The organism is Nocardia sp. NPDC057272, from assembly GCF_042668615.1.
Taxonomy (GTDB): domain Bacteria; phylum Actinomycetota; class Actinomycetes; order Mycobacteriales; family Mycobacteriaceae; genus Nocardia.
The window spans coordinates 1-57,671 of sequence record NZ_JBHUYK010000024.1 but is presented as its reverse complement, the minus strand read 5'-3'; the positions used below and the strand labels follow the sequence as shown (position 1 = coordinate 57,671).

The 57,671-nt window shown below is 67.3% G+C and carries 49 protein-coding genes (1 of these 49 running past the window's edge); 31 read left to right on the top strand and 18 right to left on the bottom strand.

From position 1 onward, the window contains the following. From ACFULV_RS26770 to ACFULV_RS26665, 22 genes are all read left to right on the top strand, one after another. Nucleotides 1-671, top strand: the 3' portion of a protein-coding gene (locus ACFULV_RS26770; RefSeq protein ID WP_378661258.1) for an SDR family NAD(P)-dependent oxidoreductase. It extends 40 nt beyond the left edge of the window; the window shows 671 of its 711 coding nt (coding positions 41-711); its start codon lies off the left edge, out of view; it ends in the stop codon at nucleotides 669-671. A 55-nt stretch (nucleotides 672-726) separates the two neighbouring features. After that, the gene (locus tag ACFULV_RS26765) at nucleotides 727-1,485 is read left to right on the top strand and encodes a MerR family transcriptional regulator (RefSeq protein WP_378637979.1); all 759 of its coding nucleotides are present in this window, start codon (nucleotides 727-729) and stop codon (nucleotides 1,483-1,485) included. 111 nt (nucleotides 1,486-1,596) lie between these two features. Then, entirely contained in the window at nucleotides 1,597-2,007 is a 411-nt protein-coding gene (locus tag ACFULV_RS26760) for a hypothetical protein (RefSeq protein WP_378661256.1), read from the top strand. 79 nt (nucleotides 2,008-2,086) lie between these two features. Further along, nucleotides 2,087-2,632: a hypothetical protein gene (locus tag ACFULV_RS26755; RefSeq protein ID WP_378661253.1), complete on the top strand. Its 546-nt coding sequence runs from the start codon at nucleotides 2,087-2,089 to the stop codon at nucleotides 2,630-2,632. Between the two features lie 80 nt (nucleotides 2,633-2,712). Then, nucleotides 2,713-3,366: a hypothetical protein gene (locus ACFULV_RS26750; protein WP_378661250.1), complete on the top strand. Its 654-nt coding sequence runs from the start codon at nucleotides 2,713-2,715 to the stop codon at nucleotides 3,364-3,366. A gap of 52 nt (nucleotides 3,367-3,418) precedes the next feature. Next, nucleotides 3,419-4,066: a hypothetical protein gene (locus ACFULV_RS26745; protein ID WP_378661247.1), complete on the top strand. Its 648-nt coding sequence runs from the start codon at nucleotides 3,419-3,421 to the stop codon at nucleotides 4,064-4,066. Nucleotides 4,067-4,175: 109 nt separating this feature from the next. Further along, nucleotides 4,176-5,414, top strand: coding sequence for a UDP-galactopyranose mutase (gene glf / locus ACFULV_RS26740; protein ID WP_378637990.1), 1,239 nt, complete (start codon nucleotides 4,176-4,178; stop codon nucleotides 5,412-5,414). Continuing rightward, the gene (locus tag ACFULV_RS26735; protein ID WP_378661245.1) at nucleotides 5,411-7,333 is read left to right on the top strand and encodes a glycosyltransferase; all 1,923 of its coding nucleotides are present in this window, start codon (nucleotides 5,411-5,413) and stop codon (nucleotides 7,331-7,333) included. The genes glf and ACFULV_RS26735 overlap by 4 nt, the downstream gene beginning before the upstream one ends. Nucleotides 7,334-7,359: 26 nt before the next feature. Next, nucleotides 7,360-7,920, top strand: coding sequence for a phosphatase PAP2 family protein (locus tag ACFULV_RS26730; RefSeq protein ID WP_378661362.1), 561 nt, complete (start codon nucleotides 7,360-7,362; stop codon nucleotides 7,918-7,920). A gap of 26 nt (nucleotides 7,921-7,946) precedes the next feature. Further along, entirely contained in the window at nucleotides 7,947-8,879 is a 933-nt protein-coding gene (locus tag ACFULV_RS26725; RefSeq protein ID WP_378637995.1) for a decaprenyl-phosphate phosphoribosyltransferase, read from the top strand. Nucleotides 8,880-8,883: 4 nt separating this feature from the next. Beyond that, nucleotides 8,884-10,779: a flagellar motor control protein ZomB gene (gene zomB, locus ACFULV_RS26720; protein ID WP_378661359.1), complete on the top strand. Its 1,896-nt coding sequence runs from the start codon at nucleotides 8,884-8,886 to the stop codon at nucleotides 10,777-10,779. 233 nt (nucleotides 10,780-11,012) lie between these two features. Beyond that, nucleotides 11,013-12,083, top strand: coding sequence for an alpha/beta hydrolase (locus tag ACFULV_RS26715; RefSeq protein ID WP_378637999.1), 1,071 nt, complete (start codon nucleotides 11,013-11,015; stop codon nucleotides 12,081-12,083). 301 nt (nucleotides 12,084-12,384) lie between these two features. Continuing rightward, nucleotides 12,385-13,446 (top strand): alpha/beta hydrolase, encoded by a 1,062-nt coding sequence (locus ACFULV_RS26710; RefSeq protein ID WP_378661242.1) that lies wholly within the window; start codon nucleotides 12,385-12,387, stop codon nucleotides 13,444-13,446. A gap of 303 nt (nucleotides 13,447-13,749) precedes the next feature. After that, nucleotides 13,750-14,754, top strand: coding sequence for an alpha/beta hydrolase (locus tag ACFULV_RS26705; protein ID WP_378638005.1), 1,005 nt, complete (start codon nucleotides 13,750-13,752; stop codon nucleotides 14,752-14,754). Nucleotides 14,755-14,957: 203 nt separating this feature from the next. Then, entirely contained in the window at nucleotides 14,958-16,751 is a 1,794-nt protein-coding gene (locus tag ACFULV_RS26700) for an alpha/beta hydrolase-fold protein (RefSeq protein WP_378638007.1), read from the top strand. A gap of 113 nt (nucleotides 16,752-16,864) precedes the next feature. Then, entirely contained in the window at nucleotides 16,865-17,368 is a 504-nt protein-coding gene (locus ACFULV_RS26695) for a DUF732 domain-containing protein (protein ID WP_378638010.1), read from the top strand. After that, nucleotides 17,362-18,354, top strand: a complete 993-nt coding sequence (locus tag ACFULV_RS26690) for a cutinase family protein (RefSeq protein ID WP_378661356.1) — start codon at nucleotides 17,362-17,364, stop codon at nucleotides 18,352-18,354. Before ACFULV_RS26695 ends, ACFULV_RS26690 begins: the two co-directional genes overlap by 7 nt. A 140-nt stretch (nucleotides 18,355-18,494) precedes the next feature. Further along, complete coding sequence (locus ACFULV_RS26685) at nucleotides 18,495-19,514, top strand: LLM class F420-dependent oxidoreductase (RefSeq protein ID WP_378638012.1); 1,020 nt, start codon at nucleotides 18,495-18,497, stop codon at nucleotides 19,512-19,514. A gap of 181 nt (nucleotides 19,515-19,695) precedes the next feature. Next, nucleotides 19,696-21,606: a long-chain-fatty-acid--AMP ligase FadD32 gene (gene fadD32, locus ACFULV_RS26680; protein WP_378661239.1), complete on the top strand. Its 1,911-nt coding sequence runs from the start codon at nucleotides 19,696-19,698 to the stop codon at nucleotides 21,604-21,606. A gap of 187 nt (nucleotides 21,607-21,793) precedes the next feature. Further along, on the top strand, nucleotides 21,794-26,968 hold the full coding sequence (gene pks13, locus ACFULV_RS26675; protein ID WP_378661236.1) for a polyketide synthase Pks13: 5,175 nt from the start codon (nucleotides 21,794-21,796) through the stop codon (nucleotides 26,966-26,968). A gap of 4 nt (nucleotides 26,969-26,972) precedes the next feature. Further along, the gene (locus ACFULV_RS26670) at nucleotides 26,973-28,517 is read left to right on the top strand and encodes an acyl-CoA carboxylase subunit beta (RefSeq protein ID WP_378638019.1); all 1,545 of its coding nucleotides are present in this window, start codon (nucleotides 26,973-26,975) and stop codon (nucleotides 28,515-28,517) included. A 136-nt stretch (nucleotides 28,518-28,653) separates the two neighbouring features. Next, nucleotides 28,654-28,929 carry a hypothetical protein gene (locus ACFULV_RS26665; protein ID WP_378661233.1) on the top strand — a complete coding sequence of 92 codons (276 nt, stop codon included), beginning with the start codon at nucleotides 28,654-28,656 and terminating at the stop codon, nucleotides 28,927-28,929. Between the two features lie 120 nt (nucleotides 28,930-29,049). Here the strand turns inward: ACFULV_RS26665 and ACFULV_RS26660 are convergent, their stop codons facing one another. Continuing rightward, nucleotides 29,050-29,418 carry a Uma2 family endonuclease gene (locus ACFULV_RS26660; protein ID WP_378661353.1) on the bottom strand — a complete coding sequence of 123 codons (369 nt, stop codon included), beginning with the start codon at nucleotides 29,416-29,418 and terminating at the stop codon, nucleotides 29,050-29,052. Between ACFULV_RS26660 and ACFULV_RS26655 the strand changes: the two genes are divergently transcribed. Further along, a complete protein-coding gene (locus tag ACFULV_RS26655) occupies nucleotides 29,404-29,664 on the top strand; it encodes a hypothetical protein (RefSeq protein ID WP_378661370.1) in 261 nt (86 codons plus the stop codon). The two genes, ACFULV_RS26660 and ACFULV_RS26655, sit on opposite strands and share 15 nt — an antisense overlap. Nucleotides 29,665-29,697: 33 nt before the next feature. Here ACFULV_RS26655 and ACFULV_RS26650 read toward each other — a convergent pair whose 3' ends face one another. The 3 genes from ACFULV_RS26650 to ACFULV_RS26640 all read right to left on the bottom strand — a co-directional run bounded on the left by ACFULV_RS26650 (nucleotide 29,698) and on the right by ACFULV_RS26640 (nucleotide 31,604). Continuing rightward, nucleotides 29,698-30,225, bottom strand: coding sequence for a hypothetical protein (locus tag ACFULV_RS26650; RefSeq protein ID WP_378661231.1), 528 nt, complete (start codon nucleotides 30,223-30,225; stop codon nucleotides 29,698-29,700). Between the two features lie 171 nt (nucleotides 30,226-30,396). Next, nucleotides 30,397-30,894, bottom strand: coding sequence for a peptidylprolyl isomerase (locus ACFULV_RS26645; protein ID WP_378661228.1), 498 nt, complete (start codon nucleotides 30,892-30,894; stop codon nucleotides 30,397-30,399). A gap of 362 nt (nucleotides 30,895-31,256) precedes the next feature. Further along, nucleotides 31,257-31,604, bottom strand: coding sequence for a hypothetical protein (locus ACFULV_RS26640; RefSeq protein WP_378638033.1), 348 nt, complete (start codon nucleotides 31,602-31,604; stop codon nucleotides 31,257-31,259). Here ACFULV_RS26640 and ACFULV_RS26635 point away from each other — a divergent pair. Together ACFULV_RS26635 and ACFULV_RS26630 are read left to right on the top strand one after the other, a co-directional pair. Continuing rightward, a complete protein-coding gene (locus ACFULV_RS26635) occupies nucleotides 31,585-31,944 on the top strand; it encodes a hypothetical protein (RefSeq protein ID WP_378638035.1) in 360 nt (119 codons plus the stop codon). The two genes, ACFULV_RS26640 and ACFULV_RS26635, sit on opposite strands and share 20 nt — an antisense overlap. Before the next feature lie 379 nt (nucleotides 31,945-32,323). Next, nucleotides 32,324-35,656: an arabinosyltransferase domain-containing protein gene (locus ACFULV_RS26630; protein ID WP_378661225.1), complete on the top strand. Its 3,333-nt coding sequence runs from the start codon at nucleotides 32,324-32,326 to the stop codon at nucleotides 35,654-35,656. A 73-nt stretch (nucleotides 35,657-35,729) separates the two neighbouring features. Here ACFULV_RS26630 and ACFULV_RS26625 read toward each other — a convergent pair whose 3' ends face one another. From ACFULV_RS26625 to ACFULV_RS26605, 5 genes are all read right to left on the bottom strand, one after another. Next, the gene (locus ACFULV_RS26625) at nucleotides 35,730-35,891 is read right to left on the bottom strand and encodes a hypothetical protein (protein ID WP_156677619.1); all 162 of its coding nucleotides are present in this window, start codon (nucleotides 35,889-35,891) and stop codon (nucleotides 35,730-35,732) included. A gap of 162 nt (nucleotides 35,892-36,053) precedes the next feature. Next, nucleotides 36,054-39,452, bottom strand: a complete 3,399-nt coding sequence (locus ACFULV_RS26620) for an arabinosyltransferase domain-containing protein (protein ID WP_378661222.1) — start codon at nucleotides 39,450-39,452, stop codon at nucleotides 36,054-36,056. 82 nt (nucleotides 39,453-39,534) lie between these two features. Then, on the bottom strand, nucleotides 39,535-40,047 hold the full coding sequence (locus ACFULV_RS26615; protein ID WP_378638043.1) for a hypothetical protein: 513 nt from the start codon (nucleotides 40,045-40,047) through the stop codon (nucleotides 39,535-39,537). A gap of 214 nt (nucleotides 40,048-40,261) precedes the next feature. Next, complete coding sequence (locus ACFULV_RS26610; protein ID WP_378638045.1) at nucleotides 40,262-40,804, bottom strand: hypothetical protein; 543 nt, start codon at nucleotides 40,802-40,804, stop codon at nucleotides 40,262-40,264. 176 nt (nucleotides 40,805-40,980) lie between these two features. Further along, nucleotides 40,981-41,943 (bottom strand): helix-turn-helix transcriptional regulator, encoded by a 963-nt coding sequence (locus ACFULV_RS26605; protein ID WP_378638047.1) that lies wholly within the window; start codon nucleotides 41,941-41,943, stop codon nucleotides 40,981-40,983. Between the two features lie 83 nt (nucleotides 41,944-42,026). Here ACFULV_RS26605 and ACFULV_RS26600 point away from each other — a divergent pair, with 83 nt between their 5' ends. Then, nucleotides 42,027-42,656 carry a TIGR03086 family metal-binding protein gene (locus ACFULV_RS26600; RefSeq protein ID WP_378661219.1) on the top strand — a complete coding sequence of 210 codons (630 nt, stop codon included), beginning with the start codon at nucleotides 42,027-42,029 and terminating at the stop codon, nucleotides 42,654-42,656. Nucleotides 42,657-42,711: 55 nt separating this feature from the next. Here ACFULV_RS26600 and ACFULV_RS26595 read toward each other — a convergent pair whose 3' ends face one another. The 3 genes from ACFULV_RS26595 to ACFULV_RS26585 form a co-directional block, all read right to left on the bottom strand. Next, the gene (locus tag ACFULV_RS26595) at nucleotides 42,712-44,682 is read right to left on the bottom strand and encodes a galactan 5-O-arabinofuranosyltransferase (protein ID WP_378661217.1); all 1,971 of its coding nucleotides are present in this window, start codon (nucleotides 44,680-44,682) and stop codon (nucleotides 42,712-42,714) included. Between the two features lie 115 nt (nucleotides 44,683-44,797). Then, a complete protein-coding gene (locus tag ACFULV_RS26590) occupies nucleotides 44,798-45,577 on the bottom strand; it encodes a decaprenylphospho-beta-D-erythro-pentofuranosid-2-ulose 2-reductase (protein ID WP_378661214.1) in 780 nt (259 codons plus the stop codon). Then, nucleotides 45,574-46,989, bottom strand: coding sequence for an FAD-binding protein (locus tag ACFULV_RS26585; protein WP_378638109.1), 1,416 nt, complete (start codon nucleotides 46,987-46,989; stop codon nucleotides 45,574-45,576). Before ACFULV_RS26585 ends, ACFULV_RS26590 begins: the two co-directional genes overlap by 4 nt. Before the next feature lie 81 nt (nucleotides 46,990-47,070). Here ACFULV_RS26585 and ACFULV_RS26580 point away from each other — a divergent pair, with 81 nt between their 5' ends. Further along, entirely contained in the window at nucleotides 47,071-47,526 is a 456-nt protein-coding gene (locus ACFULV_RS26580; RefSeq protein ID WP_378661211.1) for a GtrA family protein, read from the top strand. A gap of 4 nt (nucleotides 47,527-47,530) precedes the next feature. Here ACFULV_RS26580 and ACFULV_RS26575 read toward each other — a convergent pair whose 3' ends face one another. The 3 genes from ACFULV_RS26575 to ACFULV_RS26565 form a co-directional block, all read right to left on the bottom strand. Continuing rightward, entirely contained in the window at nucleotides 47,531-48,157 is a 627-nt protein-coding gene (locus ACFULV_RS26575) for a pyridoxamine 5'-phosphate oxidase family protein (RefSeq protein WP_378638060.1), read from the bottom strand. A gap of 169 nt (nucleotides 48,158-48,326) precedes the next feature. Next, nucleotides 48,327-50,486 carry a molybdopterin oxidoreductase family protein gene (locus ACFULV_RS26570; protein ID WP_378638063.1) on the bottom strand — a complete coding sequence of 720 codons (2,160 nt, stop codon included), beginning with the start codon at nucleotides 50,484-50,486 and terminating at the stop codon, nucleotides 48,327-48,329. A gap of 107 nt (nucleotides 50,487-50,593) precedes the next feature. Then, nucleotides 50,594-51,097, bottom strand: coding sequence for a hypothetical protein (locus ACFULV_RS26565; RefSeq protein ID WP_378638065.1), 504 nt, complete (start codon nucleotides 51,095-51,097; stop codon nucleotides 50,594-50,596). 191 nt (nucleotides 51,098-51,288) lie between these two features. Between ACFULV_RS26565 and ACFULV_RS26560 the strand changes: the two genes are divergently transcribed. Together ACFULV_RS26560 and ACFULV_RS26555 are read left to right on the top strand one after the other, a co-directional pair. Then, nucleotides 51,289-51,873, top strand: coding sequence for a DUF4282 domain-containing protein (locus ACFULV_RS26560; RefSeq protein WP_378661208.1), 585 nt, complete (start codon nucleotides 51,289-51,291; stop codon nucleotides 51,871-51,873). A 121-nt stretch (nucleotides 51,874-51,994) separates the two neighbouring features. After that, entirely contained in the window at nucleotides 51,995-52,840 is an 846-nt protein-coding gene (locus ACFULV_RS26555) for a helix-turn-helix domain-containing protein (protein WP_378661205.1), read from the top strand. On the opposite strand, the gene ACFULV_RS26550 is transcribed toward ACFULV_RS26555, so the two are convergent. Continuing rightward, nucleotides 52,824-53,243, bottom strand: coding sequence for a MarR family winged helix-turn-helix transcriptional regulator (locus ACFULV_RS26550; protein ID WP_378638073.1), 420 nt, complete (start codon nucleotides 53,241-53,243; stop codon nucleotides 52,824-52,826). The genes ACFULV_RS26555 and ACFULV_RS26550 overlap by 17 nt on opposite strands. Before the next feature lie 85 nt (nucleotides 53,244-53,328). Here ACFULV_RS26550 and ACFULV_RS26545 point away from each other — a divergent pair, with 85 nt between their 5' ends. Beyond that, nucleotides 53,329-54,807, top strand: coding sequence for an MFS transporter (locus tag ACFULV_RS26545; protein WP_378661203.1), 1,479 nt, complete (start codon nucleotides 53,329-53,331; stop codon nucleotides 54,805-54,807). A gap of 60 nt (nucleotides 54,808-54,867) precedes the next feature. Here the strand turns inward: ACFULV_RS26545 and ACFULV_RS26540 are convergent, their stop codons facing one another. Then, nucleotides 54,868-55,419 carry a dTDP-4-dehydrorhamnose 3,5-epimerase gene (locus ACFULV_RS26540; RefSeq protein ID WP_266295138.1) on the bottom strand — a complete coding sequence of 184 codons (552 nt, stop codon included), beginning with the start codon at nucleotides 55,417-55,419 and terminating at the stop codon, nucleotides 54,868-54,870. A gap of 3 nt (nucleotides 55,420-55,422) precedes the next feature. After that, nucleotides 55,423-56,295, bottom strand: a complete 873-nt coding sequence (gene rfbA, locus ACFULV_RS26535; protein ID WP_378661201.1) for a glucose-1-phosphate thymidylyltransferase RfbA — start codon at nucleotides 56,293-56,295, stop codon at nucleotides 55,423-55,425. 245 nt (nucleotides 56,296-56,540) lie between these two features. Between rfbA and ACFULV_RS26530 the strand changes: the two genes are divergently transcribed. After that, nucleotides 56,541-57,584, top strand: coding sequence for an alpha/beta hydrolase (locus ACFULV_RS26530; RefSeq protein ID WP_378638081.1), 1,044 nt, complete (start codon nucleotides 56,541-56,543; stop codon nucleotides 57,582-57,584). The last annotated feature ends 87 nt before the right edge of the window (nucleotides 57,585-57,671 follow it).

Here is a 57,671-nt window from a genome sequence, read left to right as displayed (position 1 = left end):
GCGCCGGGACAGCACGACACTTCGGCCGCAACGGTTTTCGGATCGCGGTGATCGGCCGCGACCCGGTAGAACGGGCCGCGGCCCTGCGTGCGGAGGGCATCGACGCCGAACCGTTCATCGCCGACGTCACCGATCCCGCGCAACTGCTCGACGTGATCGGCCGGGTCGAGGAGAAGCTGGGGCCGATCGACGTCGCGCTGCATTCGGCGGCCGCCGATATGTCGGTCCGCAGCGCCACGACCATCGACGTCGACCTGCCGTCCCTCGCGCTGCCGATCGCGCTCAAGGTGCACTCGCCGATCCTTCTCACCCGCGCTCTGCTACCCGCGATGCTCGCCCGCGGCAGTGGCACGCTGTTGTTCACCTCCGGCGCCTCCGAGGAGTATTTGCAGCCCTACCTGGCCAATGTCGGGGTCGCGCTGGGGGCCCAGCGCGCGTACGTGCGGCAGCTGGCACGCGAAGTGGAAGGCAGCGGCGTCTACGTCGGGCTGTTCGCCATCGGCTCGCTCATCGAGAACAGTGCGGTCCAGTCGGTCATCGACGCCGACCCCGACCTCGTGCCCGCCGGGCTGGTGCTGCCGCGGATCGGCAATGCCGAGCTCGGCGCGCGGTTGTGGCAGATGTACACCGAGCGCGACACGGTCGAGGTCGAGGTCGGTTTCGCCTCTTGACATTGACGTAGCGTCAACTTGCAGAGTGGAGGTACCGACGAGAAAGGAGCAGGTCATGGTGGGTGAATGGTCCATTCAGGACCTCGCGAAGGCCGCGGGAACCACCAGTCGTACGTTGCGCCACTACGGGCAGCTCGGGCTGTTGGAGCCGAGCCGGATCGGGGCCAACGGCTATCGCTACTACGACCAGACCTCCCTTGTTCGGCTGCAGCGAATTCTGCTGCTGCGCGAACTCGGCCTCGGCCTTCCCGTGATCGCCGAGGTCCTCGCCGGGGAACAGGACACCGCCGGTGCGCTGCGCACCCATCTGGAACTGCTTCGACAGCTGCAGGATCGGGTGGCGCGACAGATCGAATCGGTGTCGACCACTCTGCACAAGACGGAAAGAGGTGAACCACTCATGGCCGCAGAGGTTTTCGATGGTTTCGACCACACGCAGTACAAGGACGAAGTCACCGAGCGCTGGGGTAAGGAAGCCTACGAGAGCGGCGATCGCTGGTGGCGTTCGCTGACCGAGGCCGAGAAGAAGGGCTTCCAGCAGACCCAGCTCGACATCGCCACCGACTTCGGAAAGGCCTTCACCGCAGGACTTCCCGTGGAAGGCGACGTCGTCCAGGCGATCGTCACCCGGCATCGCGCCTGGCTCGGCGTCGGCACGCAGGGCAAGGCGGTATCGAACGAATACCTGCTCGGCCTCGGCGAAATGTACGTCGCCGACCCCCGCTTCCGGGGCAACTACGACGTGCACGGCGAAGGCGTGGCCGAGTACATCCTCGAAGCCTTCCGCGCCTACGTCGCAGCTCATCCCGCCTGAGCGGTTGACGGGCGCACGATCGGGTAGTGAGGTGACAATCGCCCACGCAGTGCTCGATCGGGCGTCGCGCCGTATAACTGACGGCGACGTCGAGAAACAGCGGGGGCAGTGGTGGAACAGGTGCGGCCGGAGCGGCCTTCGCGTGCGGTGACCGCGCTGATCGCGGGCTGGCTCGGAGTGCTGGTCGGCGCGGCGGGAATCTTCGTCGGCACGGCGACCGCCGTACTCCGCGTGCTCGGGCGCGAGATCGACCTCGACTACGTGGGCGCGGGGATCGTCGGCGGGCTGGGGGTGGTGTATCTGCTCGGGGCGGTGCTGCTGTTGCGGCGGCGGATGCTCGGCAGGCGACTGCTGCTCACCATGGCCGCGGTGATGGCGGGGGCGACGTTGCTGGTCGTCGTACTCAACGGGGCCAGTCATGGCTGGCGGTTCGGGCCGCTGGACGCGTGGCTGGCGCTCAACGTGGTGATCCTCGCGCTCAGCCTGAGTGAGCCGACGCGGCGCTGGACCATCACGCGATAGGCCGTGGCGGTGGCGGTCGGCTCGACGCGCGTGGTTCTCGAACTCGGTACGCCGCGGCCGATGGCGCTACGGTCGGGGGATGGTCGTGCTGGAGACGAAGTCGAAGAGCGGTGAGGTGGCGGCGATCGTCGCCGTGTGCCTCGCGGGAATCGCCGCCGCGGCGAATCTGGTGGGTGCGGTGGTTCTCGTGCGGTCGTTCCTGAGCGATCCCGGCGAACTCGACGACTCGCTCACGCTGTTCGCCACGCTCGGCGCGCTGGTCTCGATGTTCGCGTTCGCTTACGGCGGCCTGCTTCTGGCGCGCAGGGACGACACCGGGCGCTGGGTGATCGTGGTCGCCGCCGGTGCGCAGCTCGCCCTCGGGGTGCTCGGCCTGCTCGCCACGCTCGTGAACTACGACTCCGGGTACGGAATCCACTGGTTCGCCGGCGAACCCGTCATCCGCTCGATTTCGACCGGCCTCGGCGGGGTACCCGGCGCGGTGACGGCGATCGTGAATCACAGTTGGGCGGCGGCACTTTCGGGCGCGCTGTTCGCTGGGCTCGTGCTGTTGTCCGCGGCGCTGCCGTGGACCGCGGCCTACACACTCGCTCGCCCGGACGATGTTGTCGGACCGAACGTATAGTTTCAGCAGGTCAGCATTGCCTCGGGGGCCGGGAAACGAGATAGCGGCTACAGGGACAGCTCGCCAGGAGGGGGAACACCATGGGGTATCCGTACGGCCCACAGCAAGGCTATGACCCGTACGCGGGGCAGGGGTATGCGCAGCCTGGCTACGGACCCGACCCGTACGGCGGTCAGCCGGGCTATCCGCAGCCCTATGGCGCACCCGTCCAGAATGGTTATGGCGCACCGGCTTACGGCGCCGCGCCCTATCCGTACGCGCCGGGCTACGGTGAGCCGCGAGCGGGCGGCGGCACGGCGATCACCGCCGCGGTCATCTCACTGCTGCTGTCGCTGCTCGCACTGGCCGGCCTCGGTATCGCCGCGGTGATCCTGTTCGGCGAGAACACCGGGAGCGCCGCCGGGGACGAGGTCCGATCCGCGGCGACCGTCAGCCTGCTGGTCGGGGCCGCGGTGGGCCTGCTGTGGTTGCTCGGCGCGATTCTGCTGTTCCGTCGCAAGACCGCGGGCCGGGTGATCCTCATCCTGCTGTCCACGCTTGCCCTGATCTTCAGCGCGATATCGATCGCGGCGGCGGTCTCGAGCGGGTCGGAAGAACCTGCGGTCACCCTGATCGGCGGCATCATCACCAGCATCATCCCCCTCCTGATCCTGCTCCTGGCCGCCGCACCGTCCACGGGCCGCTGGATCCGAGCAGGGCGGCCGGGCGGTTATCAGCAATACCCGCAGTACTGACGGTCAACGCCAGCTGTTCGACCGGCGGTGACGGCCGGCAGGAGAGGATTCGATGGGGTACCCGCACGGCCCGCAGCAGGGCTACGACCCTTATGCCGGGCAGTCTCACCCGGGGGGCGTGCCCTACAGCAGCCAACCCGGCTACGGCGCACAGCCGTACGTCACGCCTGAATACAGTGCCGGCGCACAGGCTTTCGGCGCCGCACCCTACCCCGGCTATGTGATACCAGGACCCGGCAGGCCGTCCGCAGGTGGCGGCACCGCGATCACCGCCGCCGTGATCGCGTTGCTGGTGTCGCTGGGTGGGCTGACCATCATGGGGATCGCCGCGGCGGTCATTCTCTTCAGCGAACCGAACACCGCGTCCGAAGACGAGTTCCGCTCCACGCTGACGATCATCATCGTGATCGGAGCCGTGCCCGCACTGCTGTTGCTGATCGGCGCACACCTGCTGTTCCGGCGCAAGACCGCGGGCCGGGTGATCCTCGTCCTCGTGTCCGCGCTCGCCCTGCTCTACCTCGCGGTCAACGCCGTCATCAGTCCGATGGAGGCCGAAGGTCAGGAGATGGTTTTCGCGCTGTTCGGTGTGGTCATCGTCGGCTCCGTGCCGCTGGTGCTCCTGCTCCTGGCCGCCGCACCGTCCACGGGCCGCTGGATCCGGGCCGGGCGGCCCGGCGCATACCCGCCGCAGGGGTACTGACAGCGTCTGCTGGGTCGGTCGCTTTCCGGAGGGAGGGATCAGCCCTGGTCAAGGCGTGGTCGGAGACTCCGCCGGGACAAACTGTGGTCTTCCGATACGCTGGGCACCCGTGACCGCCGCATCGTCCTCGGGTAACTCCGTCAACGCAGATTCCAATGCCCCGGCAAACCAGTACGACCTGATCGTGGTCGGCTCCGGTTTCTTCGGGCTGACCGTCGCCGAGCGTGCAGCGAACGTGCTGGGCAAGCGGGTATTGGTGATCGACCGCCGCTACCACCTGGGTGGCAACGCCTACTCCGAACCCGAACCGGAAACCGGTATCGAGATCCACAAGTACGGCGCCCACCTGTTCCACACGTCGAACAAGAAGGTCTGGGACTACGTCACCCAGTTCACCGAGTTCACCGGGTACCAGCACCGGGTGTTCGGGCTGCACAAGGGGCAGGCGTACCCGCTGCCGATGGGCCTCGGCATGATCTCGCAGTTCTTCGGCCGCTACTTCACCCCGGAAGAGGCGCGCAAGCTTATCGCCGAGCAGGCCGCCGAGGTCGAATCCGCCGACGCGCAGAACCTCGAGGAGAAGGCGATCTCGTTGATCGGGCGCCCGCTCTACGAGGCGTTCATCCGCGACTACACCGCCAAGCAGTGGCAGACCGACCCGAAGGAACTGCCCGCGGGCAACATCACCCGCCTGCCGGTGCGCTACACCTTCGACAACCGCTACTTCAACGACACCTACGAGGGTCTGCCCAAGAACGGCTACACGAAGTGGCTGGAGAACATGGCCGCCTCCGACCTCATCGAGGTCAGGGTGAACACCGACTGGTTCGACGTGCGTGACGAGCTCGTCGCGGCGAACCCTGAAGCACCCGTCGTCTACACCGGCCCGCTGGACCACTACTTCGACTACGCCGAGGGCGAATTGGGCTGGCGCACCATCGACTTCGAGACCGAAGTCCTCGAGACCGGTGACTACCAGGGCACCAGCGTCATGAACTACAACGACGCCGACGTCCCGTTCACCCGCATCATCGAGCCGCGCCACTTCCACCCCGAGCGCGACTACCCGACCGACAAGACGGTCATCATGCGCGAGTTCTCCCGCTTCGCGCAGACCGGCGACGAGCCGTACTACCCGATCAACACCCCCGAGGACCGCGCCAAGCTGCTGGCCTACCGCGAGCGGGCCAAGCAGGAGACCGCCGAGAAGAAGGTGCTGTTCGGCGGCCGTCTGGGTACCTACCAGTACCTGGACATGCACATGGCGATCGGTTCGGCGCTGAGCATGTTCGAGAACGTGCTGCGTCCGCACCTGGAGTCCGGCGCGCCGCTGGTGGACGAGGCATGACCACAGCGATGCTCGAAGACGTGACCACCGAAACTCGCGCCATCTCGCTGCTGCAGCGGGTGATCCTGCCGCGGCCGGGTGAGCCCCTCGACGTGCGGACCCTCTACCTGGAGGAGTCCACCACCAACGCCCGTCGCGCGCACGCCACCAGCCGCACCGCGCTGTCGATCGGCGCGGAGTCTGAGGTGTCGTTCTGCACCTACTTCAACGCGCTGCCCGCCAGCTACTGGCGTCGCTGGAGTGTGCTGAAGTCGGTGGTTCTTCGCCTGGAACTGGCCGGACACGGCCGGGTGGACGTCTACCGTTCCAAGGCCGACGGCTCGCGAATTCACGTGCAGGGCAAGGAGTTCGCCGTCGCGCAAGGCGCGGACTCGGTGGACGTGGAGTTCGAAACCGACCTCGGCCCGTTCGAGGACGGTGGCTGGATCTGGTTCGACATCACCACCGACACGGCCGTCACGCTGCTGGCCGGCGGCTGGTACGCACCGCAGCAAGCGGCGGGCACCGGGTCGATCGCGGTCGGCATGCCCACCTTCAACCGGCCGACCGACCTGGTCAAGACGCTCGGCGCGCTCGGCTCGGATCCGTTGGTGCTCGACAACATCGCCGCGGTGATCGTCGCGGACCAGGGCAACCGCAAGGTGGTCGACGAGCCCGGTTTCACCGAAGCCGCCGCGACTCTCGGCGACCGGCTCTCGATCTGCGATCAGCCCAACCTCGGTGGTTCCGGCGGATACAGCCGGGTCATGTACGAGGCGCTCAAAACCGACGCCGAGTACATCGTCTACATGGACGACGACATCGAGATCGAACCCGACTCGATTCTGCGTGCGCTCGCGTTCTCCCGGTTCGCGAAGTCGCCGCTGCTGGTCGGTGGGCAGATGCTGAACCTGCAGGAGCGTTCGCACCTGCACAGCATGGGTGAGGTCGTCGACCGCGGGATCTTCATGTGGTCCTCGGCGCCCAATGTCGAATACGACCACGACTTCTCGAAGTACCCGCTCAAGGACCGCGACAACTCCAAGCTGCTGCACCGGCGCATCGACGTCGACTTCAACGGCTGGTGGACCTGCGTGATCCCGCGTCAGGTCGCCGAACAGATCGGTCAGCCGCTGCCGCTGTTCCTCAAGTGGGACGACGTCGAGTACGGCCTGCGCGCCCGCGAAGCCGGCTACCCGACCATCACCCTGCCGGGTGCGGCCGTCTGGCACATGGCCTGGTCCGACAAGGACGACGCCATCGACTGGCAGGCCTACTTCCACCTGCGCAACCGCCTCGTGGTGGCGTCCCTGCACCTGCCCGGCGACGGCAAGCCGATGATCGTGAACACGATCAAGGCCACCCTCAAGCACCTGCTGTGCCTGGAGTACTCCACGGTCGCCATCCAGAACGAGGCGATCCGCGACTTCCTGGCCGGTCCCGAGGGTCTGTTCGACCTGCTGCCCACCGCGCTGGGCAAGATCCACGGCATGCGCAAGGAGTTCCCGGACGCCGTGGTCGTGCCCTCGTCCACCGAACTGCCGCTGGCCAACCGCCACGGCGTCGGCGCGGTCGGCGAACCGGGCAACCCCATCGCCAAGGTCGCGCGCCTGGCCAAGGGCGTGGTGCACAACTTCCGCAAGGCCGATCCGGCCGCTTACGAGACGCCGCAGCTCAACGTGCCGACACTGGACGCGCGCTGGTACCTGCTCTCGCAGGTCGACGGCGTCACCGTGACCACCGCTGACGGCCGCGGCGTCGTCTACCGCAAGCGCGACCCGCGCCAGGCCCGCGACCTGCTCAAGGAAGCCATGCGCCTGCGCAAGGAACTCACCGCCCGCTTCCCGGAGATGCAGCAGCGCTACCGGGCCGCGCACGCCGAGCTCACCAGCACGGCGGCGTGGGAGAAGACCTTCGGCCTGAACGGAACCGAGAAGTGACCGACACCGAACTGCCCGAGCTCGAGATGGCCGAGGAAGGCTGCTGCGGCGGCTGCGATTGCAGCGGCGACTATGTGGAGGTCCCGGTCGAGGTCGCGATCCTCAACGCCGTGCAGGGCACCATCGGCAGCAACCCGGCCGTCGTCTCCGCCGCGCGCGGCATGTCGCACTTCGGCGAGCACGCGCTCGGCTGGGTCGGCATCGCCGCCGCGGGCTGGCTGGTCGACAAGCCGCGCCGCCGCCAGTGGGCCGGTGTCGCGGTCGGCGCGGTCGGCGCGCACGCCGCGTCCATCGTGATCAAGCGGATCGTTCGCCGTCCGCGCCCCAACGATCCGTCGGTGCAGGTCAACGTGTCGACGCCGAGCAAGCTGAGCTTCCCGTCCTCGCACGCCACGTCCACCACGGCCGCGGCGGTGTTGCTCGGGCGGCTGACCGGGCTACCCTTGCCAGCGGTGATCGTCCCACCGATGCTGCTGTCCCGAGTTGTGCTCGGGGTGCATTACCCTTCCGACGTGATCGCCGGTTCCGCTTTGGGGGCCGCGTCGGCTGCTGCCGTGCTAGCCGCCGAAAAGAGACTCCGACAGTGACCGCAACTGAAAGAACTTTGGCCCAGATGAGCGAAGAACCGTCCGCCGCCGTCCTTGACGAGGGTGCTGTGAAGGGCCCGCCGAAGACGCTGCTCGGTGGTGTCATCAAGGCCATGCGCCCACGTCAGTGGGTCAAGAACGTCCTGGTGCTCGCCGCGCCGCTCGCCGTCGGGCCGGAAGCGGTCGGCGACGCGGGCGTGCTCGTGCATGTCGCGATCGCGTTCATCGTGTTCTGCATGGCGGCCTCGGGCATCTACCTGGTCAACGACTCGCTCGACGTCGACGCCGACCGGGCGCACCCGACCAAGCGGTTCCGGCCGATCGCGGCGGGCGTCGTTCCTGTCAACCTGGCTTACGCGCTGTCGGCGGTGCTGCTGGTCGGTTCGATCGCCGGTTCGTTCCTGGCATCGTGGCACCTGGCCGTGGTGATGGCGATCTACATCGGCATCCAGCTGGCCTACTGCCTCGGGCTCAAGCACCAGGCCGTGCTCGATATCTGCATCGTGTCCTCGGGCTTCCTGCTGCGCGCCGTCGCCGGTGGCGCGGCGGCCGGAATCGCGCTGTCGCAGTGGTTCCTGCTGATCATGGCGTTCGGCTCGCTGTTCATGGCCGCGGGTAAGCGGTACGCCGAACTGGCGATCGCGCTCGACACCGGCGCCAAGATCCGCAAGTCGCTCGAGTACTACACCCCGACCTACCTGCGCTTCATCTGGACGCTCGCGGCCACCGCGGTCGTGGTCTTCTACGGCCTCTGGGCTTTCCAGCAGGACTCGGCTCGAGACACCCAGTGGTACTCGATCTCGATGATCCCGTTTACCATCGCAATCCTGCGTTACGCGGTCGACGTCGATGGTGGCGAGGCCGGTGAACCCGAAGAGATCGCGTTGGGGGACCGCATCCTGCAGTTCCTCGCTATTGCCTGGATCGGAGCGGTAGGTGTCGCTGTCTATCTCACCTGACGAGATGTTGGTAGCGGAGCAGGATTCAACCGAAGACGAGCAGCTACGCGACGACGAGTCGCCGCGTCCTGACGCGCGCTTTCCGGTTCTGTCCCGCGCCATCTTCGTCGGTGGGGTGGTCGCCACCGCCGCGCTGTTCACGGTGGGTGCGTGGCAGCGGCGCTGGATCGCCGATGACGGCCTGATCGTGCTGCGCACGGTCCGCAACCTGCTCGCGGGCAACGGCCCGGTCTTCAATGCCGACGAGCGGGTCGAGGCGAACACCAGCACCGCGTGGACCTACCTGGTCTGGTTCTTCTCCTGGCTCACCCAGGCCCGCCTCGAGTACGTGGTGCTCGGGGTGGCGCTGGTGGTCTCGGTGCTCGCGGTGGTGTTCGCGATGCTCGGCACCGCGCGGCTGTGGGGCGGAACCAGCGGTCAGCTGCTGATTCCGGCCGGCGTGCTGGTGTACATCGCGCTGCCGCCCGCGCGTGACTACGCGACTTCCGGGCTGGAGAGCGGCCTGGTGATCTGCTGGGTCGGGCTGCTGTGGTGGTTGATGATCCGCTGGAGTCAGGCCGCCGTCGTCCGCGTGCCGAGCCTGCTGGGCCTGGTGTTCCTGGCCGGGCTCGCGCCGCTGGTTCGTCCCGAGGCCACGCTGATCGGCGTGCTCGCGCTCGGGATGATCTTCCTGGCGCCGATGCCCGCGTTCCGGTTCGGGCCGATCGCGCTGCGGGCGCTGATCGTGTTCGTCGCCGGGATCGTGCCGGTGGGGTACCAGATCTGGCGGATGGGTTACTACGGCCTGCCCTACCCGAACACCGCGGTCGCCAAGGACGCGGGCGGGGCCAAGTGGGGGCAGGGCGCCATCTACCTGTGGGACCTGGTCGGACCGTACTACCTGTGGATTCCGCTGCTCGTGCTGCTGATCGCCGGCGTGGTGGCCGGGGTCGCGCGTGGCTTCGCGCTGCCGCGGTTCTCGGTGGCGGGCCTGCGTGCGTGGTTGCGTTCGCCGAGCGCGGTCGTGGTGATGGTGCTCGGTAGCGGTCTGCTGCTCACCGTGTACGCGGTGCGCGTCGGCGGAGACTTCATGCACGGCCGGATGCTGCTCACCCAGCTGTTCCTGCTGCTGTTGCCGGTGGCCGTGGTCCCGATTCCGGTGCGATCGCGGCGCAGCGACTGGTCTGTCGCACTGCTGTTGATCGCGCTGCTGGGCACCGCGGGCTGGTCGCTGTACGCGTCGAACACGACGGCGATCACGACCGGCACCAAGATCCGCTCGTCGGGCATCGTCGACGAGCGCATCTACTACGTCCTCAACACCGGCCACGACCACCCGATCCTGGCCGAGGACTACCTCGACTACCCGCGCATGCGGGCCATGGTCAACGACATCGCCGCCAACCCCAAGGGTGGCCTGCTGCTGAACTCGCCCGCGTTCACGTTCTGGTACCTCGACCCGCCGCCGGAGCCGATCCCCGAGGAGGGTTCCGGGCACACGGTCTACTTCCTGAACCTGGGCATGACGAGCATGAACGTGCCGCTGGACGTCCGCGTGATCGACCCGATGGGCCTGGCCTACCCGCTGGCCGCGCACTCGGACCGGCTTGCCGACGGCCGCATCGGCCACGACAAGAGCCTGCTGCCGGACTGGGTCGTGGCGGACTCGGGCATGGTCGACATCCATCCGTGGATGCCCTGGTACATGGACGAGAAATGGGTCACCCAGGCGCGCACGGCGATGTCGTGCCCGCAGACCCAGGCGCTGATGATCTCTGTGCGCGAACCGCTCACCTTGGACCGGTTCAAGCACAACTTCCGCAATGCCCTCGCCTTCTCGAAGTACCGGATCGACCGGGTCCCCAAGTACGAAATCCAGCGTTGTGGGCTGGTTGATCCTTTTCCGGAGCCCCCACGCTGAATCGGCCCGGCCGGTCGGTATCGACACCCGTCGACCTATGACACACACCGGCTGGCCAGGCCTTAATTAGTGGTGTTCGCCGCTAAATCACTTTTCGGTAACGCCAAGCTATGTATGTAGCGATATGGTCACTGGAGGAACGGCCCGTCGGCGCACTGGTGTGCCGGTAACTAGTCGGCGGTCATTGCAACCGCGGTTCCGCGCGAACCGCATGAGGAAAGGCCCATAACAGAATGCGTGGCGGACGTCTCAGAGCCCGGGGAGCCGGCTGGCTCAAACGATCGGTGCTTCTCTCCCTGGCTGTAGTGCTGCCGATCGGTGCGGCTGTGGCCGGTCCCACCGGCACCGCGACGGCGGCCTTCGATCCCACAGGTTTCGACTTCTGGGTCGACTCGGAGATGGGCCCGATCAAGTCGCGGATCTTCCGCGCGGCCGATGGCAACACCAATCGGGTCGTGTACGCGCTCGACGGTATGCGCGCAGGCGACGACCTCAGCGGCTGGGAGAAAGACACCAATGTCGCCCGCGCGCTGATGGACGCCAACATCAACGTCGTGATGCCGGTCGGCGGCCAGTCCAGCTTCTACGCCGACTGGAACGCGCCGAGCAGCTTCTTCGGCCTCGACGCCGGTTCGGGTGGTAGCTCCACCGGTTCGGCGGCCACCGGTTCGGCGATGACCGGTTCGTCGGTCGCGCCCACCCAGGTGGCAGGCAAGAAGAACACCTACAAGTGGGAAACCTTCCTCACGAGCCACCTGCGCAACGCGCTGTCGGCGCGTTTGGGCTTCAACCCCAACAACAACGGCGTGTTCGGTCTGTCGATGGGTGGCTCCGCCGCGCTGACGCTGGCCGCCTACCACCCCGACCAGTTCAGCTTCGCGGGCTCGTTCTCCGGGTACCTGAACATCTCGGCGCCCGGTATGCGTGAAGCCATGCGCGTGGCGATGGTCTCGGCGGGCGCGTTCAACATCGACGCGATGGCGCCGCCGTGGGGCCAGCAGTGGTTCCACATGGACCCGTTCGTCTTCGCCCCGCGCCTGGTCGGCAACGGCACCCGCATCTGGGTCTCCGCGGCCAGCGGCATCCCCGGCGCCGGTGACGTGTCCAACCCGATGGAGATCGTCCAGGGCGTCCCGCTGGAGCTGCTCGCGATGGTGAACAGCCGCGCGTTCCAGGTCCGGATGGCCACCCTCGGTGGCGGCAACGCCCACTTCGACTTCCCGATCACCGGCGTGCACAACTGGCGCAACTGGGAGACCGAAGTCAACCGCATGATCCCGGACCTGTCCGCGAACATCGGCTAGTCACTCCAGCTCGACCCGAAAACCGCCCGGTGCCTCGTCAGCGCCGGGCGGTTTTCTTCGTTTTCGTCACGATCCGAGCCACAGGCGGTGACGAATCATGTGCGACAGATCACCGGGAGTTGTGCTCTGGGTCACTTTCCAGCAACATGTAGACCATTCGTCACCGATTTATACACAGTGAGCATGCGTCGAGGTTGAATCGTCCGTTTTGCCCTGGATTGGTTTCTCTCGACGTCCGATGAGGGATCCGACTGCGTAGCTCGGGATTTGCGCGTTCGGTCTGCGAGAAAGGTCTAGTCGAATGCGAACACTGCGCCGCAAGCGTAGGCCCGTGAAGACCGCCGCCCCCGGTTCGTGGGCTCGGCGCTGGGCCGCGGGCGTATCCATGGCTCTGCTCGTTCCGATCGCGACGGCCGTCACCGGAGGGATCGCTCCCGCCTCGGCCGGCTTCAACGGCAATGCCTTCGATTTCTGGGTCGATTCCGGGATGGGTCCGATCAAGTCGCGCGTGCTGCGCGCCGCCGACGGCAATACCAACCGGGTCGTCTACGTTCTCGACGGCATGCGCGCACCGGAGACTCTCAACGGCTGGGAGATCGAAACCGATATCCCCAACGCGCTCGCCGCCGCGAATATCAATGTGGTGATGCCCGTCGGCGGCATGTCGAGCTTCTACGCCGACTGGAACGCGCCGAGCGATTTCTTCGGTATCGCGGGCAACGGCGCGCCGTCGTCGGGTTCCGGCGCGGGCAACGCGCTGTCCGGTGGACCGGGCAAGAGCTACCGCTACCAGTGGGAATCGTTCCTCACCGGCGAACTGCGCAACGCTCTCGCCGACCGCCTCGGCTTCAACCGCTTCCGCAACGGCGTGTTCGGCCTGTCGATGGGCGGCTCGGCCGCGCTGACGCTGGCCGCCTACCACCCGGACCAGTTCTCCTTCGCCGGTGCGTATTCGGGGTACCTGAACATCTCGGCGCCCGGCATGCGCGAGGCCATCCGGCTCGCGATGCTCGACGCGGGCGGCTACAACGTGGACTCCATGGCACCGCCGTGGGGCCCACAGTGGCTGCGGATGGACCCGTTCGTGTTCGCCCCCAACCTGGTAGGCAACAACACCCGGCTGTGGATAGCGGCGGGCTCAGGCTTGCCGACCAGTACCGACGGCCCGAACATGGGCACCGTCAACGGGATGGCGCTGGAAGCCTTGGCGCTGGCCAACACCAAGGCTTTCGAAGTCAGGATGGCGACTCTGGGCGCCCGTAACGTCACCTACTCTTTCCCGGCCTTCGGCATCCACGCCTGGAACAACTGGAATGACGAAGCACTGCGGATGATCCCGGATTTGTCGAACAACATCGGCTAGCCGATCTGATCTTCACAAACGCCCGGCGCATAACTGCGCCGGGCGTTTAATTTCTCCCGTCGGCCCCTCGCCGCCCAGGTCTACCTGGGTTGACCAACCCTGCCCGACACGCCGCCCATACGGGCATTTCACAGCTGAGTTCTGTTGGCCTTGCGGTTAATTGGCGGGTCGAATATCCTCCAGCGAGCGTAAGTGTGACCAGATCGTTGTTTCATCCGTCTGATCGACCGGGCTGTCGGGGCCGCGTCGAGGACGGCAGACGAGACTGGCATGCCATAACAGCAGAAAGAGAGCGGAATTCACATGCGTTTCGGCAAGGCCGTCGCGCCGGCATCTCGTGGTTGGCGTAATCGAATTCTAGCTGTCGGCGCTGCAGCCCTTGTGCTGCCGATCGCCGCGGGAGCGGCCCCGACCGCGCTTGCCGCACCGTCGGTGTCGGCACCCGTGTTGCGCGCACCGGCCGGTGGCTACGAAGAACTCATGGTGCCCTCGAAGATGGGCCCGGTGAAGGTCCAGGTGCAGTGGGCGCGCAACGGCGGCAACGCCGCGCTCTACCTGCTCGACGGCCTTCGCGCCCGGGACGACCGCAACGCCTGGTCGTTCGAGACCAACGCGATGCAGCAGTTCAGCAACGACAACGTCACCCTGGTGATGCCGGTCGGTGGCCAGTCCAGCTGGTACGCCGACTGGACCGCCGCCAGCAACACCAACGGCCAGAAGACCACCTACAAGTGGGAGACCTTCCTGACCGAAGAGCTCCCGGCCTTCCTCGAAGGCTACGGCGTGTCCCGCTCGAACAACGCGGTGCTCGGCCTGTCGATGTCGGGTCCGGCCGCGCTGCGCCTCGCCGCGCTGAACCGCGATCAGTTCAAGCACGCGTCCTCGCTCTCGGGCCCGCTGAACTGGGGCGCTCCCGGCATGCGTGAGGCCATCCGCGTGATGATGCTCGACGCGGGCCGTTTCAACGTCGACGCCATGGCCGCGCCGTGGAGCTCGGCGTGGCTGCGGATGGACCCGATGGTGTTCGCGCCCGAGCTGCGCGGCCTGCCGATGTTCATCTCCTCGGCCAACGGCCTGCCCGCCCAGCACGACAAGCCCGCCGGCCTCGGCGGTGCCTACAACACCGCCAACGCGATGGGCATCGAGGCCATCTCGTTCGTGAGCACGCTCGCGTTCCAGCGTCGCCTCAACACCCTCGGCATCAACGCCGTCTACGACGTCGGTGCCGCCGGTACCCACTCGTGGAAGTACTGGGAAGACGAGCTGTGGAAGGCGCGTCCGCACATCCTGAATGCACTGGGCGCCTAGTAGTTTCCGCTCAGCAACAACTCGAAGACCGGCTCACCCCCAGGGTGGGCCGGTCTTTTTGCTGTGCACACGGCTCGCGTGTCCTCCCCAGTTATCGCTCATTACTGCGGTACAACCGACGGTGATGCTGTGTCCCAATTCCGGGATGAGGAGGGTCGCGTGTGATGAAACATCGTGTCTCGGTTCATAGTGTTTCAGCGCCGATGCGGCGGATCCTCGGCATCGCGGCCATGGCGGCGGCACTGCTCGCGCCGACGGTCACCGTTCCGGCGCAGGCGCAACCCGCGGTGTCTGCGGTGCAGCGGGTGGACTGGCTCTCGGATCGGCGGGTGGCGCTGTGGGTGTACTCGGCCGCCATGAAGACCCCGATCCAGGTGCAGATGCTGTTGGCGCGGGACTGGAATGTGCGCCCCGACGCGAAGTTCCCGATGATGCTCATGCTCGACGGTCTGCGCGCCCAGGACGACGAGAACGGCTGGACCAAAGACGCCGACGCGGAGGGTTTCTACGCCGACAAGAACGTCAACGTGGTGCTGCCGGTGGGTGGTCAGTCGAGCTGGTACTCCGACTGGCTCGCGCCCGACAACGGCTTCACCTACAAGTGGGAGACCTTCCTGACCAAGGAACTCCCGCCGATCCTGGAACGCGATTGGCGAACCACGGATGTGCGTGGCGTACAAGGACTTTCGATGGGCGGCACGGCGGCGATGAACCTCGCCGGCCGCAATCCGGGGCTGATGAAATACGTGGCCTCGTACTCGGGCCTGCTCACCACGACGACACTCGGGATGCCGCAGGCGATCACCTTCGCCAACAAGGACGCGGGCGGTTTCGACGCGGGTGCGATGTGGGGCCCACCCGGCAGCCCCGAATGGGAGGCGCACGACCCGTACCTGCTGGCCGACAAGCTCAAAGGTGTGAGCATGTACGTCTCCAGCGGCAGCGGCCTGGCCGGCTCGCACGATCAGCTCGGCGAAGTGCCGTTGATGAGCGAGAACTGGGCGGGCACCGGCCTGGAGATCCTCTCGCGCCTGTCGACCCAGAATTTCGTCGCCAAGCTGGAGAAGCTGGCGATCCCGGTGCAGGCGAACTACCGGCCCGCGGGCACACATACCTGGCCGTACTGGGATTTCGAGATGCGTCAGTCGTGGTCGCAGGCCGCCGCGGCGCTCGGGACCGATCCCGGCGGCGCCACCTGCACGCTGGGTGGGGCGATCGCCGGGGTCGCGCAGGCGGCCAACTGGCTGGGCAACTGCCTCACCGCCGAATACCCGGCGGGCACCGGAATGGTGCAGGACTTCCCGAACGGCAGGGTGTTCCATTCCGCGGCGGCGGGCACGCACGCGGTGGCCGGGCGCATCGGCGGTACCTACGCCGGTGTCGGCGGACCGTCCTCGCCGCTCGGCATGCCCACCGGCGGCGAGCACGGACTGCCCGACGGGCGTGGGCGCATGCAGACGTTCGAAGGCGGCTCGATCTACTGGACCCCGCAGACCGGCGCGCAGGTGATGCGTGGCGCGTTCCTCGAGGAGTGGGGCAAACAGGGTTTCGAGGGTGGTCCCGCCGGCTACCCGGTGGCCGCCGAGGCGCGCACACCCAGCCGTGACGGCTCGGTACAGGCCTTCGAGCACGGTCCGATGTTCTACAGCCCGGCCACCGGCGCACACCGGGTGCAGGGCTTCGTCCTGGACAAGTACAGCCAGCTCGGCTTCGAGAACAGCCCGCTCGGCTTCCCGGTCGCCGAGGAGGCGCCGCTGAAGGATCTCGGCCGCTTCAGCCGGTTCGAGGGCGGCAACATCTATTGGAGCCCGCTCTCAGGCGCCTGGTCGGTGCGCAACGGCGCGCTCGCCGACGCCTGGGGCGCGCAGGGGTTCGAGAACGGCAGGCTCGGGTATCCGGTGAGCGACGAGTTCGTGGTTCCCGGCGGAATCCAGCAGAACTTTCAGACCGGGTTCATCGTGGTGCGAGACGGCAAATCCGAAGTCCACGGGGTGTGAGCTCGGGCTGAGAACTCTCTGAGCTTCGCCGCGCAGTGCCCGGCAGTGCCGATCCTCCGGCTAGCCTGGTCTGCGACCGCTTCCCTGACGAACGATCGAGGAAAGACATCTTCATGCATCGGATCCCTGGCACGGTAGCCGGATCGGTCGCGGCCCTGGCTGCCGTCGCCCTGTTGTCCGCCTGTGGCGGCAACGACTCGACCGCGTCGCAGACGCCCACCCTGTCCACCAGCGCGGCCGCGAAGTCGACGACGACGCCGCCCGTGGTCATCGAACCGCCGGCCGAGGCCCCGTCGAGCACCGCGCCGGAGACCAGTGCGTCCGCCGAGGAGCCGACACCCCTCCCGCAGACCAGCGCCGCCGCGCCCGCGACCGGCAAGGACAAGGCGTTCCTGGACGAGCTGGCCAAGAACGGGATCACCCCGGGCGACCAGACGACCGCGCTCACCACGGCGACCTACATCTGCTCCACCAAGGGCACCGGTGCCAGTGACGCCGATGTGGCCACCTTCGTCGCCGCGATGGCGGGCACCGACCCGTCCTTCGACGCGTCGAAGATGGACGTCAACAAGGCAGCACAGATCTACATCGCTGCCGCGAACTCCACCTACTGCTAGTGACGCCCCGACCGACGCGACGCTCCCGCAGGTTCTGGCCTGCGGGGTGCTTCACCGTGCTGGCGCTGCTCGTGCTGGCGATCATCGTCATCGTGCTGCTCTGGTACCTGCTCGCGGGCCGGTTGAAGGAGCCGGGGCCGACGCCGCCCGGCCCGCCGCCGCCGACGTCGCAGTCGGCCGACTGCCCCGATGTGATGCTGCTCTCGATCCCGGGCACCTGGGAGTCGTCGAGCGGTGACGATCCGTACAACCCGCAGGCGAACCCGATCTCGTTGATGCTCAGCGTGTCCGGGCCACTGCGCGCGCAGTTCCCGGACAACCGGCTCGAGGTGTACACGGTTCCGTACGTGGCGCAGTTCTCGAACCCGATCGCGTTCCCGCCCGACGGTCAGGCTTCCTACAACAACAGCCGCACCGAAGGCACCGCGCGCGCTACCGACGTGCTGGCTCAGCGCCACAAGGAATGCCCGTTGACGAACTTCGTCATCGCGGGCTTCTCCCAGGGCGCGGTGATCGCCGGTGACGTGGCCGCCCAGATCGGTGCGGGCAACGGCCCGATCCCGGAGGCCAACGTGCTCGGCGTGACGGTGATCGCCGACGGCCGCCGCACCGCGACCGGCCCGGGCCAGCCCACCGAGATCGGTGATCCGCCGCCCACCGGCGAGGGCGCCGAGGTGGCACTCAAGGGCGTCAACGTGCCGGGCATCAGCATGACCGGCCCCCGGCCCGGCGGTTTCGGCACGCTGGCGGCGAAGGTGAACTCCATCTGCGCGCCCGGCGACATGATCTGCGACGCGCCGCGCCAAGCGCTCAATCCGGCCAACGCGCTGGGCAGTCTCGCGGCGCTGATCCGCTCGGCGGGCAACCCGGTGCACGCGCTGTACGCATCGAACACGGTGGACGGCAACGGCACAACGGCCACTCAATGGACGGTGAATTGGGCTGCGGGGCTCATCGAGAACGCGCCGCATCCGCCCCATTCCTGACGGAGTTGTCACAGTCACAGTGGGGGCGTGATTGCCATGGATCATGCCTCGCTGTGACATCCGCACGCCGGATCGCTCACACGCTGTAAAGTGCGCTGGGAATTGCGCCCGAGTACACACCAGCCAGGAGCGAAGAGTTCATGACCGAAGCTGCCGCACCCGTCGGTGAGTTGACCGCGCTGGGTACGCCGCTGCGTCCGTTCCGCTTCGGAGCGGCCGGAGAGGGCAACAAGCAGGAAGGTGGCGCGCGCAAGTTCGTTCAGACGGCGCAGGAAGCCGAAGAGATGGGTTACGACACCTTCTTCGTTCCTGATCACCTGGGCGATCAGATCGGCCCGATCGCCGCGCTGGGCGCACTCACGCAGGCCACGTCCAAGATCCGCCTCGGCACCTCGGTGCTGGCCAATGGTTTACGTCATCCGGTCGTGGTCGCCAAGGAGCTGGCCACCCTCGACGTCCTGTCCAAGGGGCGCCTCGAGGTCGGCGTCGGCGCGGGCTGGATCAAGGAAGAGTTCGACAACGCGGGTATCGCGTTCGAGCGTCCCGGCATCCGGCTGGAGAAGCTCGACGAGTCGCTGACCATCCTGGACACGCTGCTGCGTGGCCAGGAGTGCAATTTCGAGGGCAAGCACTACCAGGTGCGCGGCATCAAGGGCACGCCGCGCCCTCGGCAGGGCCCGCGCCCGCCGCTGTGTACCGGTGGCGGCGGTCCGAAGATGCTGGCGCTGGCGGCCAAGCACGCCGATATCGTCTCGGTCGTCCCGCAGACCACCAAGAACGGCAAGGGCCTGCTCTCGGGCATTACGCTCGAGAAGACGATCGAGAAGGTCAACATCGTCAAGGCCGCTGCCGGTGACCGGTTCGCCGATATCGAACTGAACTGGGCCATCACCGCCATCGTCATCACCGATGACCGGGAGAAGACCGCCGAGATGGCGCTGCGCGCGATCGAACGCGGCCTGCATCCCGACCTCGAAGTCGACGTCGAACTGACCGTCGAGGAGATTCTGAGCTCGCCCTACATCGCGATCGGCACGTTCGAGGAAATCGCCGAACAGGTCAAGCGTGTGCGGCAACTCACTTCGATGTCGTATGTGGGCATCTTCCCCACCCAGATGGACGCATTCGCGCCTGTCATTCCGCTGCTGCGGGAGGACTGAGCGGGGGCTCTCTGTAACATGACTCTGGTTTGAGAACATCTAGCCGATAGCGGTCACCGCGCAGACCGCTCGAAAATCCGCAGGTTGTCGACGCACGTTCGTGTGAGCTCGACGGCCGGTGGCGATATAGCGAGTCGAGGCCGCAGAGCTTGTCATCGCGTCCTCGCAAGGAGAAGAAGGAATGGAAGAGACTTTCGACGACTACCTGGACGAAACCGGGAATATCATCATTCCCGAGGGTCGGACCCTGGTCGATCACGTCGAGAAGCACACCCGTAACGATGCGAATACGCTCGCGTACCGCTACATCGACTATTCGCGGGAACGCGACGGCGAGGTGCACGAGCTGACCTGGCAGGAGTTCGGAGTACGGCTGCGCGCGGTGGCCGCTCGCCTCCAACAGGTGACCAACCCGGGCGACCGGGTCGCCATCCTCGCGCCGCAGGGCCTGGATTACGTGATCTCCTTCTTCGCGGCGATCTACGCGGGCACCATCTCGGTGCCGCTGTTCGATCCCGACGAGCCGGGTCACACCGACCGCCTGCACGCCGTTCTCGGTGACTGTGAGCCCTCGGCGATCCTCACCGCGACCTCCTCGGCCGCCGGTGTGCGCCAGTTCTTCCGCTCGCTGCCCGCCGCCCAGCGCCCGCGCATCATCGCCGTCGACGCCATCCCGGACACCCTCGGTGACTCCTGGGTGCGCCCCGACACCGCGATCGACGACATCGCCTACCTGCAGTACACCTCGGGTTCCACCCGGGTGCCCGCCGGTGTGGAGATCACCCACCGCGCGGTCGGCACCAACCTGCTGCAGATGATCAACTCGCTGAACATGAACGAGAACTCGCGCGGTGTCACCTGGCTCCCGCTGTTCCACGACATGGGCCTGCTCACGGTGATCCTGCCGGCGGTCGGCGGCAAGTTCATCACCATCATGTCGCCGAGTGCGTTCGTGCGTCGCCCGTCGCGCTGGATCAACGAGCTGGCCGCGGTCTCCGACGGTGCCGGCACGTTCGCGGCCGCGCCGAACTTCGCGTTCGAGCACGCCGCCGCGCGTGGTGTGCCCAAGGCGGGCGAGTCGCTGGACCTGTCGAACGTGATCGGCTTGATCAACGGGTCAGAGCCGGTGACGGTCTCCTCGATGAAGAAGTTCAACGAGGCGTTCGCGCCGTACGGTCTGCCCAAGACCGCGATCAAGCCCTGCTACGGCATGGCGGAGGCCACGCTGTTCGTCTCGGCCACCCGCGCCGAGGACGAGGCCAAGTACGTCTACGTCGATCGCAACGAGCTCAACGCGGGCCGCATGGTGCGCGTCGACCAGTCCGCCGAGACTGCCATCGCGCAGGTGTCGTGTGGTTACGTCGGGCTGTCGCAGTGGGCCGCGATCATCGATCCCGAATCGGCGGACACCGCGCAGGGCCGCGAGCTGCCCGACGGTCAGGTCGGCGAGATCTGGCTGCACGGCAACAACATGGGCATCGGTTACTGGGGTCGCCCCGCCGAGTCCACCAAGTCGTTCCGCAACAAGGTCACCGAGCCCATCGAAGGCGGGCACACCGACGGCACCGCTCCCGATGCCGACTGGATGCGCACCGGCGACTTCGGCGTGTACTTCGAGGGCGAGCTCTACATCACCGGTCGCGTCAAGGACCTGGTGATCGTCGACGGACGCAACCACTACCCGCAGGACCTGGAGTACTCCGCACAGGAGGCCTCCAAGGCGCTGCGTCCCGGTTTCGTCGCGGCCTTCGCGGTGCCAGCCAACCAGCTGCCCGCCGAGGTCTTCGCCGCCGACAGCCATTCCGGCCTGAAGTTCGACGTCGATGACGCGTCCGAGCAACTGGTGGTCGTGGCCGAACGTGGACCCGGAGCCGGTAAGGCCGACCCCGGCCCGATCGCCGACGCGGTGCGTGCCGCGGTCTCGACGCGTCATGGCGTGACCGCTCGTGACATCCTGCTGGTCCCCGCGGGTTCCATCCCGCGGACCTCCAGCGGCAAGATCGCCCGGCGCGCCTGCAAGGCCGCCTACCTCGAGGGAACGCTGCGCGGTGGTTACACCCAGCAGGCTTTCCCCGATGCACCGGAAGAGTAATTGGCCCGACACGGAGACGACGCCCGGCGTGCCCTGTGCACGCCGGGCGTGGAGTTCCACGGCGCGCCCTGCACACAGACAGGTAGCTTGAGGACTGATGGTTCATAACGATGGCTCCCAGAACAGCGATCGTCCCAGGACGACCGCTTCCGGTGACAACGATGGCGCCCAGAATGAAGACCGTGCGATGACCTCCTCCGGTGACAACGACGGCACGCCCGAGACCCCCGCGACCGGCGGTGAGCTCTCGGTAGCCGAGCTGCGCGAATGGCTGCGCCGCTGGGTCGCCGACGCGACCGGGCAGTCGGTCGACGCGATCACCGTCGACCGGCCGATGGAGGAGTTCGGGCTCGCCTCGCGCGATGCTCTCGCCCTCGGTGGTGACATCGAGGACCACACCGGGGTCGCGCTTGCCCCGACGGTGATCTACCAGCATCCGACGATCGCGTCGCTGGCCGAGATCATTGTCAACGGTGAGCCGGAGCCCGAGCCCGAGGACTCCTCGGAGTACACGGCCGCGTTCGCGCCTTCCGAGGCGCACGACGTCGCGGTGGTCGGTCTGTCCACGCGTCTGCCGGGTGCGGGCACCACGCCCGAGTCGACCTGGGAGTTCATCATCGGGCGCGGTGACGCGATCCGTGAGCTGCCCGAGGGTCGCTGGTCGGAGTTCCTGACCGACCCGTCCGTGGCCAAGTCCATCGACCAGGCCAACACCCTCGGCGGCTACCTGGACCAGGACGTCATCAAGGGTTTCGACGCCGAGTTCTTCGCGATGTCGCCGATCGAGGTCGAGCAGGTCGACCCGCAGCAGCGGTTGATGATGGAGCTCACCTGGGAGGCTCTCGAGCACGCGCGCATCCCGGCCAGCGATCTCAAGGGCGGTCAGGTCGGCGTGTTCGTCGGCTCGTCCACCAACGATTTCCAGATGATCGCCTCACTCGGTCTCGGCGACACCGATCCCGATGCGCCTGCCTCATCGCGCGGATACGCGCTGCTCGGCGGCTCGACCGGCATCATCGCCAACCGCGTCTCCTACTTCTACGACTTCCGTGGCCCGTCGGTCACCGTCGACACCGCCTGCTCGTCGACCATCGTGGCCGTACACCAGGCCGTGCGCGCGCTGCGCAGCGGCGAGGCCGAGGTGGCGCTCGCCGGTGGCGTGAACATGATCCTGGCTCCGGTCATCACTCTCGGTTTCGACCAGAACGGGGCCGTCGCGAAGGACGGGCACATCAAGGCGTTCTCGTCCGACGCCGACGGCATGGTTCGCTCCGAGGGCGCGGGCATGGTCGTGCTCAAGCGCCTGGCCGACGCCGAGCGTGACGGCGACAACATCCTGGGCGTCATCAAGGGTTCCGCGGTGAATTCCGACGGCCGCTCCAACGGTCTGTTCGCGCCCAACCCCGACGCGCAGGCCGATGTTCTGCGCGCCGCCTACCGCGACGCGGGCATCGTCCCCAACACCGTCGACTACATCGAGGCGCACGGCACCGGCACGCCGATCGGCGACCCGATCGAAGCCGAGGCGCTGGCTCGTGTGATCGGTCGCGGACGTGACGCGGACAAGCCCGCCCTGCTCGGTTCGGCCAAGACCAACTTCGGCCACCTCGAGTCCGGCGCGGGCGTGCCGGCTCTCGCGAAGGTGCTGATGTCGTTCCAGCACAACGTGATTCCGCCGAATATCAACTACGCGGGTCCGAGCCCGTACATCCCGTTCGAGCAGGCCAACCTCAAGGTCGTCGACGAGGCGACCGAGTACCCGCGCTACAGCGGCGTCGCGACCGTCGGCATCTCCGGCTTCGGTTTCGGTGGCACCAACGCGCACGTGGTGCTCCAGGAGTACGTGCCGACGGCCCCGGTCGTCGAGGACGTCACCCCGGAGCAGGTCGCCGCCGAGGAGATCGAGGGCGAGGAGACCACCGATGTGGTCGCCGAGGCCGTCGCGATCACCGAGGCCGCTGTCGAGCCGGTGCCGCCGTTCGTCGAGTGGGACGGTGAGCGCGACGAGCCGCTGCCGGTGGTCCTGGCCGTTTCCGCCTACCTGCCGTCGCGTCGTAAGCGCGCCGCCGCCGAGCTGGCTGACTGGCTGGAAGGCGCGGGCGCCGATGTCCCGCTGACCGATGTCGCCCGCTCGCTGGCCAAGCGCAGCCACCAGCGTTCGCGCGGTGTGGTGGTGGCCAAGACCCGCGAAGAAGCCGTCGCGGGCCTGCGCGCCATCGCCGAGGGCAAGCCGGGCGCCGGTGTGTTCACCGCCGATTCGCCCGCGTCCAACGGTCCGATCTGGGTGTTCTCCGGTTTCGGTTCCCAGCATCGCAAGATGGCCAAGCAGCTCTACGGCGAGAACGCGATCTTCCGCAAGACCGTCGACGAGGTCGACGAGCTGGTGCAGGACGAAGCGGGTTACTCGATCCGCGAGATGTTCCTCGACGACGAGCAGGACTACGACGTCGGCACCTGCCAGGTCGGCATCTTCACCATCCAGCTGGGCCTCGCCGCGTTGTTGCGCGCGCACGGCGCGGAACCGGCTGCGGTGGTTGGTCATTCGATGGGTGAGGTGGCCGGCTCCTACATCGCCGGTGGTCTGTCGATCGAAGACGCGGTGCGCGTGATCTGCGCCCGCTCGCGCCTGATGGGCGAGGGCGAGCAGATGCTCACCGATGACGAAGTGCGCAATATGGCACTGGTCGAACTCAGCGCCCACGACGTGGGGCTGCTGCTGCCGAAGTACCCCGATGTGGAGTGCGCGGTGTACGCCGCGCCGACCAACACCGTCATCGGCGGGCCCCGCGAGCAGGTGGAGCAGATCGTCGCCGAGGTCGAGGCGATGGGCAAGTTCGCCCGCATTCTGCCGACCCGCGGCGCGGGCCACACCTCCCAGATGGACCCGCTGCTCGGCGAACTCGCCGCGGAACTGGCGGGCATCGAGCCGACCTCGCTGAAGACCGGCCTGTACTCCACCGTGCACGAGGGCCTGTACTTCAAGCCCGGTTCCGACCCGATCCACGACGAGCCCTACTGGGTGAAGAACCTGCGCCACAGCGTGTGGTTCACCAACGCGGTGAAGGCCGCCGTCGACTCCGGGCACACCACGTTCCTCGAACTGGCCCCCAATTCCGTTGCGCTGATGCAGGTTCTGGGCACCACCTTCGCGGCGGGCGTGCACGACGCGCAGCTCATCCCCACGCTCAAGCGCAAGGAAGACGAGTCCGCCGGTGTGATCGGCGCGCTCGCCCAGCTCTACGTGCACGGCCATGCCGTGAACCTGAGTTCGCTACTGCCCGAAGGTGATTACGCCGACGTGCCGCGAACCGCGTTCGTGCGCAAGGAGTACTGGCCCAAGGTCTCGATGTCCTCGGGCGGTGGCAACACTCGTGTGCCCGGCGCGCACGTGGCGATGCCGGACGGCCGTCACGCCTGGGAGATCCAGGCCTCGTCGGTGAGCGACCTGGCCGCGCTGGTGAAAGCCGCTGCCGCCCAGGTTCTTTCCGATGTCGCGGTCTCGGTGTCCCATCCGCACGCGGCGCTGCCCACCGCCGGCACGCTGACCACCACGCTGACTCCCCACCTCGGTGGCGCGTCGGTCCAGGTGCACGCCAAGTCCGGCGCCGGGTTCTCCCTGCTGTTCGACGCGGTCGTCACCTCCGGTGCTCCGCTGCCCGAACCGGTTGCCGCCGTAGCGGTTCCGGCCGCGGCCGCAGAGCCCACCGCCGCTGAGATCGCCATCGCCACCGGTGACCGCTGGAGCGCCGACAGCGGCGAGACCATCGAGCAGCGGCTGTGCGTCATCGTCGCCGAATCCATGGGCTACGCCGTCGAGGACCTCCCGATGGAGATCCCGCTGATGGAGCTCGGCCTCGATTCGCTGATGGCCATGCGCATCAAGAACCGCGTCGAATACGAATTCGACATCCCGCAGCTGCAGATCTCCGCGGTACGCGACGCCAGCCTCAACGAGGTGTCGAAGGTGCTGCGCTACGCGATCGAGCATCGCGACGAGGTCGCGGCGATGGCGGAGAAGCAGGCTGCCGCCAAGGCCGCCGGTGAAGATGTCGAGCTGGGTGTCGACGCCAACTTCGTCGAGGCGGCTCGGGCCGCGATCGCCGCGGGTGAGGATCCGTTGGCGGTGGCGAAGAAGGCCGAAGCCGAGCTGTCGTCGGAAGCTGCTGCCTCGTCCGTCGCTGACGACAATGGCTCGGCAACAGCTGATGCCGCACCGAATGTCGTTGCGGCGCAGCCGATCGTTCCTGATGTCGACTACTCCGCCCCTGCGGGCGACGAGGACAACGTTCCCCCGCGCGACGCGGCCGAGCGTCTCGCCTACGCCACGTGGGCCGTCGTCACCGGCGCTTCGCCCGGCGGTGTCTTCAACACCCTGCCGATCCTCGAAGAGGAACTAGCCGAGAAGATGGCCGCCCGCCTCACTGAGCGGGTGGGTGCCGAGATCACCGTCGACGATGTGCTGGACTGCGAGACCATCGAGCAGCTCTCGGAGATCGTGCGCAACCTGCAGGACAGCGGCGCTGATGTGGACGGATTCATCCGCCCACTGCGTGCCCGCGTCGATGGTTCGGATGCCACGCCGGTGTTCGTGTTCCATCCCGCCGGTGGCAACACCCTGGTCTACGAGCCGCTGCTGAAGCGTCTGCCCGCCGACACTCCGATGTACGGCATCGAGCGGGTCGACGGTTCCATCGAGGAACGAGCTCGTCAGTACCTGCCGGAACTGCGCAAGCTCCAGGGCGACGGCCCGTACGTGCTGTACGGCTGGTCGCTGGGCGCGGTGCTGGCGATGCAGGTGGGTCAGCTGCTGCGTGAAGAAGGCGCCGATGTGCGCTATGTCGGCCTGATCGATCTGGCGATGACAGTCGAAGACGAGGACAACAGCCCCGAGGAGCGCGTGCGTCGCCTCGAGCGCTACCAGGCCTTCGCCAAGAAGACCTACAACGTCCCCGCCGAGCTCGACCGTGACCAGATCGAGGAACTGGCAGCGGCTTCCGATGCGGAGCAGTTCTCGATGATCAGCGATCTGATCAAGCTTTCCGGTGCGAAGATCCCCGGCGGCGTGCTCGAACACCAGCGCACCTCCTGGATCGAGAACCGCGCGTTGCAGCAAGTGCAGCCGCGCAAGTACGAGGGCGATGTGGTCCTTTACCTTGCCGACCGCTACCACGACGGCGCGATCGAACTCGAGCCTCGATTCGCTGACCGCAAGCCCAACGGCGGCTGGGACGAGTACGTTCCGAACCTGGAGATCGTCCACATTCCGGGCGACCACCTGCAGATTGTCGACGAACCGCGGATCGGCCAGATCGGTGCCGACCTCGCTGCCAAACTGGCCGCGATTTCCGCTAAGGGAGAATAAGTAAGTGAGCACGACCGCCGAAAAGCTTGCCGATCTACACGAGCGGCTCGAGCTCGCCAAAGAGCCCGCTGGTGAGAAGGGCATCGCGAAGCGGGCGCACAAGGGCATTCCCAGTGCCCGCGACCGGATCAACCAGCTGCTCGATCCCGGCACCTTCGTCGAGATCGGCGCGCTGGTGCGCAAGCCCGGCGACCCGACCGCCCTCTACGGTGACGGTGTCGTCGTCGGGCACGGCAAGGTCGAGGGTCGCCCGGTGGCGGTGTTCTCCCATGATCAGACCGTGTACGGCGGTTCGGTCGGTGAGGCGTTCGGTCGCAAGCTGTGCGGTCTGATGCAGTACGCGTCGAAGGTCGGCATCCCGCTGGTCGGCATCAACGATTCCGGTGGCGCGCGCGTGCAGGAAGCGATCAGCTCGCTGGCCTGGTACGCCTGGATGGCGACCAATCTCGAGCCGCTGTCGGGCATGGTTCCGCTGGTGTCGGTGATCCTCGGAAACTGCGCCGGTGGTGCGGTGTACGAGCCGATCTGCACCGATGTGGTGGTCGCGACCGAGTCGGCGCACATGTTCGTCACCGGCCCGAAGATCATCAAAGAGGTCACCGGCGAGGACGTGAGCCTCGAGGAGCTCGGCGGTGCGCGCACGCAGGCCCAGTACGGCAACATCCACCACGTCGCCAAGGACGAGGAAGCGGCTTTCACCTGGGTGCGCGAGTACCTGGGTTACATGCCGAGCAGCTGCCAGGAACTGCCGCCGGTGGTGAACCCCGGTCTCGAGCCGGAGATCACCGATTCCGACCGCGAGCTGAACACGTTCATGCCGGATTCCGACAATGCCGGCTACGACATGTACGACATCCTGCTGCGCATCTTCGACGACGGTGAGTTCAAGGAGATCAGCGCCGACACCGGCCAGAACATCATCACCGGTTACGCCCGTATCGACGGCCGCACCGTCGGTGTCGTCGCCAACCAGCCGATGGCCGCGGCAGGCGCCCTCGACGCCCGCGCCTCCGACAAGGCCTCGCACTTCGTCCGACTGTGCGATGCCTTCGAGATCCCGCTGATCTTCGTCGTCGACACCCCCGGCTTCCTGCCCGGTGTCGAACAGGAGAAGGTCGGCGTCATCAAGCGCGGCGGCCGCTTCCTGTTCTCCTATGTCGAGGCCTCGGTCCCCAAGATCACCCTGGTGGTCCGCAAGTCCTACGGCGGCGGCTACGCGGTGATGGGCTCCAAGCAGCTCGGCGCCGACATCAACCTCGCCTGGCCCACCGCCCGCATCGCCGTCATGGGCGCTGAGGGCGCCGTCAGCCTCCTGGGCGCCGCCCAGATCGCCGCCGCCCCCGAAGACCAGCGCGCCGCGATCCGCCAGAACCTGATCAACTTCTACAACGAAAACGTAGCCACCCCGTGGGTAGCGGCCGAACGAGGCTTCATCGACGCCATCATCGAACCGGCCACCACCCGCCTCGAACTGCGCCGGGCCCTGAAGCTGCTCCAGGACAAGAAGATCCAGCGCAACCCGCGCAAGCACCACGTCCTGCCGCTGTAACCAGAACCCGAACGGGCCGTCCGGAGTTGATCCGAGGCGGCCCGTTGTGGTGTTCGTCGACGATCGTCGAGTGTGGTCGAAATGTGTGGTCGTAGTGCGTGGGCATAACGTGTAATCGCTGGGTATCGTTACCGCCATGACCGCAGCGCCTGAGCCGCTCATGACGACCGGGGAGTTCGAAGAACTCGCTCGTGTCGCCGGTAGTGTCGCGGAGGGTGTTCGACTGGAGTACGTCGAGGGGAAACTGGGGGCAAAGGCTGGGCCGGACGGGGACCATGACTGCGTGCTCGAGTGGCTGATGCGCGTCCTACTCGTGCTTCGACCAGAACTGTGGCTGTTCCCCGAACGCGGATTGAAGATCGACTCCTACCGCACCGGCCGGGCACCCAGTCGGCATCACCCTCGACACTGAGCCTCTGAAGGCCTGGGTGTCCTGAGGTCAGCGTTCGGCGCCTTGGCTGAGATGGGTGCGGAATTCCTCGGCGTTGTCGAAACTCGTTGCGCCATGGCGTTGATCCGAGTGTGGAAGGGATCAAACCTTGCCGAGGTCGATCTCCACGGGAAAGGGAGCCGACACCTCGACCGTTCCGGTGAACATGTCGCCGGTCCGGTACGACTTGGTGGCCAGGTCGAGGATGTAGGTATAGATCAGCGGAACACCGTTTGCCGCCTGCTCGATCCGCCAATAGAAGGCGATGCCCGCTTTGGCGTACTGGTCCACTTCGACGATCCGGTCGGTGGTCTCCGAACCGGGGGAGACGACCTCGACGACGAGCAGTACGTGTTCGGGGCGCGTGGGCGTGAGGTCGATCGTATCGGCGCGATACACAACGACATCGGGTCGCCGATTCGTGAGTGAACATCCTGAAGTCGGACGTCGAAGTCGGTGTCGGCATTCCAGTCCGGTCCGGCCGCGGTGTCCAGCGCGTTGGCCAGGATCCGAGCCAACCGGTTGTGCCGCTTGGACGCACTGGGGCGCCCAGCGACCATCCCGTCCACGATCTCGATGCCCGCGCACTGCTCCTCGGACCAGGTGTCGTACTCCGCAGCCGTGATCTGCTCGCGCATCCACGCGGGGGCGATGGCAGTCATGGCGCTCCTTCCGGACATCTTCGAGCGGTCGGATAACCCGCTGGACCAAGTCTGATCGTGCGACTTGAAAGCTCGAAGGAATGCCCCTTTACTGCCTGTAGTTCGGGTTGTACCCGGCGCCCGCTTGCGGTGCCTGCGGATGATGCTGAGCGTGCGGCGGATAGGCGGGTGCGCCGTATCCGGGAGCTCCCTGCGGCCACTGGCCCTGGGGTTGCGGCGCTCCGTACGGAGCGGGTGCGCCCTGCGGCCATTGGCCCTGCGCCTGTGGCAGCCCGTGCGGGGCGGGCGGCGGCCCACCGACGGGCGGGTAGCCCTGCGGTGAGGTGGCGGCGCGGCGGGCCCGGCGCGACCGGAGATTGCTTCGCAGCCAGAACGCGGAGCCGATGCTCATCACCGCGCCGCCGCCGATCATCATCCACCCGGTGCGCTTGTTCTGGGCTTGTTGCCCGGCGGCGTCCCGCTCCACCGACGAGCCCTTGCTGGTCGTCACGCAGGTCTCACCCGCCGACATGCTCTTGCCGCCGCACTCGGCACCACTGTTGAGCGTGGCGATTCCGCCGAAAACGAGAACGGCGCCGAACACCACGCCCAGCACCGAGTAAAGAAGGTCTTTCACGTATTCCCCCAAGAACTTCGATCAGTCGAGACACCGTACCGCGTGCCCGGTGACACCTTCACGATCGCATCGGCGACGACTCGACGGCCGGGATCGCGTTCCTGGGGGCCGATCGAAAAATGGGCCGCCACCGATGAATTCGGTGGCGGCCCGGCACGCTACGTCGAAGAATCAGGCGACGGTGGCGGATTCGATGATGACGTCGTCGACGGGGACGTCCTGGTGGGGGCCCGCGCTGCCGGTGGTGACGGCGGCGATCTTGTCGACTACCTCGGTGCCATCGGTGACCTTGCCGAAGACGGCGTAGCCCCAGCCCTGGCCCTGGGGGGCGGTGTGGTTGAGGAAGGCGTTGTCGGAGATGTTGATGAAGAACTGGGCGGTGGCCGAGTGCGGGTCGTTGGTGCGGGCCATCGCCACGGTGTACTTGTCGTTCTTCAGGCCGTTGGTGGCCTCGTTCTGGATCGGCGCCTGAGTCGGCTTCTGCTTCAGGCCGGGCTCGAAGCCGCCGCCCTGCACCATGAAACCGGGGATGACGCGGTGGAACACGGTGCCGGCGTAATGGCCCGAGTTCACGTAGTTCACGAAGTTGGCGACCGTGTTCGGCGCGGCCTGGTCGTCCAACTCGAGCACGATCGGTCCGTAGTTGGTTTCGAGATTCACCTTGGTCATGGAGTCGAGTCTAGGGAGCGTGAAGCGCTGGAAGAGCGCGGGGGTCTGGGCGGGCGCGTCGCGACATCTTCGCCGGTGCGAGGCCATGCCGGATATTCGAGGTGAGCGCACCCGGGATGGATAACCCGGTTGGATCGGTTTCTCTGGGTATTCGCCACAATAGGAATGGTGTTCAAGAGTTTCGGAAGGACTCCTGACACGCCGAAATCCGCGCACTCATGGTAAGTGCCCGGTATCGCTCGTGGTGTAAAGATATGGACCCGCGTGCGTATTGCTACGCACGCGGGTCTTTATCGCATGAATTTCATCGAATTCGAAGTGACTTCGTCGCGTTACCCGTCACCCGAATATCGCCGATGGAATCAGGGGCCGACTGTGATCGGCACCGCGGGGGTAGTGGTGTTGGCGACCTTGTAGGTGCCGGTCACCGAGCCCGTGGTGGAGCTGGTCGGGCACCCGAACCCGCCGGTTACCTTGATCGGCGCCGACGCGTTGGTGAGCGAGACCGTGGAGGGTGCCCCGTTGGTCCATGTGCCCGCGATCGAGGCAGGCGCGGTGGGCGCGACAACGGCTGTGCACGAGGCGAGGCCGCTGGTCTTGACCACCATGCCGCCGGTGGGAATCGCCAGGCTACCGGTGATCGGCGTGCCGTTCTGACCGGTGATCGCCCAGCTGCCACTGGTGGTGATGGTGGCGCTGACACCCCACATGCTGGTGGTGCAACCGGAGAAGCTCGGCGCCCCGATCGACACCGAAACAGGACCGCTCGGGTTCGTGTTTCCCGGCGCGGCCGGCACCGCCCCGGTAGTGCTCGAGGTGGTGCAGGTGACGGTCACACTGCCCGCCACGAATTTCACCGTACCCGAATTGGTCGCCGATACATTCGCGCCCGCGGGTGCGATGGTGGTGGATCCGGCGGCGTGCGCCGGCCCGATTCCGAAGGTGACCGCGGCCGCCGCACAACTCACGGAAGCCATTGCCGCGCGTGCAAGAACCTTTTTATCGAACATTGCGTTCTCCTTGGGTGGAACTGACAGACATTCGAAGTGAAGCTGTCGTATTTAAGAATACGAGCGCAATTCATCGTTGTATGTGGTTCGCGCAGTCCCATGTATCCAGGGCGGGACCTTCGCGATTCTCGACCGGCCCCGCGTTCTCGTCCATAAAATGCGCGGCCGCGAGGTGATCGGAGGTTATTGCGGCATTTTCTGCCGATATGTATTTTGCATACTGCTATCCTCGAAAAACTCCTGCGCGGACCTCGGATGCGGTGAGTGCCCGCGTCATGTGCGGACTGATAGCCGATAAGCATGACGCGACAACGGGGTGGGTACCGCCCGCCCGGCGGCTGCCGTCAAGATGACCTGACTTCACACCCGGTGGCGAGCGACGACTCACAACAAGGGGCGGGCAGATAGCATGTCGAACCGTGCCAGACGCCGCAACAGCTGTTCTCTCCAAGCCTCCTGCCGAACCGGTGGCCCCCGCGAAGGACTTCCGGACCGCGCGATGGATCGCGATGGTCGCCGGGATTCTCGGCGCCCTGTTCGCGGTGGCTACGCCGTTTCTGCCGGTCACCCAGACGACCGCGCAACTGAACTGGCCGCAGAACGGTTCGCTCGGCAATGTGCAGGCGCCGCTGATGTCGCAGGTGCCGATCGATCTGACGGTGTCGATTCCGTGTAGTGCCGTGTCGACACTGCCCGAGCAGGGCGGGATGCTGCTGGCGACCGCGCCCCCGCAGGGCGACCGCGCGGCCTTGGAGGCGCTGTTCGTGCGCGTCTCCGATACCGCGGTCGACGTGGTGGACCGCAATGCGGTGGTCGCGTCGGCGGACCGGTCGGCGATGGACGGCTGCTCGGCGATCCTGATCAAGTCCGATCAGGACCGCACGAGCGCGGAGTTCGTGGGGCTGACCAAGCAGGTCGAGCGGCCGGTCGCCGGTCAGCCGGGTGCGGTGGAGACCGTGCAGGTGCCCGTGCAGGGGCAGCTCGCCGGTGACCTGCGGCCGCAGATCGTGGGTGTGTTCACCGATCTGAAAGGCGAGGTGCCGCAGGGCCTTTCGCTCACCTCGACGATCGACACCCGTTTCTCGTCGAGCCCGTCGCTGATCAAACTGGTCGCGATCATCGCGGCCGTGCTGTGCACCCTGCTGGCGCTCGCCGCGCTGGGCCGCCTCGACGGCAGTGACGGGCGCGGGCACCGCCGCTTCCTGCCGCGCAACTGGCTCAAGCCCACCTGGGCGGACGGCGCGGTGATCGGCACGCTGCTGGTCTGGCATTTCGTCGGCGCCAACACCTCCGACGACGGCTACATCCTGTCGATGGTGCGCGTGGCCCCCGACGCGGGTTATACCGCCAACTACTTCCGCTGGTACGGCGTCCCCGAGGCCCCGTTCGGCTGGTACTACTACGTCATCCAGGTGTTCGCGGAGATCTCCACGGCCAGCCCGTGGGTGCGCGTGCCCGCGCTGATCTGCGCGATCCTGTGCTGGATGGTGATCAGCCGCGAGGTGGTCCCGCGCCTCGGCAACGCCGTGAAGCGCTCTCAGGTGGCGCTGTGGACCGGTGGACTGGTGTTCCTGGCGTTCTGGCTGCCGTTCGACAACGGCCTGCGTTCGGAGCCGATCGTCGCCCTCGGCGCACTGCTCACCTGGGTGTCCATCGAACGCGCCATCGCCACCGGCCGCCTGCTGCCCGCGGGCATCGCGGTGCTGATCGCGGCGTTCACTCTCGCCGCCGCGCCGACCGGCTTGATGTGTGTGGCCGCGCTGCTGGCCGGTATCCGGCCGCTGGTGCGGATCATCGTGCGCCGTCATCGCCAGTTCGGCACGCTGCCGCTGCTGGCTCCGATCGCCTCGGCGGGCGTGCTCGTGCTCACGGTGGTCTACGGCGACCAGACCTTCGCCGGCATCCAGGAAGCCAACCGGGTCCGTCAGGCCACCGGCCCGAACCTGGCCTGGTACGAGGACTACCTGCGCTACTACTACATGTTCGTGGAGACCGTCGACGGCTCGCTGGCCCGCCGTTTCGCCTTCCTGGTGATGCTGCTGTGCCTGTTCACGACGCTGCTGGTGCTGCTGCGCCGCCGTCAGGTGCCGGGGATCGCGTCGGGTCCGACGTGGCGGCTGATGGGGATCGTCTTCGGCACGATCTTCTTCATGATGTTCAACCCCACCAAGTGGACCCACCACTTCGGCGCCTACGCGGGCATCGCGGGTGGGCTCGCGGCGGTGACGGCGGTGGCGGTGTCGCAGAGCGCGCTGCGCTCCCGCAAGAACCGGGCGATCTTCCTGGCCGGCCTGCTGTTCGTGCTGGCGCTGTCGTTCTCGGGCATCAACGGCTACTGGTACGTGTCCAGCTACGGCGTGCCGTGGTTCGACAAGACCATCTCGCTGCGCGGCGTGCACTCGAACACGGTGATGCTCATCCTGTTCGGCGTGGCCCTGGCCCTGGTCGGCTGGTACGCCCTGCGCGAGGACTATGTGAAGCCGGTGCCGTCGGCGAAGACCAAGCGCGGCAACAGGATTCGCAAGTTCGCCGCGATCCCGCTGACCATCGTGGTCGGTCTGATGGTGCTGTTCGAAGTGCTCTCGCTGGTCAAGGGCGCGACCCAGCAGTACCCCGGCTACTCGCTGGGCCGCTCCAACATCGACGCGCTGAGCGACAACTCGTGTGGCCTGGCCAACGACGTGCTGGTCGAATCCGACCCGAACGGCGGCAGGCTCGACCCCATCGTCGACCCGGCCCGTCCGTTCACCGATCCCAACGACCCGCTCGCGGGCACCGGCTCGGTCGGGTTCACCCCCAACGGCGTGCCGGGCGATCTGTCGGCCGACGCGGTCGAGGTGAAGCCGGGCACCGGCAACACCAGCAACCAGTCGGTCGGCGCGGCCTTCGCCGAAGGCGAGAGCGCGGGCACCGGCGGTGGTGAGGGCGCACTCGGCGTCAACGGTTCCACCGTGGCGCTGCCGTTCGGCCTCGACCCCGCGCAGACCCCGATTCTCGGCTCCTACCAGGAGGGCATGCAGCAGCCCGCCCACCTGGAATCGGCCTGGTACGGCCTGCCCGCCCGCTCGGACGACTCGCCGCTGGTCGTGATCAGCGCGGCCGGTCGCATCGCCTCCAAGGACGACTCCGGCTCCGACAAGTACGGGCAGGCGCTGTTCGTGGAATACGGCACCCGCAACCCCGACGGCAGCGTCACCACGCTCGGCGCCTACCAGCCGCGCGATATCGGCCCGGCCCCGTCGTGGCGCAACCTGCGCGTGCCGCTGGCCGATCTTCCGGCCGAGGCGAACGCGGTGCGGGTGATGGTGAACGACCCGATCCTGATCGGTGACCAGTGGCTGGCGTTCACCCCGCCGCGGGTGCCCAAGCTGCAGACTCTGGACACGTTCATCGGCCGTGACCAGCCGGTACTGCTGGACTGGGCCGTCGGCCTGCAGTTCCCGTGCCAGCGTCCGTTCGCGCACAAGAACGGCGTGGCCGAGGTGCCGAACTACCGGATCCTGCCGGACCGCCCGCTGGCGATCTCGTCGACCGACACCTGGCAGGCGCAGGAGTTCGGTGGTCCGCTCGGCATGACGCAGATGCTGGCGGCTCGGGTCACCATCCCGACCTATCTGAAGGACGACTGGGCGCGCGACTGGGGCTCGCTGGAACGCTACGACCAGTACGCGCAGGCCACGGCCGCGCAGCTCGAGACCGGCACGGCGGCGCGCAACGGGCTGTGGAGCCCGGGACCGCTGCGGGTGTTCTGACCTCGGGCGGACAGTAAAAGGCGCGGATCACATCATGTGGTCCGCGCCTTTTCGGTTGGATGGGGGACAGGAGTCAGACGTTGAGCATGCGACGGTTCAGGTCGCGGCGTAATACCTCTTGTGAAGGCAGTCTTTCCAGTACCCGCATTACGGCCGGTCGTAGTTCTTGCTTCTCGTCGTTGCTGAGCAACTCGACGAGATCTCGTAGATCCATGTCATCGAAGGCTCCTGTCATACCCACCAGGGTACGTGCTCAAACGTGCAGGCACAGGACCTTTACGCTGTCATTTACAGGTGTTTCATCAAACCGAAACCCTAACGGACACTGAGGGTTTCGTAAGCGACATGGGCAAGTGCCCGGTCACTGCCCTTGCGCTGCCATAGTCTCTACGCCGTTCTACTGTGCCCGAATTGCCGGTTCTTTCGCTCGTCCTGTCTGATCGATCACAGTCACCCCGATCTTCGCGGGCGGTGCCGGCTGATACGGCGTGAACCGCTCGAGCGAGCCCCAATCGCGGCCGAGATCGTGGTCGAGATAGGTGGGCACAGTCTCGGCCTTCAGGAGCAGATTTGTCCACCCGAGCGGGCCGCCGCCGATGTCGTCCTGCCAGGCGTTGGACGCGTCCGAACCGACCCGGTCGGGCAGAATCCGCCACTGCGGGGCCTCCGCGACGCCGTCGTGATGCTCGAACGGGCGCTGGCAGGGGAACGCGAGGCCGACGTGCCAGTCGAGCAGCACCGGCGCGGTCCGGCCGACCACCGAGTCCAGGGTGGCCAGTTTCGGCAGCCGCGGCGGCGTCACCGCGAGCCACTGCTTGCCGGTGATGTCGTTGTCGGCGGCGACCAGGCGCACCGCGTTCACGCCGACGGGCAGCTGATCGATCGGCACGCGCAGGTTGCGCCACGACGGGGCCGGGCCGATATCCATCGGCGCGACCGAGCCCGTCACCTCGACGGAACCGTCGGCGGCGCGGGTGCCGTATTCCAGGCGCAACTCCTGGCCGTAGTGCACCACACCGTCGGTGTCGACGTAGCGGATCCGCCCGGCCGCGGTGACCACGAGGGCCTGATACGCGGGATCGTCGCGCACGCTGTCGCCGAGGTCGACGCGATACCACTGTGAGGTCAGCTTCGCCTGCTGCTGCACGCCGTCCTGGAAGGAGCCGAGGACCGGAGTGCGGGCGGGGTCGAGGCCGAACGGCAGGGCGACGGTGCTGCCGTTGACGCCGGGTTCGGCGCTGGTGCCGCCGCCGGTGCCCGCGCCGGTGGTCTTGGTGGTCTTGTTGGCGGAATCGGTGTCGACCGAGTTGGCGCCGCCGACCACGGTCTCGTCGGCATCGGCGGTGAGGTCGTCGGCCACGCCGTCCGGGGTGAAGCCGGTGGATTCGGCGTTCAGCCCGTCGGCGGGGGCGCCGGTGTAGGGGGTGAGCAGGGAATCGGCCGTATTCGATTCCACCAGCACGTCATTGGCCAGGCCGCACGTATTGCCTTGCAGCGAATTGAAATTCGACTTCGCGATGGAGTACGCGGGGTACTGGGTGATGGCGCCCTTGGCCATCGACGCCACCTCGAACAGCACCAGCAGTGCCGCCGCGATGGTGAGCGGCATGGTCGCGAAGCGGTCGAAACGCCCGGTGTCGCTCGGTGTCCGGTACGGAGCGCGCAGGTGGAAGTACAGGGCGACCAGCAGCGCGAGGATGCTGAGACCGAGGAACAGCGTCGAAACACCCTTGCCCGCCACCATCGGCGCCTTGTCCCAGAACGGCACGCCGTAACTGGAGACGTACCACCAGCCGTTGGAGCCGGTGAAGGTCATCGCGAGCAGGAACAACACCGCCGCGGTGAACAGCGCTCGATTGCGTGGGGCCTTGATTCCGTTGGTGCCCACCGCGACCGCCGCCAGTGCCGCCAGCGAACCCGCCAGGCCCGCGTAGACGCCGAAGTGGTGGGTCCACTTGGTGGGCGTCCACATCATCAGCAGCAGCGCGGCGAAGACGATGCCGAGGATGCGCACCGACGGGCCGCGCGAGGTGCCGGGGATGCGGCCCTTGCGCAGCACCTGCAGGATGCAGACGAGCAGGCACAGCAGCAGCACCAGGACGCCGAACCGGCGGGCGAGCGAGCCGTCGGGGGACAGCATGAACAGCGAGTCCCAGCGGGTGCGTTCGTCGAACCAGGCGACGTTCGGCCCGACGAGAGTGCGGACTCGGGTGGCCTCCATGACGGTGGCGAGGGTCTGGTCGGCGAAGACGACGACGAGTACCAGCGTGCCCGCGGCGATGCCGGGAGCCAGCAGTGCGGCGTAACGGAAGATCTTGGCGCCCAAGGAGAGCCGATCCGACGAGCCTGCCGCCTTGCCCGGGCTTGCCGAGCTGCTGGAGTCGGTTGCGTCGTCCGTCTTCGCGGCAGCGCGGGCCTCGGTCGACGGTTGGTCGTCCGCGTTGTCGGCGGCGATCCGACGTGGGCGCAGACCCTGCGCGCGTTTGATGATGATCTGCATGACCGGCCGGGTACCGGCGATCAGGGCGGCGATACAGATCAGGCCGGTCGGGCCCGCTGCCAGCGAGAACGCGGCGACCAGAATCGCCGAGGCGGCGGGCAGCAGTCGCGCGGTGGCGATGGCGCGTTCGATGAGGCACCAGGTGAGCAGCGCGCCCGCCGCGATCAGCGGTTCGGGACGAAGGCCGTTGTCGTACGGGAGCCAGAAGGCGAGGAACACCAGGCCGGCCGTCCACAGCGCCACCTTGTCGCGGCGCACCCGAGCACCGAGGCGGGGCAGCACTTCTCGGCTGATCACCGCCCAGCAGACCAATCCGGCGGCGAGCGCGGGCAGGCGCATCCAGGGGCTGGCGTCGGAGATCTTCGTCATCCAGGCGAGCAGTTCGTAGGACCAGCCGAACGGCGCCTCCGGCACCCCGAACCAGCGGTAGTAGTTCGCCATGTAGCCCGACGGGCCCGACGCGCGCGCCATATTGAGGATGTAGCCGTCGTCGGAGGTGTTCGCGCCGATCACATGCCAGCCGAGCAGCGTCACGACCACCACCACGTCGGTCGGGGTGATCCGCCACCAATGCCGGGGCAGGAAGCGGCGGGCGCGGCGGCCGTCGGTGGTGTCGAGCAGGTGCAGCGCGATCAGCGCGAGCAGGGTGAACACACCGGCGCCGATCATCGTCGCCAGTTTCAGCGTCGTCGGCGTCGAGGTGAAGCGGGAGTCGATGTCGGCGTGCAGCCGGGCGCCGGTGAGGGCGGCCGAGTCGAGGTCGGTGTAGACGCCGACGATCTGCGGGCGCTTGTCCACGGTGACGGTGTTGCGGAACGGGGTGCCGTCCTGGCGCGCGGCCCCGACGAACTCCACGGTCGTGGCCTCGATGGTCGAGACGATGCTGATCCGCTCACACCCGGCGATCTCGGCGATCGGCGCCGACAGCATCGGCACATCGCGCGCCTGCACCCCCAGCACGCCGTCGCGCACGGTGACGCTCAGCCCGCGGTCGGCTTTGCCCGAGGCGACCGGGATCGTCGTCAGCAGGGTGGTCGCGGTGGGGTTCTCCGCCCCTGGACCCGGCAGCCCGCTCAGCATCGTGCACGGCAGCTGTGCGTCGAGCCGCTGCGGCACATACGACACCAGGGGTGCCTCGACGCTGGTCGCGCCCGCTTGCGGCCAGTCCAGGCTCGCGCGGTCCTGGCGCACCGGTAACAGCGGTGTGAGCAGGGCAAGCACGAACCCGAGCAGCCCACAGACAAGGGCGATCAGGCGGTATCGGGTGAACGCTCGTTCAGATCGGTCCGGTCGCACGGGGTCTGATGCTAGCCATCGAACCTGTGCGCGGGTCGGCGCCGCTCCTAACCGGCCGTCGCGGCGACGGCGGCGGTACGTCTCAACCCGTGCGGCGGTCGGCCCAGTCGAGTTGGGATCGGGCCCAGTCGGGGATCTCGGTGTCGCGGCGCGGGAAGGCGGCGAATTCGGCGCGCAGGTCGTCGGCCGTGACCTCGGGCATCCAGTCGGCGACCGAGCCGGTGGAGTAATTGGTCTTGTACCGGGTGGGACCGGCGATGAAGATCTCGGCGCTGAGCCAGGCCCCGGTGTCCGGGTCGTAGGACATGCGCTTGTGATCGGTGAGGTATTCGAGGACCTCGGTGGGCGGCATCAGGTTGGTGACCGTTCCGTCGCGCTCTTTGATCTGCACGCCGGCGACGGTCTGCTCGCCGACCTGTAGTGACCACAGCAGGGCGAATTTCTGGCCGGGTGCGAGCAGGGCGATGGTGGCGTCGATGACGACCCGTTCGATCGCGGCGAGCGAGTCGAGCTGTTCGCGCGGTTCCGGTTCACGGCCGAGGCGTTGCGGCCGTGACAACAAAAGATCGATCCGCTCCGGTCGGTTGAGCGTCATAGCTATACCTCTGCATCCGTACCGATCAGCGCTACCAAAACCTGATTTCGGTCGGCCGAACTTCCAACATTTCGCAGCGTACTCGCCCCGCGACACCGACCGCGCGGTTTGTTGACACTGACCGGACATATTGTGGTCTATCGATCTCCCGCACACCAGTAGCTATCGGGTGTCGATAGACACAGGGTCGGCGCCGTCACACCGCGGGATCGGCTCACGCCGCCGATGCGCGCAGCGCGAACCAGCCATCGCGCGGGTCGGCGAAGCCGTGATACACCAGGGGAATGCGCTGGTCGATCGCGAAATACCGGTAGACGGCCTCCATCGCCTGACGGACCGAATGCGCCTGGAAATCGTCGATGCGACGCACCCCGATGCGCCGCTCGGGCAGCATCGCCAGCCGGGTCAGTTCCGCGGGGTCGTCCACATCCAGTCCCCATGGCGCGGGCTCCTCGATGAGATGGTCGTGCAGCACCTCCCGCGCGACCGGCGGATCGTGGCGCGGCCCGGAGAACGCGACCTGCTGCGCGCGGGCGAGTCCCCGGGTGTCCAGCGGCGTGCGCACGGCCTGGATCAGGTCGATCAGCTCGGCGTCCGGGGTGGGCTGGGGTATTCGCCCGGCGATCGGCGCCTGTTCGAGGAGGTGCATCATCTGACCGCCGAGAACCAGCGGTTCCGGCACCAGGAAAACGCTGATGCTCGGGCAGGAACAGTTCAAGCCGGTGAGGCACACCCTCGTGTGCAACGGATCGGACATACGTCCTCCTCCGGTAGCGGGTCGCCGGGACCCGTGACGTGCAGGATCTGGTTTCAACGCCAGCCGCCGGGGGAGTTCGAATCCGCCGGCGACGACCGTGCCGCACCAGTCAGTGTAGTGCCGTCGAGCGGGATGAACACCGGCTTCCGGCACGGAAGGGACACGATCCGCGGCGGCTACCCGGCGACCGATTCGGTGTAGCGGCGGGCCAGGGTGCGCAGGTGCGCGACCAGCTCGGGCGGGCCGTCGACGCGGAAATCCATCATCAACATGCTGAGGTAGATCGCGATCGTCTCCATCGCGTCGGCGCCGGTGAGCAGTACGCAACTGTGCTCGTCGATCGGCTCGACCACACCGACCGCCGGGTTGATCCTGGCGATCACGGTCTCCGCGGATTCGAGGACGGTGACGCGGGCGTGGACGCGCCAGCCGGTGGAGGCGATGTGACGCATGACGAAGGCGACCAGGTCGTCGTGCGGGAGGGTGCGCGGGGCGAACACGCGTGTACCCGCCTCGGCCCGGGTGATCCCGGCGGCGGGCAGTGCCGTCCAGTCGTGGGTGCGCATGCTGTAGGCGACCAGGTACCAGCGGCGTTGCCAGTTGATCAGCCGGTAGGGCTCGAGTTCTGTTGTGCCGTCAGAGGTTTCGACAGTGACAGCGGTGGTGCGGCGGACCGCGTCGGCGAGGGTGGTGAGGATACCCGCGGCGACCGGCGCGTCCGGTTCGCGGGAACCCGTGGTGGCGGGGCCGATCTCGGTGGCGTCGCGCAGCGCGGAGACCTTGCGCTGCAAGCGTTTCGGGAGGATCTGTTCGATCTTGCGCAGCGCTCTGGTGAGCTGGTCGCCGATGTCGGAGACGGCGAGCGAGCCGTCGTGGGCCACGGCGATGGACAGCGCGACCGCCACCGCTTCCTCGTCGTCGAGGAGCAGCGGCGGCATGGTCGCGCCGCGGCCGAGCCGGTAGCCGCCGATCGCTCCCCGTTCCGCGTGGACGGGATAGCCGAGTTCGCGCAGCCGTGAGATGTCGTTGCGCACGGTGCGTTCGGTGATCTCGAGACGGTCGGCGAGCTCGCGCCCGGTGTAGGCGCGGTCCTGCAGCAGGGCGAGTAGGCGCAGTACGCGCGGGGTTGTCGCGGCCATTTTCCACCTCGTCGAAAATTAGGAAAGAAACGAGCCTAATAGGTTTCTAGGCTGGAGTCATCACCGAAACGAAAGGCACCATCATGAACAGCACCGCAGCCCTCGAAACCGTCTGGCGCGACGTGGTCGCCACCTCCTACCGGGCCCTCGGCGACGTCGTGGCCGGTATCGCCGACGACCAGTGGAACCTGCCCACCCCCTGCTCGGAGTGGACCGTCACCCAGGTGATCCAGCACGCCGCGGGCGACCAGCTCGCCTACGCCGCTGCCCTGGGAGTCGGCCCCGGCCCGTCCTACAACCCCTTCGACCCCTCCGGCGAGATCGGCGGTTCCGCCGCCGACCTGGTCCGCGAAGCCGTCGACCAGACCGCCGCCGCGTGGGCCACGGTCGCTGATGAAACCACCACTGTCCCCACGCCGCTCCCGCACGGCGACCTCCCGACCCCCGTCGCGGCAACCCTCGCCGCTCTCGACGCCGCGGTCCACGCCTGGGACATCGCGATCGCCACCGGCCAGCCGTCGCCCCTCACCGACGACCTGTCCGCCCATCTCCTGACCGCCGCCCGCACGATCCACCCGGCCCCCGGTTCCGGCACCGACGCCGAAATCATCGAACCCCTGCGGCAGTGGGGCGCCTACGCCGCCGTGGTCGAAACAGCGGCCACCACGCCCACCGCCGAACTCCTCCACTACCTCGGCCGCGCCTCTGCGTGAGCCGGGGTTCGGCCACTGGGCGACGACAGGGCGTCGCCACAGTGGTCGTCGAGTATCAGCGGCGCACGGTGATCAGGGTGAAGGGGCCGATGTCGGTGGCGGTGAAGGCGGGGTCGGTGAAGAGGGACTTGGGGAACGAGACCGTGTAGCGCTTGACGTTCGGGTCGTTGGGGTAGACGTCTTCGGCCAGGCGCAGGGTGTAGTTGTCGCCGTCGTTGCGGAAGAGGAAGGCGTCGGGGGCGCGCCAAGGGGACTTCGCGAGGGCTTCGACGAGGGCAGGGGAGCCGGGCAGCTTGCTCCAGTCGGCGATGGTGGCGGCGCGAGCCTTGAAGTCCGACAGGGGGTTCGCGTAGTGGGAGGTGAGGGCCTGGAAGCCCCAGTAGGGGTAGAAGGCCAGGAAGGTGGTGTCCGCGGTGAGGACGACGGATTCGTCTCGGGGACGGCCGGTCTGCGCCAGGATGGCCGCATCGATCTCGCGGTAGTGCGAGACGGCGGAGGGTTTGCGCTGGTCGGCTCGTTCGCCGTTGCCGTCGGTGTCGGTGTAGGCGGTGTCGATCTCGTGGGTGAGCACGGTGGGGATCGTCTGGGCGAAGGCCATGGCGCCGAGGACGGCGATCGCGGCAGCCGCGGTGCGCATCGGGGCGGGCTCGTTCAACGCCTGGTAGAGGGCGGTCGCGCCTTCGACGAAGCCGAAAACACCTGCGGCGGCGAGCAACGCGAGCAGGACCGGCTCCAGCCGGAAGGACAGCAGGGTCGTGCCTGCCGCGGTCGCCGTCATCGAGAGCAGGGTCCACAGGTAGATCGATACCACGCCGATGCCCAGTGCCTGTGCGCGCCTCGACGATCCGGCGCGAACTACGAGCCACAGCACGCCGATCATGCACAGGGCTCCCCGCAGGGAGAACTCGAGCATCGGGAACGCCAGCTGTGCGCCGGACTCCGGCAGATAGTGGAAAGCACTGCCGGAGGGGAGTTTCGCACCGGAGGCCATCTTCAGCAGATACGGCGTCCACACCACCAGGGCGAGCACGATGGCGATACCGCCGATCGCCGCCAGTTTGGTCAGCGGCGCGATCGCGGCACGCCAGGCGGGCGAGGCGCTCGCCGAGGTCGCACCGGCCCGCGCCGAGGCAGCGCTGCCCAGCCGGCTTGCCCGCCGCTCGGTTGCCCGCTGCGCGTAGACCGCGAACCCGGCCGCCACCACCGCCATGATCACCACGGTGAACGCCGCGATCGCCAGGTACAACGTGTAGAAACACGCCGCCACCCCGAGGAACAGCCCCGTACCGAGCGCCGCGCCCCACCCACCGGACCGCCGATGCAGCGCACCCCACGCCAGCACCAGCACCGGCGGAACGAACACCACGAGCACCGCGCCGTAAGCCTCGGGCGAGGCGTACGCCAACGTCATCGCCGTGACCGCGGCAGCCGCGCCCACCGCCATATCGGCCCGCACCAGCTGCATCCACAACACCAGCGCCACCGTGGCGGCGACGGCGAGCAGCCCGATCGCGTACGGCTTGAACACTTCCCAGCCGTCCATCCCGAGCACGTTGCCCACGCGCCCGCCGATCCAGAACCACCCGGCCGGATAGAACGGCGGCAGATCCACATACGTCATATCGCGCAGCGCGGCACTGTCGGTGAGCCGGGTCAGGTACTCGGTCCGGAATTCCTGATCCACCGAGACACCGAACAGGTACAGCTTCGTCGCGGCCAGCGGCATCCCCAGCGTGACCGTGACAAAGCTCGAGATTCCCACCCAGGACAGCAGTTTCGCCACCACCGGCCACTTGCGCAGCCGGATCAGCAGCACCGAGACCACCAGCAGCGCGACCGCGACCACCTGTCCCACCGTGGTCAGCGCACGAGTCACATTGGAGGAGTTGAACGCGGGCCACTGCACCGCGGAGAACGCGAACAGTCCCACCACGGCTACCACCAGCGCCACACCCGCGGCGGCAGCACCCTCGCCGACCCCGCTCCAGACCTTGCGCCCCGCCCGCACCTCGTCATTGGTCGTCATCGGCGCGCAATCCTCCGGCTCCACTGTGCTCCACGGTCCGGGCCAGCCTAGTGGAGCCGTAAAGCAGAACTGCCGCACCATCCGGGGATGATGCGGCAGTCCGAAACGCAGTCGATCAGATCGGGAGCTTGCGGAAGATCGGGCGCGGCACGTGGCGCAGGGCCGACATCAGGAAGCGGGCCTCGCCCGGCGCCCAGACGATCTCGGTGCCCTTCTCCGACGCGGTGACGGCGAGCTTGGCGACGTCTTCCGGGTCGACGGTGAGCGGGGCTTCCTTGGAGCCGGTGGCTTCCCAGTGGGCCTTGGTCGCCGAGGTGCGCACCTGCATCGGCCGGATCACGGTGACGCGCGGCCCGAAGGGACGCAGCGCCTCGCCGAGGCCGAGGTAGAAACCGTCCAGGCCCGCCTTGGTGGAGCCGTAGACGAAGTTGGAGCGGCGAACGCGCTCACCGGCCACCGAGGACATCACGATGATCCGGCCGTGGCCCTGGGCCTTGAACTTGTCGCCCACCAGCACACCCACCGACACACCGGCGGTGTAGTTGATGCCGACGGTCATGACCGCCTTGCGCTGGTTCTGCCACAGCTCCTCGGCATCGCCGAGCACACCGAACGCCACGATCGCGACGTCGACGTCACCCGCGGCGAACGCGGAGTCGACGACCTTGGGGTGCGACTCGGTGTCGAGCGCGTCGAAGTCGACGACGTCGACCTGGGTCGCGCCGGCGGCCTTCACCTGGGTGACGGCGTTCTCGAGCAGCGGGTCGCCGGGCAGGTTCGCCAGGATGACCCGGGCCGGGCTCTTGGCCAGGTACTCGGCCACGATCGCGAGACCGATCTCGGAGGTGCCGCCGAAGAGCAGGATGGTCTGCGGGTTGCCAACTGCGTTGATCACTGGAGCTCCAGCCTCCTGGCCATATCGGACATGAACACGCCATTCGGGTCGACGCTGCGGCGGACCTTGATCCACTCGTCGATCCGCGGGTACATCTTGTGGAAGGTCTCGGCCGAGGTGCGCGAGTCCTTCGCGGTGTAGAGCCGCCCGCCGAACTCGAGCACGCGCCGGTCGAGTTCGGTGACGAACTCGTTGAGCCCACGCGAGATCGGGAAGTCGACGCAGATGTTCCAGCCGGCCATCGGGAAGCTCAGCGGCGCCTGGTTGCCCTCGCCGAACAGCTTGAACACGTTGAGGAACGAGTAGAAACCCGAGCGCTGGATGTCGATGATGATGCGCTTGAACTCTTCGACCGACTCCGGCGGAACCACGAACTGGTACTGCAGGAAGCCGTTGGAGCCGTAGCCGCGGTTCCATTCGCCCATCATGTCGAGCGGGTGATAGAAGGCGGTCAGGCTCTGCGCCTTGCCCCGGTAGGTGCCCGACTTGCGGTACCAGATCTCACCGATCGGCCCGAAGGTGTACTTGTTGGCCAGCCCGTTGGGGAACACATCGGGCAGCGTGAAGAAGGTCTTGCCGTTGAAGCGCAGCGGGTCTTTCTGCAGCTTCTTCGGCAGCTGGTCGACCTTGGCCAGGTTGCCGCGTGAGATGGCCGCGCGTCCCAGGTTGGGCAGCGGGCTGATGGCGTCGAACCAGGCCGAGCTGTATTCGTACTTGTCCTCGGAGCCGTCGCTGTGGAAGGCGATGGTCTCGTCGAGGGTGCTGGTCACATCGCCGTCGGCGATGAAGTACGCCGTCTCGGTGGGGGTCATCTCGACGGTGGCCCGCAGGATGATGCCGGTCAGGCCGCAGCCGCCGATGGTCGCCCAGAACAGCTCCGGATCGGACTCGGCGGTGATCGTGCGGACGACACCGTCGGCGGTGAGCAGATCCATCGAACGCACGTGGTTGCCGAAGCTACCGGCGCTGTGGTGGTTCTTGCCGTGGATATCGGAGCCGATGGCGCCGCCGACGGTGACCTGGCGGGTACCGGGTAGGACCGGAACCCATAGGCCGAACGGCAGCGCTGCCTTCATCAGCTGGTCGAGGTCGACGCCGCCGTCCACGTCGACGAGGCGGGTGGCCGCGTCGATGCTGTGGATCTTGTTCAGCGCGGGCATGTCGATCACGAGGCCGCCCGCGTTCTGCGAGTTGTCGCCATACGAGCGGCCCAGGCCACGCGCGATCACGCCGCGTCGCAGATGCGCCGGCTTCGAGTCGTTGTCCTGCGCCACCATGCTCACGGCCTTGGCGATCAATTCCGGATCGCTGGTCGAGAGCACTTCGGCGGAGGTGGGTGCGGTGCGACCCCAACCGGTGAGCTTGCGGGTGCGCGTAGGGAGCGCGAACGCCTCATCGTTGGTGGTCGAAATGTTCTCAGACATCGGCTAAGAGGCTACATGCATGGCGGGTATACGTGGCAGGACAGTGCGCCGGTCTCGTACGCTTCTCACGTGCAAGCCCAACCGCATCTGCCGCTGCCCGCCGAAATTCCCCTGGTCGACGAGCCCGGCGGGACCGATGTAGACCTCAAGACGCAGATCGTGCGGTTCACGCTGACGGGTGGTTTGTCGGCGATCGTCGACTACGGCATCTACAGCCTGCTGCTGAATCTGCTCGGGTTGCCGGTGAGCCTGGCGAAGGCGATCAGTTTCGTCGCGGGCACCACCACGGCGTACCTGATCAACCGGCGCTGGACGTTCAAGGCCGAGCCGAGCAGGGCCAGGTTCTTCGCGGTGGTGGCGCTCTACGCGGTGACCTTCGCGGTGCAGGTGGGGATCAACGCGGCGCTGTACTTCGCGCTGCCCGACGAGTGGTGGCGCCAGCCCCTCGCGTTCGTGATCGCGCAGGGCACCGCAACCGTCATCAACTTCGTCGTGCAGCGTGTGGTGATCTTCAAGATCAAGTAGATAGCTAGCTGGCCTCGGCGATGGCCGGTGCCCGTTTGCCTGCCTTGACGCCGAAGTAGTCGCCGCCCTTGGCACGCACGTTGTCGGTGCCCCATTCGCGCTGGTCCCGCGAGACCGGCACCATCTGCGGGATGTGCTTGCGGCAGTGGATGTAGGCCTCTTCGACATCGACCACCACCCACACCTGCGAGGTCTTTCCTCGCTCGGCGGGTGGCAGGTCGGTGACGTCGTCGCGCAGCTCGCTGTCGGCGACCATGCGGGCTCTTCCGTTGATGTGCAGGCCGATGAGGTCGCGAACGAAGTCGATCATCAGGATTCCCACGTGCGGGTTCTCGAGGATATTGCCCAGGCTGGCCATCACCCCGTTACCTCGATATTCGGGGTACGCAATCGTGCGATCGTCGATCACGTGCAGGAATCCGGGGGTCCCCGCCCGGAAGCTGGAGTCACATTCGCCGTGTGAATCGGAGGTGGCGATGAAGGCCATGTCCATCCGGGCGACGAAATCGACCATCGTGGGATTCAGATAGTCGATCACCTGGTCGTCGTAGAAGCGCTCGGCTCTGTCCGAGGTGCCCAACGTGTCCTGTAGCTCGTGTTCTCCGTCGCTGCCGACGAATTTTTCGGGCATCGGGGCCCCCTCTGCTAGCCGTACCGGTTGATGCGGGCTTCTAGACGAAACCCCCGCTGTGACCGCAATCTCACCCAGTCTAGGGGACTCTCACTGCCGGTGGGGCGTGTCCATTGTTGCGAATGGGATGAAAGCGGAGTTTGCGCAACGGTTTCCGGGCCCGGACTGATCAGGCCGGACCTACCGTCACCGGTACACCGTTGAACACAGCGGTTCCGGACACCACGTCGACCACCGAATCATCGGTCAGCACATTGGCGTTCACGCCCGCGTGCGCCAGCGCGACCGATTGGGTGGTGCTCGCGCCGTGGCCCCAGCCGTGCGGCAGGCTCACCACGCCGCGCATGATCGTCGGCGTGAGCTCGACCTGCACCGTCAACGAGCCCGCCGCCGAGGTGATCTCGGCCTGTTCGCCCAGGCCGAGGCGGGTCGCGTCGTCGGGGTGGACCTGGAGCGTGCAGCGGTTGGAGCCACCGACCAGACCCGCGATGTTGTGCATCCAGCTGTTGTTGGAGCGCAGCTGACGTCGTCCGATCAGCACCATCGCGGGCGCGGTGCTCGCCAGTCCGGCGCGCAGGCGCCGCACGTCCGCGAGCAGTTGCGGCGGTGCCAGCTCGACCAGTTTCGACGCGGTGCGCAGGACACCGGGCAGTCGTGGGCGCAGTGGGCCGAGGTCGATGCCGTGCGGGTTGTCCAGGAGGGTTTTCAGGCTCAGGTCGCCGCCGTTCCACGCGCCGTACGGGCCGAGCTTGAGCATCAGATCGAGGCGCTGTTCGGTGGTGTCGTTGCCGGTCAGCTCGTCGCGGCGCTCGCTCATGTCGGCCTTGTGCAGGGTGCCGGCGATCACGAGCTCGTCGACCATCGCGATCGGGCTGGCCGCGCCCGTCCCGGCATGCGGCTGACCACTCACCGCGGCCGCGAGCCGGGCCACCACGGCCGATTCCGAGGGCCGCTCGCCCAGCGGAACCAGCGGCGGCGAGTAGCGCGCGTAATTGCGCACCGCGAACTGCAGCAGCGCGAAATCGAAGTGTGGTGACTGCACCGACCGCGGTGGCGGCAGGATCACGTTCGCGTGTCTGGTCGTCTCGTTGACGTACCGATCCACGCTGACCATGAACTCGAGCCCGGCCAGGCCACGGTCGAGTCGCGCACCACTCGGCGCGGACAGCACGGGGTTGCCCGCCACCGTCACCAGCGCCTTGATCTGCCCCTCACCCGGTGTTTCGATCTCGTCGGCGAGGGTGGCGACGGGGAGTTCGCCCATGGCTTCCGGCAGCTCGCGGACCCGGCTGGTCCAGCGGCCGAGGCGGAACGGCTTGCTGCGCTGCACCCCGCCCGCCGCGGCATCGGCGAACATGGCGCCGCCGGGGGAGTCCAGGTTGCCGGTGAGGGTGTTGACGGCGTCGACCAGCCACTGGGTGAGCGTGCCGAACTCGGCGGTGCACGTGCCGATCCGCGCGTAGACGGCCGAGGTGGGCGCGGCCGCGAGTTCGCGGGCCAGCGCGCGGATGGTGCCCGCGGGGATGCCGGTGCGCTCGGCCACCGCTTCCGGTGGGAAATCGAGGGCGGCCGTGCGCAGTTCGTCGAGTCCGGCCACGTCGACGCGCACGTCGGTCAGACCCTCGTCGAACAGCGTGTGCACGACCCCGAACAGCAGATACGCGTCCGAACCCGGCCGGATGAACAGGTGCTGGTCGGCGAGCGCCGCGGTTCTGGTCTCGCGCGGATCGACCACCACCAGCTTGCCCCCGCGCGCCCGCAACGCCTTCAACCGCCCGGGGAAGTCGGGCGCGGTGCACAGCGACCCGTTGGATTCGAGTGGATTGGCGCCCAGCATCAGCAGGAAGTCGGTGCGATCGAGGTCGGGGACCGGGACCGTCAGCGGGTCGCCGAACATGAGCCCGGCCGCGACCTGCTTGGGCATCTGATCGGCCGAGCTCGCGGTGTAGATGTGACGGGTGCTCAGTGCCCGGATCAGGACGGGCAGATAGAGCGCCCCCGCGACGGTGTGCGCGTTCGGGTTGCCCAGGTACACCGCGGACGCGCCACGGGGGATTTCGGCGAACGCCGCCGCGATCAGGTCGAACGCCTCGTCCCAGCCTGCCGCGCGGAAGCCGTCACCGTCGCGGATCAGCGGGGTGGTAACGAGGTCCGGATCGCTGTCGAGCTTGCCGAAGCTGGCGCCTTTCGGGCACAGGAAGCCCTTGCTGAACGGGTCGTCGCGGTCGCCGCGGACCGACAGCACCTGGTCGGCGTCGTCGAGGGTGACCGTGAGACCGCAGACGGCCTCACACAGCGGACAGGTACGCAACAGCGAACGTGGAGCCATACTCCATGCTTACGCCCACTGGGGCGGGCGATGGCCGGAAACGCCGAAAACCCGCGAGCTGCGACGTCGGGGAGGCGTCGCGGATCGCGGGTTCGGGCTGGTTCAGGTCAGCTGGCCAGAGTCAGCGCCGCGCGCTTGCCTGCCTGCTTGCCGGTCTGCCTGCGGGCGATCGCCGAGCGGACGGCCGCACCGAGGGCGACGACCGGCGGGATCCAGCGAGCCTCGGTGGGCGCGACGCCCCAGGAGGCGCTGCCCGCGGCGAGCTGGGTCGGCGGCAGCGGGATGCTGGCACCGTCGGTGTGCACGATGACGCCGGCCTCCCGCATGGCCTCGATCGCCATGGCGGCCTTGCGGACACCGGTGACCAGGTGGATCTCGCGGCGCTCCTGGCCCGGGATCTCGATCACGGGGCCGGACAGGTTGTTGGCGCGCAGGAAGCGGCGAACGTCGCCCGCGATCTCACCGGTGATCTCGATGGCCGAGACCTCGTCGTCGGTGATCAAGCACAGACCGTTGGTGGTTTCAGCGACCGTCCATCCACGCGCGGTGTACTCCTGCGCGGCGGCACCTTTGTCGGCGGCCGTAGTGGTGGTCGGAAACGTCGTGCGCACTGTGTTCTCCATTCCCCGAAGAGCTCTGTTCCTGCGTTCATGGGCGTATCGGCGGGAGGTGGCCGACTCGTTACGCCGTTACCGAAAAATATTCGAGAGTGTCTGCTTCGTCTCAGTCCGGTAACCTTCGCTATCGCAGGTAAGGTGCCGAGCGGTTGGCGTCGGGGTCGAAAGCGGGCAGGATTCGAAGCATGACCGAAGCGCCTGGCACCCCCGAGTCGAACGACGAGGATGTCGAGGAATTCGACGCCGAATCCCGTTGGCTCTCTTGGAAAGAGGCCGGTGGCAAGCGGCCTGATCGTGCCGGTGAAGTCTCCTACGACGCCGAGCTGGCGCGTGACGCGGGGTTCGAAGAGCCGTTCCGCAGTACCGGTTCCGCCAAACAGTGGGCCGCCGAAGCCGCCCGTTCGCTGCTGGACGTGCAGTTCCGCAGGCCCGCGACCAGGACATTGCTACCGCTGGCCTACGTGCTCGGTGTCGCGTCCTTCGGCATCGGCCTGCCGATCGCCTTCACCGTGCTGATGTGGAAAGCCTCCGCGGTGCTGGGGGTGCTCGCCGCGCTGGTGTCGATCCCGCTGGGGCTCACCATCGCGGCCTCGGTCCGCCTGATGCTCGAATTCGCCGACAACGCCGCCCGGCTGGCCGGCCGCGTCGAACACATCAGTGACCTGGCCGACGGCCTGTTCCAGGCGCTGTCCGATGTCGCCGAGCCGGTGAGTCAGCTCTCCGAAGACGTTCGTGCGGTGCAGTTCTGGCGGTTCCGCAAGAAAAAATAGGTCTTGCGCGGTGTCCGATTCATTGTGAAACAATCCGTACGCAGATCCGAATATGTCGGCTGCGTAGGTCGGTCTCCGAAAGTTCTGTCCGGAGACCGGAGTTCGGATACAGGGGGGAAGTATGGCTTCACCACAGGGCGTCACCGGTTCCACGATGCCGCGCAGGCAGTTGGGCAGGCACTTACGTGACCTGCGCAATCGTGCGCGGATGACGACGAGAACCGCGGCGGCGCAACTGGAGTGGTCGGAAGCGAAGATCTGGCGGATCGAAACGGGGCAGACGTCGTTGCGCAGCCTCGACGTCGAGGCCATGTGCAAGGTGTACGGCGCGCCGGCCGATCTGGTCGAACCGCTGGCCGCCTTGGCTCGCGAAACCAAAGCGCGGGGTTGGTGGACGAGCTACGGCGACGTGATCGCGGAGGGATTCGAGGTCTACATCGGCCTCGAGGAAGCCGCGTCGGGGCTCGCGCTCTACGAGGACGGCCTCGTCCCTGTCCTGTTGCAGACCGAGGACTACGCGAAAGCGCTGCTGGAGCAGACGATCCCCGGGCTCACCGAGGCGGAGCTCGAGCGCAGGCTGCGGGTGTCGGCGGCCAGGCAGGCTCTGGTGACCAGGACAGATTCGCCGCTGCGACTGGACGTGGTGCTGGCCGAGTCGGTGCTCACCCGTGTGATCGGTGACGACCGGGTCCGCGCGGGCCAGCTCGCGCGATTACGGGAGCTGGCCGAGCGCGAAACGGTGCGGATCCAGGTGGTTCCCGGCGATTCCGGCTACCACGCGGGTCTCGAATCGGGCCGGTTCGTGATCCTGGATTTCGGGGTCGACGATTCGGTGGATCGACCGGAGCCGCCGGTGGTCTACGTGGAGACCTTCGCGGGCAGCACCTATCTGGACAAGCCTGCCGAATGTGATCGGTACCGGCGTGCTTTCACCGATATCACCGCGGCGGCTACGGGCACGTTGTAGGGCTGTCCCACGAACCGGCGAGCACCGAACGGTGGGTGGGCAGGGCTCGGTCGTAGACCGCCCTGCCCTTGTCGGTGAGCTGGACGAAGATGGCGCGACGGTCGAGATCGCACATGCTCCGTTCGACCAGGCCGTCGCGTTCCAGCCTGGCCACCGCGCGCGAGAGCGCACTCTGGCTCAGGTAGATGTCCTGGGCCAGTTCTGTCATGCGGTACTTCTGACACGCCGCGTCGACCAGTCGGTCCAGCGTTTCGAATTCGCTGAGGCCGATCTCGTGGTCCCTTTGGAGCGCCTTCTCCAGGGCGCAACTCACGGCGGCATGCCTGCCGAGTAGTTCACGCCACTGACCGACCAGCTCGGTGGGCGCTTCGGTGCGCCGAGCTGACGTTACGGCCGGGTTCATGGCCCCATCTTAGTGGTTGGCGCATGTTCATGCAACGGCATTTTATGTGTTGGCAATTAATGCACACGCATGTAATGTCCTCCGCATGACTTCGCCAGCAACGCTCTCGGCCGCAGATCAGGCGACCGATCCCACCAGGTGGCCCCTCCGCCTCTGGGGAATGCTGATCACTCTGTGCATCGTCCTTTTCCTCGACGGACTCGACGTCTCGATGATCGGCGTCGCGCTGCCGTCCATCGGCGCCGAACTCGATCTGTCCACCTCCACCCTGCAGTGGCTCGTCAGTGGCTACATCCTCGGCTACGGCGGCCTGCTGCTGCTGGGCGGACGCACCGCCGACCTGCTCGGCCGCCGCAAGGTCTTCCTCATCGCCCTCGCGGTGTTCGCGGTCGCATCGCTCGTCGGTGGTCTGGTGAGCGACCCCGCGTTGCTGATCGCCACCCGCTTCATCAAGGGCCTGGCCGCCGCGTTCACCGCGCCGACCGGTCTGTCGATCATCACCACCACGTTCGCCGAAGGAAAAGCGCGCAACAAGGCGCTGTCGATCTACACCGTCTTCGGCGCGGGCGGCTACTCCATGGGCCTGCTGTTCGGTGGCCTGATGACCGGCGTCGGCTGGCGCTGGACCTTCCTGCTGCCCGTCCCGATCGCGCTCGCCGCCCTGGCCGCCGCGTTCGTGCTGGTGCCCAAGGACGGTAAGGCCGAAGAAGGCGGACACGATCTACTCGGCGCGCTGCTGTCCACCGCGGGCATGTTGCTGCTGGTCTACACCGTGGTCACCGCGCCGGAAGTCGGTTGGGCCTCGGGCCGCACCATCGGTTCGTTCCTCGCCGTGATCGCCCTGTTCGCCGCGTTCGTCGTCACCGAACAGCGGGTGAAGCACCCGCTGGTCCGCCTCGGCATCCTGCGCAAGGCCTCGCTCGTGCGAGCCAGCCTGGCCATCATCGCGGTCGCCGGTTCCTACTTCTCCTGGCAGTTCATCGTGACCCTGTATATGCAGGACACCCTGGAGTGGTCGGCGCTGAAGCTGGCGATGGCCCTGCTGCCGGTCGGCATCCTGGTCGTCGGATCGGCCTTCTTCTCCGAGAAGCTGATCGACCGTTTCGGCACCGGACCGGTCATCGCGGTCACCATGAGCGTGATGGCGATCGGCTACCTGCTGTTCCTGCGGATCGACACGGCGCCCGGCTACTTCACCGTGCTGCTGCCCGCGATCCTGCTGATCGGCATCGGCTGGGTCGGGTTCCCCGCCATCAATGTGCAGGCCACCAGCGGTATCGACGACGACGAGCAGGGTCTGGCCGCAGGCGTGCTGCAGACCTCGATGCAGGTCGGCGCGGCCATCGTGCTCGCGGTGACCACCGCCATCGTCACCTCCGGCGGGCACGGAACGAGTGCCACTCCGCAGCAGATGCTCGACACCTACCGACCGGGCCTCGAGTTCGCGGCGGGCGTCACCATCGTCGGCGCGCTGGTCGCACTGACGGTCTTCCTGCCCAGGTTCCGCAAGCCTGCCCAGGACGCACCGGTCGTCGAGGCGAAGGTCCTCGAACCGGTCGCCTGATCGGAAAACGCTGAACGGCACCACCTCTCGCAGGTGGTGCCGTTCGTGGTTTCACGTGAATCAGGCGGAAAACTTCGGCGCTGCTTCGTCTTTCGCCGAGCGGACGTAGGTCAGCGGGCGGCCGTCGCGGCCCTCGGTCGGCCATTCGATGCCGAGGCGCGGATCGAAGGCGTCCAGGTCCCTGTCGAACTCGGGGGAGTACTCGAGCGAGCACAGGTAGGTCACCGTCGACCGGTTCTCCAGCGAGAGAATGGCGTGACCGAGACCCTCGGACAGGAACACCGAGCGCCGCGAGACGTCGTCGAGCAGCACGCTGTCCCACCGGCCGTAGGTCGGCGAGCCCGGCCGCAGGTCGACCACCACATCCAGGAACGCGCCGCGCACACAGGTCACATACTTGGCCTGACCGGGCGGATCGTCGGTGTAGTGGATGCCGCGCAGCACCCCGGCCGCCGAGACCGAGGTGTTCACCTGGTGCAGCTCGAACGGGCGCCCGGTGGCCTTCTCGAACTCCGAGGCCTTGAACGACTCACAGAACATGCCGCGGTCGTCGCCGAGCAGACGCGGCGTCACCACCCAGGCGCCGGGGATCGCCAGTTCACGAAATTCCATGCGCTACCAGTCTTTTCCGCGGTCGATCAGATCCAGCAGGTAGCGGCCGTAGCCCGAGCGCACCATCGGTTCGGCGAGCTTGCACAGCTGCTCGTCGGAGATGAGGCCGCGGCGCCAGGCCACTTCCTCGGGCACGCCGATCTTGAGGCCCTGCCGCTCCTCGATCGTGCGCACGTAATTGGCCGCGTCGAGCAGGGAATCGAAGGTGCCGGTGTCGAGCCAGGCGGTGCCGCGGGCGAGCACGTCGACACTGAGCCGGTTCTGCTCGAGGTAGGCGCGGTTGATATCGGTGATCTCGTACTCCCCGCGCGCCGAGGGCTTCAGCTCGCGGGCGATCTCGACCACGTCGTTGTCGTAGAAGTAGAGGCCGGGGATGGCGTAGTTCGAGCGCGGGACCTTCGGCTTCTCCTCGATGGAGACCGCGCGGCCCTGATCGAACTCCACCACGCCGTAGGCGGTCGGGTCCTTCACCCAGTAGGCGAACACCGCGCCGCCGTCGATGTCGTGGAAGCGTTCCAGGCTGGTGCCGAGTCCGGGCCCGTGGAAGATGTTGTCGCCGAGGACCAGCGCCGCCGGTTCGTTGCCGATGTGATCGGCCCCGAGGACGAAGGCGCTCGCGAGCCCGTCGGGTTCGGGCTGCACCACATAGCTGATCGCGACGCCGAACTGGCTGCCGTCGCCCAGCAGCCGGGAAAACGCGTCGGCGTCCTCCGGCGTGGTGATCACCAGAATGTCGTCGATCCCTGCCAGCATGAGGGTGGACAGCGGGTAGTAGACCATGGGTTTGTCGTAGACCGGGACGAGCTGCTTGCTCACCCCGCGCGTGATCGGGTGCAACCGTGAACCGGTGCCGCCCGCCAAGATGATTCCGCGCATAGGTGGCAAGTCTGCCAGTCCCGTCCGCCCCGGAGACGGGGAGGTTCCGACACGTCGACGAATTGGTCACGAACGTTTCGTGACCGGGTGTGTCGGGCGATAACTGAGACAGACAAGACGTTGATCTGATTATGTGAGCGTCGATGTGTGAAACATCACTGTGTTAGATGTCAGCGCCGACATCCGATCCGGGGGGTTTACGCCTGGTCAGGGGTCGACGCGCCAGCTGTAGAGGTAGGTGCGCGATGGTAGCCACAAAGATCACCGGCGTGATGGGCGGGCTCGCGCCCGTGGCCCCGATCAGCACCGCCGAGAGGCCGGACTCGGGCATCATCGTCAACTCCGGCCGGACCAGTACCTCCTCGCGAGTCCTGATGGGCGCCTGCCTCGGCCTGATCGGACCGCTGCTGCGCACCGTGCCCATCAACCGGGCCACCATTCCGGTCGGCGCCGTCGCGGTCGACCTGCTGTCGCGGCTGCGGCCCGAACCGCACGGTATCGAGCGCGAGCAGATCCAGCTCCAGGGCTTCAAGATGGAAATGGTGCGGCCCGCGGGCGGATCCCGCGCGTTGCGCCACGGTGCGTTGCTGTACATGCACGGCGGCGGCTTCGCGGTCTGCGGATTGCAGACACACCGCGCGGTCGTGGCCGGACTGGCCAGGCGCACCGGACTGCCCGTCCTCAATGTCGAATACCGGCAACTGCCTGGTTCGATCGACGCCTCGATCGACGACTGTGTGCTCGCCTACCGCTGGCTGCTGCGTCACGGCGCCGATCCGGCGCGCATCGTGTTCGCCGGTGACTCGGCGGGTGGGTTCCTGACCTTCGCCACCGCGATCCGCTCGCGCGAGATCGGCCTGCCGCTGCCTGCCGCCCTCGTCGGCCTCAGCCCGCTGCTCGATCTGGACTACCGGGCCAAAGAGGGCTACGTCAATGTCAACCGGGACGCCTACATTCCGCTGAAGGGCCTCGAGGCGGTCGTCCACCTGGGCGCCGAGCACGCCGGTCCGCTCGATCCCGCGCTGTCGCCGGTCAACGCCGATCTGGCCGGGATGCCGCCGGTGCTGCTCATCGCCGCCGAGGACGAGCTGCTGCGCTACGACTGTGAACTGATGGCCCACCGGCTCACCGCCGCGGGCGTGCCCAACACCCTGGAGCTGTGGCGCGGACAGGTGCACGCGTTCATGAGCATCCTGCCGAGCATGCCGGAGAGTCGTTCGGCGCTGGGCCGGGTGGCGAAGTTCGTCCGGACCGCGGTGGAACCGGCCCAGCGGGCACGTACGGCCTGAGAACGGCTCGGGCGGTCCTGACCACGGTCGGCCGACCGAGCCACCTCCGACACGAAGAAGCGGCCCCCGCCCGGATTTCTCCGGGCG

Excerpts from the sequence above, each read along its gene's own strand:
- ACFULV_RS26570 (WP_378638063.1), bottom strand. The coding sequence starts at position 50,486 with ATGGCTCCACGTTCGCTGTTGCGTACCTGTCCGCTGTGTGAGGCCGTC.
- ACFULV_RS26710 (WP_378661242.1), top strand. The coding sequence starts at position 12,385 with ATGCGAACACTGCGCCGCAAGCGTAGGCCCGTGAAGACCGCCGCCCCC.
- ACFULV_RS26725 (WP_378637995.1), top strand. The coding sequence starts at position 7,947 with ATGAGCGAAGAACCGTCCGCCGCCGTCCTTGACGAGGGTGCTGTGAAG.
- ACFULV_RS26540 (WP_266295138.1), bottom strand. The coding sequence starts at position 55,419 with ATGGAATTTCGTGAACTGGCGATCCCCGGCGCCTGGGTGGTGACGCCG.
- rfbA (WP_378661201.1), bottom strand. The coding sequence starts at position 56,295 with ATGCGCGGAATCATCTTGGCGGGCGGCACCGGTTCACGGTTGCACCCG.
- ACFULV_RS26615 (WP_378638043.1), bottom strand. The coding sequence starts at position 40,047 with ATGACGCTCAACCGACCGGAGCGGATCGATCTTTTGTTGTCACGGCCG.
- ACFULV_RS26605 (WP_378638047.1), bottom strand. The coding sequence starts at position 41,943 with ATGGCCGCGACAACCCCGCGCGTACTGCGCCTACTCGCCCTGCTGCAG.
- ACFULV_RS26735 (WP_378661245.1), top strand. The coding sequence starts at position 5,411 with ATGACCACAGCGATGCTCGAAGACGTGACCACCGAAACTCGCGCCATC.
- ACFULV_RS26685 (WP_378638012.1), top strand. The coding sequence starts at position 18,495 with ATGACCGAAGCTGCCGCACCCGTCGGTGAGTTGACCGCGCTGGGTACG.
- ACFULV_RS26745 (WP_378661247.1), top strand. The coding sequence starts at position 3,419 with ATGGGGTACCCGCACGGCCCGCAGCAGGGCTACGACCCTTATGCCGGG.
- ACFULV_RS26530 (WP_378638081.1), top strand. The coding sequence starts at position 56,541 with ATGGTAGCCACAAAGATCACCGGCGTGATGGGCGGGCTCGCGCCCGTG.
- ACFULV_RS26610 (WP_378638045.1), bottom strand. The coding sequence starts at position 40,804 with ATGTCCGATCCGTTGCACACGAGGGTGTGCCTCACCGGCTTGAACTGT.
- ACFULV_RS26625 (WP_156677619.1), bottom strand. The coding sequence starts at position 35,891 with ATGACAGGAGCCTTCGATGACATGGATCTACGAGATCTCGTCGAGTTG.
- ACFULV_RS26560 (WP_378661208.1), top strand. The coding sequence starts at position 51,289 with ATGACCGAAGCGCCTGGCACCCCCGAGTCGAACGACGAGGATGTCGAG.
- ACFULV_RS26545 (WP_378661203.1), top strand. The coding sequence starts at position 53,329 with ATGACTTCGCCAGCAACGCTCTCGGCCGCAGATCAGGCGACCGATCCC.
- ACFULV_RS26730 (WP_378661362.1), top strand. The coding sequence starts at position 7,360 with ATGGCCGAGGAAGGCTGCTGCGGCGGCTGCGATTGCAGCGGCGACTAT.
- ACFULV_RS26575 (WP_378638060.1), bottom strand. The coding sequence starts at position 48,157 with ATGCCCGAAAAATTCGTCGGCAGCGACGGAGAACACGAGCTACAGGAC.
- ACFULV_RS26715 (WP_378637999.1), top strand. The coding sequence starts at position 11,013 with ATGCGTGGCGGACGTCTCAGAGCCCGGGGAGCCGGCTGGCTCAAACGA.
- ACFULV_RS26705 (WP_378638005.1), top strand. The coding sequence starts at position 13,750 with ATGCGTTTCGGCAAGGCCGTCGCGCCGGCATCTCGTGGTTGGCGTAAT.
- fadD32 (WP_378661239.1), top strand. The coding sequence starts at position 19,696 with ATGGAAGAGACTTTCGACGACTACCTGGACGAAACCGGGAATATCATC.
- pks13 (WP_378661236.1), top strand. The coding sequence starts at position 21,794 with ATGACCTCCTCCGGTGACAACGACGGCACGCCCGAGACCCCCGCGACC.
- ACFULV_RS26700 (WP_378638007.1), top strand. The coding sequence starts at position 14,958 with ATGCGGCGGATCCTCGGCATCGCGGCCATGGCGGCGGCACTGCTCGCG.
- ACFULV_RS26640 (WP_378638033.1), bottom strand. The coding sequence starts at position 31,604 with ATGTGGGGTGTCAGCGCCACCATCACCACCAGTGGCAGCTGGGCGATC.
- ACFULV_RS26750 (WP_378661250.1), top strand. The coding sequence starts at position 2,713 with ATGGGGTATCCGTACGGCCCACAGCAAGGCTATGACCCGTACGCGGGG.
- ACFULV_RS26755 (WP_378661253.1), top strand. The coding sequence starts at position 2,087 with ATGGTCGTGCTGGAGACGAAGTCGAAGAGCGGTGAGGTGGCGGCGATC.
- ACFULV_RS26595 (WP_378661217.1), bottom strand. The coding sequence starts at position 44,682 with ATGACGACCAATGACGAGGTGCGGGCGGGGCGCAAGGTCTGGAGCGGG.
- ACFULV_RS26550 (WP_378638073.1), bottom strand. The coding sequence starts at position 53,243 with ATGAACCCGGCCGTAACGTCAGCTCGGCGCACCGAAGCGCCCACCGAG.
- ACFULV_RS26665 (WP_378661233.1), top strand. The coding sequence starts at position 28,654 with ATGACCGCAGCGCCTGAGCCGCTCATGACGACCGGGGAGTTCGAAGAA.
- ACFULV_RS26765 (WP_378637979.1), top strand. The coding sequence starts at position 727 with ATGGTGGGTGAATGGTCCATTCAGGACCTCGCGAAGGCCGCGGGAACC.
- ACFULV_RS26695 (WP_378638010.1), top strand. The coding sequence starts at position 16,865 with ATGCATCGGATCCCTGGCACGGTAGCCGGATCGGTCGCGGCCCTGGCT.
- ACFULV_RS26600 (WP_378661219.1), top strand. The coding sequence starts at position 42,027 with ATGAACAGCACCGCAGCCCTCGAAACCGTCTGGCGCGACGTGGTCGCC.
- zomB (WP_378661359.1), top strand. The coding sequence starts at position 8,884 with ATGTTGGTAGCGGAGCAGGATTCAACCGAAGACGAGCAGCTACGCGAC.
- ACFULV_RS26555 (WP_378661205.1), top strand. The coding sequence starts at position 51,995 with ATGGCTTCACCACAGGGCGTCACCGGTTCCACGATGCCGCGCAGGCAG.
- ACFULV_RS26645 (WP_378661228.1), bottom strand. The coding sequence starts at position 30,894 with ATGACCAAGGTGAATCTCGAAACCAACTACGGACCGATCGTGCTCGAG.